45 protein-coding genes, 8 tRNA genes and 1 pseudogene (1 of these 54 running past the window's edge) are annotated in these 57671 nt (G+C 47.5%); 25 read left to right on the top strand and 29 right to left on the bottom strand.

Features of this window, described 5'->3' with window-relative positions; genetic code table 11:
- A protein-coding gene (locus ACK5NH_RS01485) for a VC2046/SO_2500 family protein (protein WP_416917500.1) crosses the window boundary here: on the bottom strand, positions 1–482 show its 5' portion. It extends 7 nt beyond the left edge of the window; only the first 482 of its 489 coding nucleotides appear in the window; it begins with the start codon at positions 480–482; the stop codon falls past the left edge of the window.
- A gap of 125 nt (positions 483–607) precedes the next feature.
- Between ACK5NH_RS01485 and ACK5NH_RS01480 the strand changes: the two genes are divergently transcribed.
- The 3 genes from ACK5NH_RS01480 (at position 608) to ACK5NH_RS01470 (ending at position 1030) form a co-directional block, all read left to right on the top strand.
- Positions 608–692: transfer RNA gene (locus ACK5NH_RS01480), tRNA-Tyr, on the top strand.
- Positions 693–731: 39 nt separating this feature from the next.
- Positions 732–816: transfer RNA gene (locus ACK5NH_RS01475), tRNA-Tyr, on the top strand.
- Positions 817–945: 129 nt separating this feature from the next.
- Positions 946–1030: transfer RNA gene (locus tag ACK5NH_RS01470), tRNA-Tyr, on the top strand.
- Positions 1031–1206: 176 nt separating this feature from the next.
- Here ACK5NH_RS01470 and queE read toward each other — a convergent pair.
- The gene (gene queE / locus ACK5NH_RS01465; protein ID WP_416917499.1) at positions 1207–1875 is read right to left on the bottom strand and encodes a 7-carboxy-7-deazaguanine synthase QueE; all 669 of its coding nucleotides are present in this window, start codon (positions 1873–1875) and stop codon (positions 1207–1209) included.
- A gap of 188 nt (positions 1876–2063) precedes the next feature.
- Between queE and queC the strand changes: the two genes are divergently transcribed.
- Both queC and rrtA read left to right on the top strand, forming a co-directional pair.
- A complete protein-coding gene (gene queC, locus ACK5NH_RS01460; protein ID WP_416917498.1) occupies positions 2064–2783 on the top strand; it encodes a 7-cyano-7-deazaguanine synthase QueC in 720 nt (239 codons plus the stop codon).
- A complete protein-coding gene (rrtA, locus tag ACK5NH_RS01455; protein ID WP_416917497.1) occupies positions 2780–3385 on the top strand; it encodes a rhombosortase in 606 nt (201 codons plus the stop codon). The genes queC and rrtA overlap by 4 nt, the downstream gene beginning before the upstream one ends.
- 152 nt (positions 3386–3537) lie before the next feature.
- Here the strand turns inward: rrtA and uvrB are convergent, their stop codons facing one another.
- Both uvrB and ACK5NH_RS01445 read right to left on the bottom strand, forming a co-directional pair.
- Positions 3538–5559 carry an excinuclease ABC subunit UvrB gene (gene uvrB / locus ACK5NH_RS01450; protein WP_416917496.1) on the bottom strand — a complete coding sequence of 674 codons (2022 nt, stop codon included), beginning with the start codon at positions 5557–5559 and terminating at the stop codon, positions 3538–3540.
- A gap of 696 nt (positions 5560–6255) precedes the next feature.
- Positions 6256–6459, bottom strand: coding sequence for a hypothetical protein (locus ACK5NH_RS01445; protein ID WP_416917495.1), 204 nt, complete (start codon positions 6457–6459; stop codon positions 6256–6258).
- Positions 6460–6988: 529 nt separating this feature from the next.
- Here ACK5NH_RS01445 and ACK5NH_RS01440 point away from each other — a divergent pair.
- The 13 genes from ACK5NH_RS01440 (at position 6989) to nth (ending at position 16532) form a co-directional block, all read left to right on the top strand.
- A tRNA-Asn gene (locus tag ACK5NH_RS01440) sits at positions 6989–7064 on the top strand.
- Positions 7065–7111: 47 nt separating this feature from the next.
- A tRNA-Asn gene (locus ACK5NH_RS01435) sits at positions 7112–7187 on the top strand.
- Positions 7188–7218: 31 nt separating this feature from the next.
- Positions 7219–7294: transfer RNA gene (locus ACK5NH_RS01430), tRNA-Asn, on the top strand.
- A 46-nt stretch (positions 7295–7340) separates the two neighbouring features.
- Positions 7341–7416: transfer RNA gene (locus tag ACK5NH_RS01425), tRNA-Asn, on the top strand.
- Between the two features lie 46 nt (positions 7417–7462).
- Positions 7463–7538 (top strand) — tRNA-Asn (locus tag ACK5NH_RS01420).
- A gap of 204 nt (positions 7539–7742) precedes the next feature.
- The gene (locus ACK5NH_RS01415; protein WP_416917494.1) at positions 7743–9647 is read left to right on the top strand and encodes an EAL domain-containing protein; all 1905 of its coding nucleotides are present in this window, start codon (positions 7743–7745) and stop codon (positions 9645–9647) included.
- Between the two features lie 125 nt (positions 9648–9772).
- Complete coding sequence (gene rsxA / locus ACK5NH_RS01410; RefSeq protein ID WP_011622827.1) at positions 9773–10351, top strand: electron transport complex subunit RsxA; 579 nt, start codon at positions 9773–9775, stop codon at positions 10349–10351.
- Positions 10352–10933 (top strand): electron transport complex subunit RsxB, encoded by a 582-nt coding sequence (gene rsxB / locus ACK5NH_RS01405; protein WP_416917493.1) that lies wholly within the window; start codon positions 10352–10354, stop codon positions 10931–10933.
- A gap of 3 nt (positions 10934–10936) precedes the next feature.
- On the top strand, positions 10937–13309 hold the full coding sequence (gene rsxC, locus ACK5NH_RS01400; protein WP_416917492.1) for an electron transport complex subunit RsxC: 2373 nt from the start codon (positions 10937–10939) through the stop codon (positions 13307–13309).
- Positions 13310–13389: 80 nt separating this feature from the next.
- Entirely contained in the window at positions 13390–14439 is a 1050-nt protein-coding gene (gene rsxD, locus ACK5NH_RS01395) for an electron transport complex subunit RsxD (protein WP_416917491.1), read from the top strand.
- A 55-nt stretch (positions 14440–14494) separates the two neighbouring features.
- On the top strand, positions 14495–15133 hold the full coding sequence (rsxG, locus tag ACK5NH_RS01390; RefSeq protein ID WP_416917490.1) for an electron transport complex subunit RsxG: 639 nt from the start codon (positions 14495–14497) through the stop codon (positions 15131–15133).
- A complete protein-coding gene (locus tag ACK5NH_RS01385; RefSeq protein WP_416917489.1) occupies positions 15126–15824 on the top strand; it encodes an electron transport complex subunit E in 699 nt (232 codons plus the stop codon). Before rsxG ends, ACK5NH_RS01385 begins: the two co-directional genes overlap by 8 nt.
- Before the next feature lie 66 nt (positions 15825–15890).
- Positions 15891–16532: an endonuclease III gene (gene nth / locus ACK5NH_RS01380; protein WP_416917488.1), complete on the top strand. Its 642-nt coding sequence runs from the start codon at positions 15891–15893 to the stop codon at positions 16530–16532.
- A 173-nt stretch (positions 16533–16705) separates the two neighbouring features.
- Here nth and ACK5NH_RS01375 read toward each other — a convergent pair whose 3' ends face one another.
- The 3 genes from ACK5NH_RS01375 to ACK5NH_RS01365 all read right to left on the bottom strand — a co-directional run bounded on the left by ACK5NH_RS01375 (position 16706) and on the right by ACK5NH_RS01365 (position 18701).
- Entirely contained in the window at positions 16706–16969 is a 264-nt protein-coding gene (locus ACK5NH_RS01375) for a hypothetical protein (RefSeq protein WP_416917487.1), read from the bottom strand.
- A 98-nt stretch (positions 16970–17067) separates the two neighbouring features.
- Positions 17068–17532: a hypothetical protein gene (locus tag ACK5NH_RS01370; RefSeq protein ID WP_416917486.1), complete on the bottom strand. Its 465-nt coding sequence runs from the start codon at positions 17530–17532 to the stop codon at positions 17068–17070.
- The gene (locus tag ACK5NH_RS01365) at positions 17532–18701 is read right to left on the bottom strand and encodes a PepSY-associated TM helix domain-containing protein (protein ID WP_416917485.1); all 1170 of its coding nucleotides are present in this window, start codon (positions 18699–18701) and stop codon (positions 17532–17534) included. The genes ACK5NH_RS01370 and ACK5NH_RS01365 overlap by 1 nt, the downstream gene beginning before the upstream one ends.
- Before the next feature lie 199 nt (positions 18702–18900).
- Here ACK5NH_RS01365 and ACK5NH_RS01360 point away from each other — a divergent pair, with 199 nt between their 5' ends.
- Positions 18901–19722, top strand: a complete 822-nt coding sequence (locus tag ACK5NH_RS01360) for an MBL fold metallo-hydrolase (protein ID WP_416917484.1) — start codon at positions 18901–18903, stop codon at positions 19720–19722.
- 247 nt (positions 19723–19969) lie between these two features.
- The gene (locus ACK5NH_RS01355) at positions 19970–20965 is read left to right on the top strand and encodes a hypothetical protein (RefSeq protein WP_416917483.1); all 996 of its coding nucleotides are present in this window, start codon (positions 19970–19972) and stop codon (positions 20963–20965) included.
- A gap of 10 nt (positions 20966–20975) precedes the next feature.
- Here the strand turns inward: ACK5NH_RS01355 and ACK5NH_RS01350 are convergent, their stop codons facing one another.
- From ACK5NH_RS01350 to ACK5NH_RS01330, 5 genes are all read right to left on the bottom strand, one after another.
- Positions 20976–21758 (bottom strand): CLCA_X family protein, encoded by a 783-nt coding sequence (locus tag ACK5NH_RS01350; RefSeq protein WP_416917482.1) that lies wholly within the window; start codon positions 21756–21758, stop codon positions 20976–20978.
- A 176-nt stretch (positions 21759–21934) separates the two neighbouring features.
- Positions 21935–22189, bottom strand: coding sequence for a hypothetical protein (locus ACK5NH_RS01345; protein ID WP_416917481.1), 255 nt, complete (start codon positions 22187–22189; stop codon positions 21935–21937).
- A 36-nt stretch (positions 22190–22225) separates the two neighbouring features.
- A complete protein-coding gene (locus ACK5NH_RS01340; RefSeq protein ID WP_416917480.1) occupies positions 22226–23143 on the bottom strand; it encodes a multidrug effflux MFS transporter in 918 nt (305 codons plus the stop codon).
- 381 nt (positions 23144–23524) lie between these two features.
- Positions 23525–24679, bottom strand: coding sequence for an AraC family transcriptional regulator ligand-binding domain-containing protein (locus ACK5NH_RS01335; RefSeq protein ID WP_416917479.1), 1155 nt, complete (start codon positions 24677–24679; stop codon positions 23525–23527).
- A complete protein-coding gene (locus ACK5NH_RS01330) occupies positions 24679–25644 on the bottom strand; it encodes a GGDEF domain-containing protein (protein ID WP_416917478.1) in 966 nt (321 codons plus the stop codon). The genes ACK5NH_RS01335 and ACK5NH_RS01330 overlap by 1 nt, the downstream gene beginning before the upstream one ends.
- 618 nt (positions 25645–26262) lie before the next feature.
- On the opposite strand from ACK5NH_RS01330, the gene ACK5NH_RS01325 reads away from it, so the two are divergent.
- The 3 genes from ACK5NH_RS01325 to ACK5NH_RS01315 all read left to right on the top strand — a co-directional run bounded on the left by ACK5NH_RS01325 (position 26263) and on the right by ACK5NH_RS01315 (position 32915).
- Positions 26263–29094, top strand: a complete 2832-nt coding sequence (locus ACK5NH_RS01325; RefSeq protein ID WP_416917477.1) for a TonB-dependent receptor — start codon at positions 26263–26265, stop codon at positions 29092–29094.
- Between the two features lie 23 nt (positions 29095–29117).
- Positions 29118–31091, top strand: coding sequence for a phytase (locus tag ACK5NH_RS01320; RefSeq protein WP_416917476.1), 1974 nt, complete (start codon positions 29118–29120; stop codon positions 31089–31091).
- 231 nt (positions 31092–31322) lie between these two features.
- A complete protein-coding gene (locus ACK5NH_RS01315; protein WP_416917475.1) occupies positions 31323–32915 on the top strand; it encodes an ABC-F family ATPase in 1593 nt (530 codons plus the stop codon).
- A gap of 157 nt (positions 32916–33072) precedes the next feature.
- Here the strand turns inward: ACK5NH_RS01315 and ACK5NH_RS01310 are convergent, their stop codons facing one another.
- Together ACK5NH_RS01310 and ACK5NH_RS01305 are read right to left on the bottom strand one after the other, a co-directional pair.
- The gene (locus ACK5NH_RS01310) at positions 33073–33522 is read right to left on the bottom strand and encodes an SRPBCC family protein (RefSeq protein ID WP_416917474.1); all 450 of its coding nucleotides are present in this window, start codon (positions 33520–33522) and stop codon (positions 33073–33075) included.
- Positions 33523–33620: 98 nt separating this feature from the next.
- Complete coding sequence (locus ACK5NH_RS01305) at positions 33621–34700, bottom strand: nuclease-related domain-containing protein (RefSeq protein WP_416917473.1); 1080 nt, start codon at positions 34698–34700, stop codon at positions 33621–33623.
- A gap of 317 nt (positions 34701–35017) precedes the next feature.
- On the opposite strand from ACK5NH_RS01305, the gene ACK5NH_RS01300 reads away from it, so the two are divergent.
- Complete coding sequence (locus tag ACK5NH_RS01300; protein WP_416917472.1) at positions 35018–36649, top strand: diguanylate cyclase; 1632 nt, start codon at positions 35018–35020, stop codon at positions 36647–36649.
- Positions 36650–36771: 122 nt separating this feature from the next.
- Here ACK5NH_RS01300 and ACK5NH_RS01295 read toward each other — a convergent pair whose 3' ends face one another.
- The 10 genes from ACK5NH_RS01295 to ACK5NH_RS01250 are packed head-to-tail and all read right to left on the bottom strand — an operon-like array spanning position 36772 to position 47518.
- A complete protein-coding gene (locus ACK5NH_RS01295; protein WP_416917471.1) occupies positions 36772–37827 on the bottom strand; it encodes a protein-glutamate methylesterase/protein-glutamine glutaminase in 1056 nt (351 codons plus the stop codon).
- 3 nt (positions 37828–37830) lie between these two features.
- Positions 37831–38451 (bottom strand): chemoreceptor glutamine deamidase CheD, encoded by a 621-nt coding sequence (cheD, locus tag ACK5NH_RS01290; RefSeq protein ID WP_416917470.1) that lies wholly within the window; start codon positions 38449–38451, stop codon positions 37831–37833.
- Positions 38452–39282 (bottom strand): CheR family methyltransferase, encoded by an 831-nt coding sequence (locus tag ACK5NH_RS01285; protein WP_416917469.1) that lies wholly within the window; start codon positions 39280–39282, stop codon positions 38452–38454.
- Positions 39283–41253, bottom strand: a complete 1971-nt coding sequence (locus tag ACK5NH_RS01280; protein WP_416917468.1) for a methyl-accepting chemotaxis protein — start codon at positions 41251–41253, stop codon at positions 39283–39285. It abuts the gene before it with no gap.
- Positions 41254–41258: 5 nt separating this feature from the next.
- The gene (locus ACK5NH_RS01275) at positions 41259–41771 is read right to left on the bottom strand and encodes a chemotaxis protein CheW (protein WP_011622855.1); all 513 of its coding nucleotides are present in this window, start codon (positions 41769–41771) and stop codon (positions 41259–41261) included.
- 14 nt (positions 41772–41785) lie between these two features.
- Positions 41786–43984: a chemotaxis protein CheW gene (locus ACK5NH_RS01270; RefSeq protein ID WP_416917467.1), complete on the bottom strand. Its 2199-nt coding sequence runs from the start codon at positions 43982–43984 to the stop codon at positions 41786–41788.
- 18 nt (positions 43985–44002) lie between these two features.
- Positions 44003–44368 (bottom strand): response regulator, encoded by a 366-nt coding sequence (locus tag ACK5NH_RS01265; protein WP_086904266.1) that lies wholly within the window; start codon positions 44366–44368, stop codon positions 44003–44005.
- Complete coding sequence (locus ACK5NH_RS01260) at positions 44369–46072, bottom strand: SpoIIE family protein phosphatase (protein ID WP_416917466.1); 1704 nt, start codon at positions 46070–46072, stop codon at positions 44369–44371.
- Positions 46073–46366 carry an STAS domain-containing protein gene (locus tag ACK5NH_RS01255; RefSeq protein WP_416917465.1) on the bottom strand — a complete coding sequence of 98 codons (294 nt, stop codon included), beginning with the start codon at positions 46364–46366 and terminating at the stop codon, positions 46073–46075.
- Between the two features lie 15 nt (positions 46367–46381).
- Positions 46382–47518: a methyl-accepting chemotaxis protein gene (locus tag ACK5NH_RS01250; RefSeq protein ID WP_416917464.1), complete on the bottom strand. Its 1137-nt coding sequence runs from the start codon at positions 47516–47518 to the stop codon at positions 46382–46384.
- Positions 47519–47771: 253 nt separating this feature from the next.
- Here ACK5NH_RS01250 and ACK5NH_RS01245 point away from each other — a divergent pair, with 253 nt between their 5' ends.
- Complete coding sequence (locus tag ACK5NH_RS01245; protein WP_416917463.1) at positions 47772–50486, top strand: bifunctional acetate--CoA ligase family protein/GNAT family N-acetyltransferase; 2715 nt, start codon at positions 47772–47774, stop codon at positions 50484–50486.
- Positions 50487–50795: 309 nt separating this feature from the next.
- Here ACK5NH_RS01245 and ACK5NH_RS01240 read toward each other — a convergent pair whose 3' ends face one another.
- The 5 genes and pseudogenes from ACK5NH_RS01240 to ACK5NH_RS01220 form a co-directional block, all read right to left on the bottom strand.
- Positions 50796–51824 carry a GGDEF domain-containing protein gene (locus ACK5NH_RS01240; RefSeq protein WP_416917462.1) on the bottom strand — a complete coding sequence of 343 codons (1029 nt, stop codon included), beginning with the start codon at positions 51822–51824 and terminating at the stop codon, positions 50796–50798.
- A gap of 155 nt (positions 51825–51979) precedes the next feature.
- Entirely contained in the window at positions 51980–53605 is a 1626-nt protein-coding gene (locus ACK5NH_RS01235; protein WP_416917461.1) for a phosphoethanolamine transferase, read from the bottom strand.
- Between the two features lie 259 nt (positions 53606–53864).
- Positions 53865–55959, bottom strand: a pseudogene (locus tag ACK5NH_RS01230) (prolyl oligopeptidase family serine peptidase).
- 222 nt (positions 55960–56181) lie between these two features.
- Positions 56182–56643, bottom strand: coding sequence for a MarR family winged helix-turn-helix transcriptional regulator (locus tag ACK5NH_RS01225; RefSeq protein ID WP_416917460.1), 462 nt, complete (start codon positions 56641–56643; stop codon positions 56182–56184).
- Positions 56643–57671, bottom strand: a 1029-nt coding sequence (locus tag ACK5NH_RS01220; RefSeq protein ID WP_416917459.1) for a cation diffusion facilitator family transporter, incomplete at its 5' end; no start/stop codon positions are given. The genes ACK5NH_RS01225 and ACK5NH_RS01220, both read right to left, overlap by 1 nt.

Raw genomic sequence — 57671 nt, 5'->3', positions numbered from 1 at the left:
CTCACTAACAATGGCACAAGATTACGTTGAATCGCGAGTTGATCGGCAAAATGCATCACTTCTACTTTAGGGGACGGCAGTTGCCCACGTTGACGCAGCCGGGTGGTGAGGTCACAGTTGCTTAAGGCTTCGGCCATGGCGATAGGTTCAGCACCGCGGATCACTAATGCCTCTGGGCGCAATGCCTGTTGTAGCTGAAACGCCCTCGCGCCTTGCTCGGCAAAAACAGCACTATTGTCGATAACCTTGTTATCCGTTGATAAATCCGCCACAAGTGCTTGCTTTGGGGGTAACTCGAACTGACGTTGTAATTTTTCTGCATTATCGAGCTCTTTTTGCCATTGAAACTGCGCCATGTCCCTCGCGTCTGCAGACAATAGCGACAGCAACAGGGCGAACTCTCCTCGCCTGTTGTGTTCTATTGCCGCATTTAAGCGGGAGCCAATTTGGGCTTCGTTGATTAAAGGAACATCGATTTGCATAAAAAAACATCATTAAAACAACTCGTTGTTAGTTAATCGACCAGTTGAACCAGAACTTTAGGAAAATTTTCATATTTAGACTTTACATGCCAAACGTTTCTGACTACTATGGCGGCCGCAATTGAGGAGGGGTTCCCGAGTGGCCAAAGGGATCAGACTGTAAATCTGACGGCTCCGCCTTCGAAGGTTCGAATCCTTCTCCCTCCACCATTTGCACTAACAATTAGCGATGCTATAAAAGATACTCGTGGAGGGGTTCCCGAGTGGCCAAAGGGATCAGACTGTAAATCTGACGGCTCCGCCTTCGAAGGTTCGAATCCTTCTCCCTCCACCACTTTTATCTTATGTAGTTCGTCAATCGTTAGTCTGCTGTAAACTTGCTTTACCCTTAAATCAGGCCAAGATTTAAGATAACTTTTAAATCAGACTCGATGAGTCAGATTAGAAGTTAAAGAAAATATGTGGAGGGGTTCCCGAGTGGCCAAAGGGATCAGACTGTAAATCTGACGGCTCCGCCTTCGAAGGTTCGAATCCTTCTCCCTCCACCACTTCTTTCTCATCTCACTCTTTATACCGCTTTATTCCCTAAGTTTTCACTCTAGCACCCCAGCTTTTACAAACTCATTGTTTTCGCTCAACTCCATATCTCTAGCCTATAGATTTTGCTGATAAAAAACGCCCCATTCCGGAGCGTTAAAGAAAAGTGCACAGCGCTAAGTGGCGATTAATCGATATTCAGATACTTATGGGTCTGAATCGATAAACGCCAGTTACGGGCAATACACACCTTCATCGCTAATTCCGTCGCCCTTGTTTTTTGGCTGATCGGCTGCAAACAAATAGTTTTCGCTGACACATCAATGCCTTTGAGCAACTCATCGAGTTCATCAATATGATTTTCGGTCGCTATCGGGTGCTTTATCTCATTGGCACGGGTCAATGCCTGCGCTAACACCTTATAACCCCCTTTCATATTGATCTTTGGCGAGACAGTCACCCAGGTATCAGCATCGCACTTCACTTCAAAGGTGCCGCTGGTCTCGATTTGAGTGGCAAAACCGGCAGCATGGAGCGTGTGGGTTAATTCATGCAGATCGTACATGCAAGGCTCACCACCGGTGATCACCACATGACGCGCCGTATATCCCTTATTATGAAACGCCTCGATAAGACTCTGCGCCGTATGGTTAGCCCAGCGCCCCACGGAACCATCGACGGTGATCACTTGTTCGGGTGGCACCTTGTTTTCCTCAAGCAGATCCCAAGTCTGTTTGGTATCACACCAAGCACATCCCACAGGGCAGCCCTGTAAACGCACAAAAATGGCGGGCACTCCGGTAAAGACACCTTCACCTTGAATGGTTTCAAAGACTTCGTTGACTGGGTAATTCATGCTAGCGTTCCATTTTTCTGGGGCGGCATTTATAGAGGATTTTAGCTGCAGCTGCAAGTTTTTACCGCCTCACACATAGTGATACCAAGAGCCGCATGCCCGCCGCCACGCCCCAGCAAAGAGTTTTCAAGCCCTAGCGCCTGAGTTACACTTACGCCCTATTTTATGTGTCAATTTAAGTGGATCCTATGTCAGCAGCGTCAATTTCAAAGGTCGTGGTCGTCTTCAGCGGTGGACAAGACTCAACGACTTGTCTTATTCAAGCCTTAACTCAGTTTGATGAAGTCCATGGGATCACCTTCGATTATGGTCAGCGCCACCGTGAAGAAATTGAAGTTGCTAAATCCCTCGCCAAGCGTTTAAAGATCACTAGCCATAAAGTGATGGATGTCAGCCTACTCAATGAGTTAGCTATTTCTGCCCTCACCCGCGATGCGATCCCTGTCTCCCACGAATTGATGGAAAATGGCTTGCCCAATACCTTTGTGCCTGGTCGTAATATTCTGTTTTTGACCTTAGCGGGTATTTACGCCTATCAATTGGGTGCAGAGGCGATTATTACCGGTGTCTGCGAAACCGATTTTTCGGGTTATCCCGACTGTCGCCACGATTTTGTCCGCGCGATGGAATCGGCACTAGTGCAAGGCATGGATAAAAAGCTTGAGATCATCACTCCGCTGATGTGGCTGAATAAAGCGCAAACCTGGGCGCTGGCCGATAAATATCAGCAGCTCGATTTAGTTCGCCACCATACCCTAACCTGTTATAACGGCATTGTCGGTGATGGTTGCGGTGACTGCCCAGCCTGCCATCTTCGCAAACGAGGTTTAGAGGATTACCTGCAAAATAAAGCGCAGGTGATGGCCTCGCTCGACAAGGCGACTGAAACGGGTAAACCGCAGGCGTGAGACTGTTGACGTTAAAAAAACTTGGCCCCTATTGGCTGGCACTTATCGTCAGTGTACTCTGCGCAGTTTTATATGTTGTAGGGCTTTCAACACCCAGCATAGATAACCTGCTTGCCTATCGTCGCAGCGCTATCAGTGACGGTGAGTGGTGGCGCCTTATCACAGGTAACCTGCTGCATACCAATCATTGGCATCTGCTGATGAACCTAGCGGGATTATGGGTGATATTATTTTTACACCACTTTCATTACCGACTTAAGGGATTAACCGCGCTCTTCATCTCACTCTGTCTATTGGAAGGGATTGGCCTGTTTCTAGGTTATCCGCAGCTTTTAGGCTATGTGGGCCTCAGCGGTATGTTACACGGCCTATTTACCTTTGGTGCAGTGCAGGATATACGCCACAAAATCCGCTCAGGTTATTTGCTGCTGCTCGGTGTGCTAGTTAAAGTCGGCCATGAACAGTTTTATGGTGCCAGTGATGATGTGACCGCCATGATTGGTGCACGCGTGGCCACCGAGGCGCATTTAGTCGGCCTGATCTGTGGCTTAGTCTGCGCACTTATGGTGTTTGTGTACCAACAAAGCACACTAGCAAAGTAAACGTCGCGCTAATACCTCCAACTTTGATTAATCTATACAATAAAAGCCGCCTCACATTGCTGTGTTGGCGGCTTTTTATTAAGTAGTGAACCTTGGTATATGCTTGATTAGCATCGCAGTCCTACATCTAACAAGCTAAGGTACAGATTTTGTTAGGCTGTGATCAGCAACTCCCGTAAACGTTTCACCTCATCACGCAATGCCGCCGCCTGTTCAAACTCCAAGTTACGTGCATGTTCATGCATTTGCTTCTCTAACTTGTCGATATCATGGCTCAGCTGCGCCGCATCGGCTTGATAGCGCTCCGCTTTAGGCTCAGCCACTTTACCCAGTGACGCTTGGCGATAGCCCTTTTCAGTGTCTCTACCATCGTCCACATCCATCACATCAGTAATACGCTTGACCACGCCTTTTGGCACTATGCCGTGTTCAAGGTTATAGGCGTGCTGCTTCTCACGGCGGCGCTCGGTTTCACCCATCGCCTTGGCCATCGACTGGGTGATCCTATCCGCATAGAGAATAACTTTGCCGTTCACGTTACGCGCGGCGCGGCCAATGGTCTGAATAAGCGAGCGCTCCGAACGTAAAAAGCCTTCCTTATCGGCATCAAGAATACAGACCAAGGAAACTTCAGGCATGTCTAAACCTTCACGCAGCAAGTTGATGCCGACCAGCACATCAAACTTACCGAGGCGCAGATCGCGAATAATCTCCACCCGCTCCACGGTATCGATGTCCGAGTGCAAATAACGCACTTTGACGCCGTGTTCATCGAGGTATTCGGTTAAATCCTCCGACATGCGTTTAGTTAAGGTGGTGACAAGCACCCGCTCATTGACGGCAACGCGCTTGGCCACCTCTGAGAGCAAATCGTCAACTTGAATGCTGACCGGGCGCACTTCCAACTCGGGATCGAGCAAGCCCGTTGGCCGCACGACTTGCTCAACAATCTCACCACCACTCTTCTCCAGTTCGTAAGGATTGGGTGTTGCCGACACATAAATGGTCTGCGGCATCAATTGCTCAAACTCTTCAAACTTCAGCGGCCGGTTATCCAGCGCCGAGGGTAAACGGAAGCCGTACTCCACAAGCGTGGTTTTCCGGGAGCGGTCACCCTTATACATGGCACCAATTTGCGGCACGGTAACGTGGGACTCGTCGATGATCAACAAACCATCGGCGGGTAAATAATCCAGCAAAGTTGGAGGCCCTTCGCCCGGCGCTCGTCCCGACAAGTAGCGGGAGTAGTTTTCAATACCAGAGCAATAACCCAGCTCGACCATCATCTCGATATCGTATTGCACCCGCTCGTGGATCCGCTGCGCTTCGATCAGCTTATGGTTGTCGAGAAGATATTGTTTACGCTCACGCAGTTCTTGCTTAATTAACTCTGTCGCTTCAAGAATTTTTTCCCGCGGAGTTACATAGTGGGTTTTGGGGTACACAGTCGTGCGCGCAATACGTTTAACAATTTGTCCCGTTAACGGATCAAATTCACTTAAGCGCTCAATTTCATCGTCAAAGAGTTCCACCCGAATACCGTAACGATCAGAGTCCGCAGGGAAAATATCGATCACTTCACCGCGAACGCGGAAGGTACCGCGCTGCAATTCGATATCGTTGCGGGAGTATTGCAGTTCACTTAATCGCTTAAGGATATCCCGCTGCCCCATAGTATCACCCTGGCGTAGGTGTAATAACATCTTTAAGTAAGAATCGGGATCGCCAAGACCATAAATCGCCGATACAGAGGCAATCAAGACTACATCCTTGCGCTCCAGTAGCGCTTTGGTGGCCGAGAGTCGCATCTGCTCGATATGCGCGTTAACCGAGGCATCCTTCTCAATAAAGGTGTTAGATGCAGGTACGTAGGCTTCTGGTTGGTAATAGTCGTAATAGGAGACAAAATATTCCACCGCATTGTTGGGGAAAAACTCTTTCATCTCACCATAAAGCTGCGCCGCCAGCGTTTTATTTGGCGCCATAATAATGGTGGGGCGACCAAGCTGGGCGATAACATTGGCAATGGTGAAGGTCTTGCCCGAGCCTGTCACCCCCAATAGGGTTTGGCAAGCTAGGCCAGATTCGAGACCATCGACCAATTTAGCAATGGCTGTAGGCTGATCCCCTGCGGGGGCAAATTGGGATTCAAGCTGAAAAACAGATTCTGACACGCGAACATATCCTTGTGGTTAGTCGCCCCATTCTAATCAAGTCATCCACTAAGCTCCAGCAGTTATCCTTCACATAACCAAGGCTCAGCATTGTCCTAAACCATGAAAATGACAGTTTGATGGAAAGAAAGTGAAATTTTTTGACTACGAGGTTTTTACACACAAATTGGCGATAAAACGCCCTAAAAATCAGGAGAAATGCCAAATTAATACACAAGAGATGACTTTCATCTGCTTACAAAATTGCAACCTATTTCAACAGCGAAAAAGATAAGTCTTGATATTTTTATCTACTTGAAAAATAAGTATTAAAAATTTTGTCGCCAAAATAGTGCAATTTAAGTCCATCGCATGTACCACAAGGCTTTGCCGCCTGTTTCAAGCCGCAACCCACAGGGTTATCCACAGATTTTGTTGATAAGTCGAAATAAGCGAGAAACCATGCGGGATTGAGGAGTATTTAACCTTTAGCTTACCCCTTCATCGTCTTTGGTAATTTTATTACATTTGATAAATGTTACTACTTGTTACAGCCGGCAACATGCATAAAATCTGATTCATCACCGACAGTTATACAAGCTCTACTACTTAGCAGCATAAAATGACAGCGTTTTCCTCTTTAATCGGCATGAGTGAGTTTAAATTGGCTTGATATAAGGAGAATGGCCTGAATATAGAAGGACCACTCTTCAGTGCTTAAATTAAGTCCTCTGCGAGCGCGGCAGCAAAAAGCGCTTCGTCCGTCGAGGCGACCACAAAGAGGATTTCGGCTAAATCTTGGATTTTTTGAAAATCAGGATCATCCAAATGCATAGCCAACTCACGGTATTGACGCAGCACTTCTAAGGTTAAAGGCTGCTCGAGTAACGCTTCCGCTTGTTCTAATCGACTCATTGCCATCGTTATCACCTCTCGATTCGTTTTGTGGCCGCTCAACTAAGATAGGCTTCGACCTGTCGTTATGGGGATAATGTTGTGAGAAACTTGCTTATGTACTTTCAATTAAAGTGTGAACTTTAAAGCTCACCGGATTGGTGCCGGATTTTTGATTGTGACGCTGCGTAATCGTTTTGACCACAAAAGCGTCGATTCGTTGCCACCAAATTCCACTTTCTCTATTTAAGACCGAGCTTTTTAAAATTTCAAATGGGTCTTCTGCCAGATTAATGCTGATAATTTAACCGACTAGGTCTATTTATGTTTTCGGCCTCACCTAAAAATCACAATAGTTTTTAAGATGGGTACACGCTATCTTACGAAAACATAAGTTATTTCTTCATCAAAATGCTGATTTCTACACCACGATGCACATTAGATGAGCACTTAACAGCATAATTACACTTTTTTTAGTAACTCGAGTTGACTCATCCCACAGAGCGTTTTACTATGCGCTCCGTTCTCAACGAGTCATCGAGACGAGAGAAACGATTCCCCTGTAGTTCAGTCGGTAGAACGGCGGACTGTTAATCCGTATGTCACTGGTTCAAGTCCAGTCAGGGGAGCCACATTTCAATCTCGATAAAAGTGAGGATACAGTTAGGTAATTAACGATTCCCCTGTAGTTCAGTCGGTAGAACGGCGGACTGTTAATCCGTATGTCACTGGTTCAAGTCCAGTCAGGGGAGCCACTTAATTATCAAACTTTTGCGTTAACACGATTCCCCTGTAGTTCAGTCGGTAGAACGGCGGACTGTTAATCCGTATGTCACTGGTTCAAGTCCAGTCAGGGGAGCCAATAACGCAAGACAAGTTAAAGTCGATAGCAATATCGCATCATCTACTCCCCTGTAGTTCAGTCGGTAGAACGGCGGACTGTTAATCCGTATGTCACTGGTTCAAGTCCAGTCAGGGGAGCCACTTTCAAGATGATATCTCAAGTCGATAGCAATATCGCACCCTCTACTCCCCTGTAGTTCAGTCGGTAGAACGGCGGACTGTTAATCCGTATGTCACTGGTTCAAGTCCAGTCAGGGGAGCCATTTTCTTTATCCTTAAGCAATATTCCCTGTTATCCTAGTCAGTCACAAGACTCTATTTTCATTTCTGTTTTGCCTCAAATACAGTTACACTGTGATCTGTTTGTTAACCGAAATCTTGAGTATCATCACGCAGATAGGGATATTAACTGAGCACTCCTTTAATATTCTGTCCGCAATACTTCGACACATAGAGAGCGGATTTTTATGGCGATGTCTAAATCATATCCCATCTTTTTATTGCTGATTTTTTTAGGGCTGTTTGGTTGGATTTATCACAACGAAAATAACCAACTTCAAGTGCAACAACAGCAAGAACTCAATAACTTCAAACAATACTTGGATAATTTTTCCCAGTGGCAAGGCAATGGTGCCGAACTCTATCAAAATATTTCAGCGCATTATCCTCTGCAGTTTTTTCAATACATCGATGACACCGATGGACAACTCAATTACACCCAAGGCCAACTCACTCCCCACGGCCCCAACCCAGTGGCAGGATTATTTGCCTTAGATTTATCCCATACGCAAAAACTGGCCGCAGGTCGTTTACAGGTAAAATTAAGTGCCGATCAAGCGATAGAAAGTGCTATCAATAGTACCCAGCAATTGGGCCTAATACTGATAATGGCCTACGTCATTTTGATAGTTATTTTTATCTTGCTTATCAACAAATTAAAATCTTCCATCCGTTATGCTGCCGAGTATATTTCCCACATTCCTGAAATGAGTTTTTCTGCGATTGAGTCTTCCAAGCTCAATGGCGAAATGGCGCCGGTGAGATTGGCTCTAGAAGACTGTCGCGTGCAGCTTAAATCGCAAATGGATGCCCTCACCCAAGAAAACCAGAAACTGCACAAAGTGGCTTATCAGGATCCCATTACCGGATTTGGTAGTCGCCCGCGTTTTACCACTAAGTTAGAAAATATTAGTAACCGCAGCGTTCCGCAGCTCGGCCTGTTAGCCATGGTCAAAGCGACTGAGCTTTCCCATGTTAACCAGTTACAAGGCCGCTCTGCCGGTGATGATTATTTAGTAAGTGTCGCCAATTGTATTCGTAAGGCCTGTTCAAAATATCCGGATTCTGAGTGTTACCGTGTCTCCAGTGCCGATTTTGCAATCTTTTTACCCGATTTAGTGTTAAAAGACGGCCCTAAATTTTTAGAACAGCTAAAAGTGTTCCTCGATGAATACCAACAGATGACTAAAGCCGAATCTGTGGCGCACATGGGCTTAGTGCCTTATCAACAGGGCACAGACCCCGTTAACCTTCTCTCTTTGGCGGACACTGCCGTGAGCATAGCGCAAACCCTCGGCCCTAACAGTTTCCATATTCAAGAGAAACTCAATGGCGATGAGCAGTTTGGAGATGACCGTTGGAAAGTGGCAATCAACGACTTAATCACCCGCCAAGCCTTGAAGTTTTTCCAACAACCCATTCAACCTTGCCGTAATGATGTCGAGGTTTATCGCGAGCTGCTGGCACGCTTTTACAACAGCGAAGGCAAGTTTTTACCCACCACCACAGTCATCGCGATGGCCGAGCGCCATGGCATGAGCACCGAATTAGATAAACTGGTGGTGATCAGCACATTAAAAATGCTTAAAGAAAATCCGACCATTAGCGGCAATTTTGGCATCAACATCAGTGCTTTTTCGGCCCACCAAGAGTTGTTTGTCGGCTGGTTGAGGGATGTTCTCGGCAAACACAAATATATCGCTTCTCGTCTAGTGTTTGAGATCAACGAATCCGGCATGCAAGCCAATCTAGGCGCCAGTTATAAGTTCGTCCGTGAAGTGCACAGTGTCGGCTCGAGAGTCTCGATCGAACGATTCGGCATGAGCTTTACCTCCTTCAAATTCTTCAGCGAAGTGCGCCCAGACTACATTAAGCTCGATGGTAGCTATACGTCATCAATCGATGAAGACAGCAATAATAAGTTCTTCGTGCGAATGATGGTGGATGTGGCGAGACGCATCGGTATTCGCGTTATCGCGACGAGTGTCGAACGTCAGGAGGAAAAATTGACCCTCGAAAAACTCCTCGTCGATGGTCTGCAAGGCTATTATATTGCCCAACCACAGGCAATGACCTTAACTGACCAAATTTAAGCCAGCGCAGTGTTAACGGAGCGTGCAAATTTACAGTAAAGATAGTTAACCCTGCATTCTATATGTTGTTTATGCAAACGGAAAAGTCGATAATACGGCCAAGATCCGTTTAGACAAGTATTCAGATGAGTGAATATCTCCTGTTGTTGATCAGCACAGTGCTGGTTAACAATTTCGTTTTAGTGAAATTCTTAGGTTTATGTCCATTTATGGGGGTCTCCAGCAAATTGGAGTCCGCTATTGGCATGTCCATGGCTACAACCTTCGTGTTGACCTTAGCGTCTATTCTCAGTTACCTCGTCAACCAATATCTGTTATTGCCCTTTGACCTCGGTTATCTGCGTACCATGAGCTTTATTCTGGTGATTGCTGTGGTGGTGCAATTTACTGAGATGGTGGTGCAAAAAACCAGTGCAGCGTTACACCGCGCCCTCGGTATTTATCTGCCACTGATCACCACAAACTGCGCCGTTCTCGGGGTTGCCCTGTTAAACGTGAACGAAAAACACGATTTTATTCAATCTGCTATCTATGGTTTTGGCGCTGCGGTTGGTTTTTCCTTAGTGTTAATTCTGTTTTCCGCGATGCGTGAGCGTTTAGCGGCTGCCGATGTGCCTATGCCTTTTAAAGGCGGCGCCATCGCTATGATTACCGCTGGCCTGATGTCACTGGCCTTTATGGGATTCACAGGATTGGTTAAATAGATGTCCACCATGTTAATTGCCGTTATCTTATTAACCCTATTGGCATTGTTCTTTGGGGTATTACTCGGATTTGCCGCCTTAAAATTTAAGGTTGAAGGTAATCCCATCGTCGATGAACTCGAAGCGATTCTGCCACAAACCCAATGCGGTCAATGTGGTTATCCCGGTTGCCGTCCCTACGCCGAAGCGATTGCCAATGGCGATAAAGTCAACAAGTGCCCGCCAGGCGGCACCGCGACCATGGAAAAGCTCGCCAGTTTAATGGGTGTAGAACCAGAGCCGCTCAATGCCGAGGCCCAGTCTCAAGTCAAAAAAGTCGCTTACATTCGCGAAGATGAATGTATTGGCTGTACTAAATGTATTCAGGCCTGTCCTGTCGATGCCATTATCGGTGCGGGCAAACTCATGCATACCGTGCTCACCGCAGACTGCACTGGCTGCGATCTCTGTGTCGAGCCCTGCCCCGTCGACTGTATCGACATGATCCCTGTGGGCCAAAATCTAAAAAACTGGAACTGGCGCTTAAATGCCATTCCCGTGACTCTTATCCAAGAGAATCCGCACGAAGAGAAGAGAGGATAAGCGGTGCTGACTTTATTAGATCAATTAGATAAAGGAACCCTTTGGCGCTCACACGGTGGTATTCATCCACCAGAAGTCAAATTCCTCTCCAATCGCACGCCAATTAGCCTACTGCCATTAGCGCAGGAATATCTTGTGCCTGTGCCGCAAGTTGGCGAAAACTGTACTCTTGCGGTCAAAGTAGGTGACAAAGTATTCAAAGGCACGCCATTAACTCAAGGCACCTCGATTTGGCATTTGCCCGTGCATGCGCCAACCTCTGGCACTGTGGTCGCCATTGAGCCAAGAGCCAGCAACCACGCCTCGGCCTTGCCGGTCAATACCTGCGTGATTGCTGCCGATGGTGAAGACCGCTGGTGCGAGTTAACGCCAGGCTCAATTGAGCTTAGCAATCATGAAATGATTGCCAAAATCCATGGCGCGGGCATTGCTGGTATGGGGGGCGCCGCCTTCCCAAGCCATATTAAGCTCAATCCTGTCAGTGAAATCGAATTAGTGATTATCAACGGCGTGGAGTGTGAACCTTATATCAGCGCCGACGATCGCTTAATGCGCGAATATAGCCAAGATATTCTGGCGGGCATTGGGATTATCCATCGCCTCCTAGCACCCAAGCGCATCGTGATCGCTATCGAAGACAACAAGCCCGAAGCGATTAAAGTCATGCAACAGGCGGTGAGCCAATCCACGCTCCCAGCGGGCAGCACGCGGGTGACGGCTATCCCAACCAAGTATCCATCTGGCGGTGAGAAGCAGCTTATTCAGATCATCACGGGGCGTGAAGTGCCCTCGGGCGCTATCCCCGCTAAGCTTGGCATTGTCGTGCATAACGTGGGGACCGCCTTTGCGATTCACCAAGCCGTGACCCAAGGTAAACCACTGATTGAACGTGTGGTGACAGTTACCGGGCAAAATGTCGGTAAGCCCGGCAACTATTGGTTACCCATAGGCACGCCCGTTGAGCATGTGCTCAAACACACTGAATTTAACGCCGAAGCCGATCAAAAAGTGATTATTGGCGGTCCTATGATGGGCCATACGTTACCAACCATCCAAGTGCCTATTTTAAAAGGCACAAACTGTATTTTGGTGCCCAGTAGTCAAGAGATGGGAACCACTCCAGAGGAAAAAGCCTGCATCCGCTGCGGCGAATGTGCCAATGCCTGCCCTGCACTCTTGTTGCCACAACAACTGTTTTGGCATGCAAAAGCGGAAGAGTATGACAAGGCGGCCAGCTACAACCTTAAAGACTGTATCGAATGCGGTTGCTGTAGCTATGTGTGCCCCAGTGATATCCCACTGGTGGAATACTACCGCATCGCTAAATCGGCGCTAAAACAAGCCGCCGATGAAAAACATCAAGCCGAGCGCGCCAAACTGCGTTTCGAGGCACGAATTCAACGCCTCGAGGAAGAAAAACTCGCCCGCGAAGCCAAGGCTAAGGAAGCCGCTGCGCGTCGCCAAGCGACCATGACCTCAACGGATAAGGATGCCGTCGCCGAAGCCATGGCGCGGATAGCGGCCAAAAAAGCAGCTGCGGCAGAAACCACTGCCGATAACGCTCCGGTCGAGGTCGTTGCGGCTGATGCAAACAGCACTGAGGTGCCTAAGGGTAAGGCGGCCGTTGCCGCCGCGATTGCTCGAGCCAAGGCCAAGAAAGCCGCCGCTGCGGCTCAAGGGGCCGATGATGCAGAATCGTCTCAACAAGCAGTCTCTTCTGAGCAAACGGTATCTTCTGAGCAGACTGAGACTTTATCGCAAAAAGATAAAGTCGCCGCAGCCATTGCTCGGGCCAAGGCAAAAAAAGCAGCGATGAAGGCCGATTCAGATGTCAATGAGGGAACACCTGAAGTCGACGCAGATATGCCTGTGACTGAATCCTCGGCTAACACTGAGATGGATGATAAAAAAGCCAAAGTTGCCGCAGCCGTTGCCCGTGCGAAAGCTAAAAAAGCTGCAGCACAACAAACTGATTCGAATGAAGTTGCTGAAGTTCAGCCAACTGATGCGCCGCTAAGCACGCAACTCAACTCAGAACTTAGCCCTGAAGATGAGAAAAAAGCCAAAGTGGCTGCTGCCGTTGCTCGCGCGAAAGCCAAAAAGGCCGCAGCACAACAGACTGATTCGAGTGAGGCTGTTGATGCCAAACCAAGCATTGATACCGAGCCAGTATTAGCTCAACCAAGCGATGCGACGTTTAAGCCTGAGCTTAATTTTGAAGCTGGCTCAGAACTCAACCCTGAACCAAGTGCTGTTCTCAGCTCTCAACTCAGTCCCGAAGATGAGAAAAAGGCCAAGGTCGCTGCTGCTGTTGCCCGCGCGAAAGCCAAAAAAGCGGCCAGAGAAGCAAATGCGATCAGCGACGCAAATGAATAGCACTGCGGGTTTTAACCTCAGTGCTTTAAAAATGATTAGCTTAAAAATCAGTGACTCAAGATTAGATAAAAGGGATCACAATGGCGTTTAAAATAGCCTCATCACCCCATGTCACCCGTAACTTGCATACTTCCACAGTTATGCAACGGGTCATTTTATGCTTATTACCCGGCCTTGTGGTGCAATGCGCCTTTTTCGGCTGGGGCACGCTTATTCAAGTGTTACTGGCAATTGTCGTGGCCCTTAGCTGTGAAGCCGCGGTGATGAAACTGCGTAATCGCAGTATTAAAGCGAGTTTAAGCGATAACAGTGCCATGCTGACGGCAATCTTAATCGGCGTCGCCATTCCACCGCTGGCGCCTTGGTGGATGATCGTAATGGGCACCGTCTTTGCGATTGTTATCGTTAAGCACCTCTATGGTGGCTTAGGCCATAACTTGTTTAACCCTGCCATGGCTGCTTATGTGTTGCTGCTGGTTTCCTTCCCTGTGCAGATGACCAGTTGGATTGCACCGAGTACGGTTGCGCTCAATACCCCAACAGTGATCGATAGCCTGCAACTTATCTTCAATGTCGGCGCCCATGGTGGCATGGAGCAATTCCGTTTAGGGATCGATGGGATCAGTATGGCGACGCCACTCGATACCCTCAAAACCGATCTGTCACTAGGGCTCACCACCACCGAGAGTATGGCTAAAAGCATATTCGATGGCGGCACTGGCGTAGGTTGGTTTTGGGTCAATTTAGCGTATCTGGCTGGCGGTTTAGTGCTACTTAAATTAAAAGCCATCCGTTGGCATATCAGTACCGGCGTCTTGGCGGGATTATTTGTGGCATCGAGCATTGGCTTTTTACTGTCGCCCGATACTCAGGCAAGCCCACTGTTCCATTTATTCTCGGGCGCGACCATGCTCGCCGCCTTCTTTATTGCGACCGATCCTGTCACCGCGGCGACCAGTCCGCGCGGCCGTTTGATTTTCGGCGCATTAATTGGTGTCTTGGTCTATGTCATTCGTACCCAAGGTGGCTACCCCGATGCCTTCGCCTTTGCCGTGCTGCTCGCAAACCTGTGCGCGCCATTTATTGACTACTATGTGCGTCCGCGCACCTATGGCCATTCAGCGCCCTAGGCCTGTGGCATAAAAGAATCAAGCGAGCTTGAACAAAGATTCTTGAGGAATAAAAGTGAATAATCCAATGATTAAAAATGGTTTGCTGCTTGCCCTATTTGCCCTGCTCTGCACGGGCTTAGTGGCCGTGGTTAATCAACAAACCTTAGATAAAATTAAGCAGCAAGAGCAGCAGGAACTGATGCGCGTATTGCATCAGTTGATCCCCGATGAGCTCCATGACAATGAGCTGACCGCGCAATGTACCCTGTTGCAGGATAGAGAGGCGCTCGGCACCGACGATGCTATGCCCGCCTATATCGCCACCGCTGCTGGTAAACCCGTTGCTATCGCCCTAGAAGCCATCGCCCCCGATGGTTACAACGGCAATATTAAGTTGATTGTGGGCATCAATACCCAAGGTGAAGTATTAGGCGTACGCACACTTGCCCATCAAGAAACCCCAGGTCTTGGGGATAAAATCGATTTACGTAAATCAGACTGGGTGACGCAATTCGTTGGTAAAGTGCTTAAATCTGAAGATGACAAACAATGGCAAGTACAAAAAGACGGGGGGGATTTCGACCAATTTACCGGCGCGACAATCACACCACGCGCCTATGTGAAAGCGGTTAAACGCGCCGTATGGTACTTTACTCAGCATCAAGCAGAGATTTTCAGCCAACCTCTGAATTGTGGGGCCAACCATGACTAATTATCGCGAAATTGCCTGGCAAGGACTGTGGAAAAATAACCCAGGTTTAGTGCAACTCCTGGGCCTGTGCCCACTTCTAGCTGTCACGGCAACCCTTACCAACGCCCTCGGGCTTGGCGTCGCCACTATGTTGGTACTGATTGGTTCAAACATTTTAGTCTCGTTGGTACGTGACTATGTGCCCAAGGAAATCCGTATCCCCGTGTTTGTGATGATCATTGCGGCGCTGGTGACGGCGGTGCAATTGCTGATCAACGCCTACGCCTATGGTCTGTATTTGTCCTTAGGGATCTTCTTGCCGCTGATTGTGACTAACTGCATTATCATTGGCCGCGCCGAAGCGTTTGCCTCCCGTAATAATGCCTTTAGCGCCGCCTTTGATGGGCTGATGATGGGGCTTGGCTTTACCTTAGTCTTAGCGGTACTTGGCGCCACGCGCGAAATTCTCGGCCAAGGTACCCTGTTTGATGGCGCTGACCAACTGCTCGGCCCATGGGCAAAAGCCTTAACGATTCAGGTATGGCAAGTCGATACCCCCTTCCTGCTGGCGATGTTACCGCCCGGCGCCTTTATTGTGATGGGCCTACTTATCGCCCTGAAAAACGTTATCGATAAAAAGCTTAAAGAGCGTCAACCACAAGCGGCAGTGCAGCCAAGCGTAACACGGGCACGGATCACCAAAGTGAGTTAAGCCCTTATTGAGATAACAGCTTAAGTAGTGGGTTTAGCGTTAAACCCACTACTTCCAAGGATCACTATGAATCAAGAAAAACGCATCCAAATCCTCACCCGCCTGCGTGAAAACAATCCCAAACCCGAAACCGAGCTGAATTTCTCCAGTCCCTTTGAATTACTGGTGGCAGTGACCTTGTCGGCGCAGGCGACCGATGTGAGCGTGAATAAGGCGACCGATAAACTGTTTCCAGTGGCCAATACCGCCCACAGCATTTATGCCTTAGGCGTGGATGGATTAAAGGAATATATCAAGACGATTGGCCTGTATAACAACAAAGCCATCAATGTGATTAAAGCCTGTGAGATCTTGATTGAAAAATACAATGGCGAAGTCCCAGAAGACAGAGAAGCGCTAGAGTCGCTTCCTGGCGTAGGCCGTAAAACCGCCAACGTTGTGCTCAATACCGCCTTTGGCTGGCCGACCATCGCCGTCGACACCCATATCTTTCGCATGGCAAACCGCACTAAATTCGCCCCCGGTAAAAACGTAGTCGAAGTCGAGGAGCGCATGTTAAAGGTTGTTCCCGCCGAATTTAAAGTCGATGTGCATCACTGGTTTATTCTGCATGGCCGCTATACCTGTCTGGCGCGCAAACCGCGCTGTGGCAGTTGTATTATTGAGGATTTTTGCGAATTTAAAGAAAAGGTCTATCCCGAAGAGTAAGGGCGCTACAAGGCGGTCGTTAAGCGCTTTAGCTAACGGGATGAACAAGTAACAAGGGGTTTCAGGCTAGAGAATACTTTCGGCTAGTTAAGATTTTGCTCAAAGCCCTTTGGTTATTAGCGCTGTCATTAGCACCGCTCTTAGCCCTTTTGCTATTAGCCTTGCGGTGCAGATTAATCGGCTTGAGCGGCTTTTTGCTGCAATAGGGCTAGCAATTCTTCATATTTGGGCCCTTGGCCAAACTGAGGTAGCGCTACTGCAAAGACCACCAGCGCAAAGGCAATATAAATCGCGTAAGGGTGACTCCAAAATCCTGCCAGCAACGTAAGCGTGCCTAAGATAAGTAAAATAATCACCCCAACACGTACGCGCTGCGCCATTTGCACTTTTTGTTTCGCTGCAGCGATTAGCGCAAGTTCTGCATTCGTAAATTCCATATCCAATCCTTTGCAGTCAGCCTATCCGATAAAAAAATAACCCTCAGGCACAGTTTGCACCTGAGGGCTGTTTTACTGCAAACAATTTGCTAGCGGTATTACTGAACTAACACCGCTTCGGGTACGGGCCATTGGCTAACCAACCATTCACCCTGCCAATTTTGAATCGACACCCACAAGCTGTCCGTTGCCGCTAACTTAGCGCCAGTAATCGCATGCACATGCTGGCCATGTTTGCTGCCATGCAACACCCCATTTTCACCTTTTTGTAGGGCTTCCAATGGCAGAGCCTCTGGGCCGATATTGGCATAACCTTGGCGAATATGGGCCACATTCCCCTGTTCAAAGATCAACATAAAATCTTTTACGTAATCATCGTGGTGCTTATAAGGTGCCTTTAAATCTAACGGCATAGGCGCGATTTTAAATTCACCTAATTGCTGGCTCGGCCACGCGGGTGGAAAACTCGGGTTAAGCGACTGAAAGAGAAACACTAAGGGTAAAATCAAAATCAAACCACTGAGCTTGTATTTATGTTTTAACCAAAATACCGATGATGCCATTAGCGTGCCTCCCCTAACATATCTGCGGCTAAGTCTTTGCTTTCGGCCTGTTTAAAGGCACGGACATGGCGTAATCCCCACATCATAAAACCGGTGATCGACATCCCCGAAAGCACTAGCCCAAAGAAGAACCAAATCAATTTAGTCCAAATCCCACCTAACGTGCCGTAATGCAGCGGATCGGCAATATGCATTAAGGTTTGCATACCTGTCATGGTTTCTGGCGAGGTAGCACTGGCGATTTCGCCGGTCCATGGGTTAATGCTGAGATTATAGGAATATTGATCGTAGAAAATATGATCGCCACTACCGCTTAGATGATACATATCCCGTTGATGCTCAGGCAGCATCACATAACTTGGCTCAAAATCGGGGAAGCGCTGCTTAGCTAAACTTAAGGCCTCAGTAAAAGAGACATTGGTACTTGGCAATTGCGTATCACCAGCTTGCATCAAAGGCACTTGCTCAGCGGCTATCATTGGCGCATGGGATTCAATATCGATATCGGCATGCCAGAAGATGGCTTGGACTAAATACCACAGCCCTGTCAGACTCATAATCGCGATAAACCAAATCGACCAGACGCCGGATAATTTATGCAGATCCGACAATAGAGTCTTCTTCCCTTGGGTGAGTCGCAATTTAGGTGCAAAAAAGCTGCGCCAAAAACGCTTATAAACGATGAGTCCCGTTACCAATGAGGCGAGCATCAAGAGGGCCATAGAGCAAACAAGGTAATAGCCGACGCTGTAACCGCTCTGCCAAGGAAACAATAGCCAACCATGCAATGAGCGCATAAAGCCAATAAAGGTTAGGCCTTCATTTACCTGCTGAATTTGCCCCGTATATTGATTCACATAGGCGATAGCATAAGGTTTATCGGCATCGGTAAAGGTAATCGCATTGACTAAATAAGGCTCAAAGGTCATCGCCCCCATCACTTGCGCATTCGGATAGGCCTTTTCAACCACCAGCATTAATTCATCGACGGGTTTAGCGGGCAGCTCATCTGGATTGAGCGCACGGGCTGCGGGGTTGGTCAGCCAAGTCAACTCATGACTCAACACGGCCACCGTGCCCGTTAAACAGATAAAACTGAACAAAATCCAGATGGGTAAAGACACCCAACCGTGTAACATAAACCAGAAGCGATTACTTATTTTCGCCATGGGGGATTGTTCCTACCTCTTTTAGAATCCCAATAGTGTAAGGTTAATACGAATTGTTATCAATACGACATATTAATAATACGATAGGTTTATAAGATTTGTCACAAATTAAGCAGATGTGAGAGTTGGCGAGACGCCTGACTAACGCTAATAATGCGTATAGATTTCAACACTCACACTTAATCATAGGCTGGCCAACATGTATAAAGCATTAGCTCCCCTCGTCTTTGTTACATACTGTTTTGCAGCCAACGCCGATACCATCAGTGTTGAAAAAGTCTCTGATCAACTACAGCTGTTGAAAGGTGTGGACTACGGAACCAATATCGGTGTGCTATCAACAAGCGAAGGCTTAGTGCTTATCGACCCTATGCCTGGGGATGAACACTTAGATGCCTTAAGTCGTACCATCCAATCCCTCTATGGCAAACCCGTTAAGTTTATCTTGAATACCCATGAACACACCGATCATACCGGCGGTAATCAATATTTTATCCAACAAGGTGCCAGCTTAGCGCCAACACAAAGCCTAGCCTCAGCGCAGCCATTCTTGGCAGAGATAGTGACCATCCAAGTTTCATCCCATTCTGCCGCCGACAGGATCTATTTTCACCCACAAAGCAACAGCCTATTTGTCGGCGATATTGTCGATAACAGCTGGCACCCCACATTTTATGCCGGTGGCATACGAGGCTTTAATGCAGCAATCAACCACATTTTACACCTCGGCGATGAAGATAGCCTTATCGTGCCGGGGCATGGTAAGCCAAGTAATAAAGCATCACTTCGCAGCTTTCAGCAAAACACCAACGACTGGCTACAATTGATTGAAGCCCAGCTAGATGCGGGTAACAGTGTGGATGACATCATTCAACAACCACAGGTCGCGACCCTTATTGCACGCTTTAATCAGGAGGGTAAATCCCCTTTTCTACCGCCAAAGGCTTTAAGGAGATTTATCGAAAGAACCATTAGCGTGATTGAAAAAGAGCGTCTTAGCACACAGACCCATAGCAACTAAATCATCCATTCAGTTAGCCTTTTAGTTAACTCACTAAAAACGCTAAATATTGAGCTCAAAAAGGCGTTCGATGGCATAAGGTTGGAAGTGTCTGTTTAACTAATCAAACCTTAAGAAAGCAGTCTAACGTACTGTTATTGTGAAATTTTATTCATGAATATACAAAGCATCCACAGGGAATAGCGCTTTAGTCAGCGGGGAAGTTCCAGTACAATTAGCCTCTTTGTTTTACTGAGTCCTTGCGAGTATGTCCTATCCACAGCCCTTAGCCGAGGCGCCTCAATCACATACGCATATGCACCGTCCATTGGCTGAGCCACAACCTAGGATTTCGTTAAGCGCATTAGCCGAGCAGTTCAAGCTTGAGCAGGCCACCATTATCGGTAACGCTTCGGGCGACTGGCAACCCGCAAACAAAGGGCTCACCTTTATCTTTAATGGCACCCAATGCCCAGAAGATTTATCCACCCATGGCCAAGTGGTCAATATTGCTAATGGTGGCTTTGCCGAATCTCAATATGCCTTCGAAGTGCAAGGTCATCCCCAAGGCGTGCAACTGGCAAAGGCTCTCACTCAAGTCGCAACCGATCTCACCCCTTCCCTCGGCTGCTGGCCTTCATCGGGCCTAACCACAGTCGTGTTAATGATGACACTAGCCCAAAAGGTGCAAGTTCAGCGGATGTCGCTGTTGCCGAGCTTACAACGCAGTATGGACTTGCCAAACAACATTCATTTGCCCTGTATGGTACACAACTGGCTTGGGGAGAGAAGAATCGCGCAAACGCTGCTGTGCGAGCGTATCGATTGGCCGGAATTTAACTTAACGCCGTGGGAGAGCATGCCTAAGGCCTGCTTAACTGAAGCTCTTTACTCATGCAATACAGACTTGCAGGACTCAAACTTGCACCATACTCAAAACCTGCACCACTCTGAGTTAAGTCATCGAGTGGAAGATCCCTTCAGCCAACTGGATTTACTCAGGCAATCCACACTTACGCCAAACGTAAGTGAGCAAACAAAACAACAACTACGTGAACAGTTAGCCAAGCTCGCCCGTACATCCAGTGCGATTTGGCAACAATTTGCTGAAAAATCGAAGCTTAAGGTATACGAATCACTGTTTTTTAATCATCGGCCCGAAAGCCAAATGAGCCCTTGGTATCTGATGGATTATGCCGCCTCACAAACCCTCGATGCCATTCGCCACCAGCTCGCCTATTGCCAGCAGCAACTCACGAATTAGCGCCTAAGGTTTATCCGGTTTTCCCTAACGCCATGCCTAATGGCTCAAAGTAGGCAATCAAGGCATTAAAGATACGTTGTCTATGTGGCTCATCGGGGTAAGCCCCTTCCTTTGCCAGCGCTGAATAGCGCGTGCCAGAGACTAAATAGGGATTTTGGATCCCTTGATAGGATTCAATGCAAGCCTCAAACGCACGAGCCATCATTTCCGTCGGTTTAGCAAAATACTGCGCGCCATAGCGTTTATCTAATGCTATGGCGCGGCGCACATAATCGCTTGGCTCCAAATTGTCCTCGGAGAGTAATGTCACCCGAAAAATTTCGGCCAACCGCTGATTGAGCGGATGCTCGATAAGTGGCAGATCCGCAAGCCAGAGATCGCTGGCGCACTTAAAACGGCCCGTGGCTCGCGAAAACGCCTTGGGCGCCACATAATGGTCAAAGGCATGCCAAAACTCATGGGCCAGCGCCCCAGCACCCGCATTTTTGGCTAACGCCAGCTCTCGCGCTCCTGGCGCATAGTGAGCCTGCACGCCCTTTTGTCCACCATGGCCAAAGGCAAGGCTTAAGGTTTGCCTCAACCCTAAAGTCAACGGCGGTAAATTGAGGATAAAGGCAAGATCTGCCAGCGAATCAAACACTAAATTCGCGGCAATTAACGATTCCTCTCGCGTGACCCAACGCCCCACACGTACATGGCTAAAACCAAAGGTTTGCTTGACATCTAAAAAGGTCATTTGCTCCCCGAAGCGATAATCGGGGCCATGGCGGGTATATTGCTGATGGAGTAACACGCTTTCTCTAACAAACCTAAGTAAATGACAATTTAGAATCATTCTAAGTTAAATAAAAAAGCTTTTATAGCCAGACGACCATCGAGTAGACAGCACAAACAAATCTATCAAAACTAACACTATGACAAAAAAGCCGAGCGATTCTCGGCTTTTAATGGACGATAACGGAGCTGAAGCTATTTGTGATCTGCTCTAATCGAGAGAATAAACAGCAGGGATAGTGACGCCGAGATCAAAATATAACTACAGATCACCAGCGAAGTACCCGAGGGCAACAGCCAAATCAACAGACTGACTAAGGCACTTAAGAACAGACTCTCAATGGCATAATACAGAGCGGTTGCCAGCCCAGCAGAATGGGAAAACGCCGCTAAGGCACCATTAGCTGTTACGGAGCAGGTTAAGGCGATATGCACTCCTATGAAATACATAGGCAGCATAAACCCAAGTAAACTCAGCCCATTTAGTCATTCCAGCCCATACAATAAGCCGCCACTTAGCATCATGCAGATCAAGCCTCTAAGCACAGTTCCCAGTGTGCCCCAACGTTTGACGAGACGCTTAACAAAGCGAGTGGTGATGATCATGACTATCGCAACCGAGCCAAACCACAGGCTAAAGGCCACCTTATCGAGTCCTAATTTGTCCATCAGTATGCTCGGTGAAGCCGAAAAATAGACAAAGAAGGTGCCCATGGCCGTGGCGTAGGCCAAGGTATAGCCTAAAAACGCCTTAGTGCGAACGATATTAAAACATCTCGACCACTCAAAGGGATGGGTCTGCGCTGGGCGGGTTTCAGGCCATTTCAGTAAGGCATGCAAACCTACTAGCGCAGCAAATATCGCTAAGGTGTAGAAGATCCCCCGCCAGTGCCAAAGTCCATCGATAAGCGAGCCAATAAAAGGCGCTACCGCAGGCACGGCCGCGAGCACTGAGCCCATAATGGCATAGATAACGACGCCTTCTTCCCTATCGGCAAACACATCTCGCACAGTCGCAAATGCCGCCACCAGCACGGCAGAGGCGCTCAAAGCCTGTATTATCCTAAGGAGCAGAAACACACTGAAGCTGTCGGTCAATGCCATCGCCAAACTGGAACCTGCGTAAACTAAGGCTCCGGCAATCACCACTCGCCTGCGCCCGATTGCGTCGGATAGTGGTCCAAATAACAACTGGCCTAAGCCTAAAATCGCCATATAGAGGGTTAAGGTCAGCTGCATTTGTTCTTGGCTAACACTAAAACTCTGGCGAATATCATTAATGGCAGGCAGATACAGATCCATGCCAAGGGAGGCGAGTAAATCGAAGGGAATGAGTAATAGGAGTGAGTACGCAAAGGTATAATCCCATTTGCGGTCTTGCTTATATTGATTAACTTTTGTCATTTTAAAATCCAATTATTGCTATGAATGTTTACAGCGATAATTGGATAAAAGGCACCGCCCTCTTCATCTTTAACCTCCGTTTTTAACCTGTCGAATGACTTATTAATGCTTATTACAATGCCTCTGACAACATCAGTAGCCATGCATTTTGCAACACAAGGTGGCGGATCATGACACAAATCCCGCCTCGATTGCTATGGCTTATTCCCCAATCAGCCCCCAATCGCCGCCGAGAACTCAAATGACTAATCACGCTTAAATTTGCATAAATAAAATATAATCCCGGGTATTTTGCTAGCAGTTATGCAAAACAATGAATCTTCATTCAAAAACAGGGTAAAAACTTTACTGTTTTAAGTCGTAAATACTTATCTTGCTCGCTTAGGCGAGCCAAAAGCGGAAATAGGCGGGTAATTGTCCGGTCCAGCGTTTGAAAGAACGCCTAAAATTACTGGCATCACTGAAGGATAAGGAATGCGCAATGCTATTTGCATCCTGCTCTGGCTCGGCGAGAAAATACAGCGCTTTAATCAAACGGGATTCATCGACTAATTGTCCGTAACTCAGCCCCATCTCCCCAAGACGCCGTTTTAACGTGGCAGGACTTATCTCTAACAATTGCGCCATTTCCGGCAGGCTCAATGTATTGTGCATCAATTTAAGGCGGATCCCTGCCGCTAATCCATGGCGAAACCCATGCGCGAGCAGGGCTTGACGGGCATTCTTGGCCATCGTCAGTTGCGGCCTTAACACAGTACTCGCAAACGGCTCGTTAAAATGGCGATCAAATGTTCTCGCATTAGCGGGCTCCCAAGGTTGCAACGCTGCGGGCTTATTCGGCTGCTCGGTATATTTGGAGCCAGCAAAATCGATCGCATGGGTCTCGGAGTGGCTTGCAAACATCAGAGGTTGGCACAACAGGGATTTTGCCATCGAAATCCGGCAAAGGGGCGCATTAAAGCTTAACTCAGTGCCGAAATACTTATAGTAATGGGCTAAGTTCGCTGGTGCGGAGTAAGGAAAACTGATACTGCCGCGCCACGCTTGGCCAAGTAACTGTTTGCAGCATGCCGTGAGGGACGACAGGCTTAATTCGATGAAAAACTGTTTGTGCCGCTGCATGCCTAAGTCGAGGCTGAGTAGAAAGTGCCATTCCTGCTCCCCTTGCCAGCGCCAAGTTTGCAACCAAGGTTGTGTGAGCCAATGATATTTGTGCCAAAAATGCCCGAGCGATTTCAGATCCCGTGCGCAAAATATTCCCGCCGTGAGCGCGCCACTTTGGGATGGCAGCCACAGCTGACCCAATAAGAAACTTAAATCGCCACTTGGCCACAGGGGTAAGGCATTGTCCAGCAGCCGAGATAACTGCTTTGGACTAATAAGGTGATCGGGTTTACGAATGTCTGCGGTAAAAATCCCTGTGCCCCGTAACAGCTTATCGCTATCGAGCCCACGCTGCTTAAAAAGCCCAACGATGCTCGCCACCAGCAATTGACTATCGATACATTTATCCTGCCAAGTGGCGAGCGCACGCATCAGTTAAGCTCACCCAAGGTCGACAGATTTTGCATGTTACTCGCTTGAGCCGGTGTAGCTACCGAACTTCGACTCTCTTTTTGCTGTGACATTTTTTGATTCAACAATTGCAGCAGCGTAGCGGCCTCTTCCTTGGCAGGCGTTTTATGCGTTTGCAATGGCAGTACTTTAGGTGATGGTAGCGCCCAGACCACGGAGGCGCTACAACCGAACGCGCTAATACCTTGCTGTATCTGCTCCGCCATGACACTCACTAAGGGCGGAATCGCACCGCGCAAAAGAATGATAAAGCGATCGCCTGCGTAGCGGCAGACTAAATCCTGATTCCTAAGGGTTGAGCTTAACCACAATGCCAACTGCGACAAGAGCCTATCACCCTCTTCCACCCCTTGATTTTGGTTGTATTGATGAAAATTGTCGATATCAAGCATAATTAGCCCAAATGATTGATTTTTAGACAATTGTTTAATTAAGTGATGTTCAAAGGCTTTAGCATCATTGAGCAAGGTTAAGCCATCGGTTAACTGGTGTTCGCGGTGAAATTGCTCTCGAGTTTGCAACTGGCGATTGACGACGGTTTGCTCGTCCCGCCATAACCATAATCCGCAGGTCAGCACCAATAGCCCGACTGGCGTCGGCATCTTTTCAAACCAGTTATACACTGGGATGGTTTTAACGATAAAAATCTCATCTAACAAATCTAAATAGCAGCCCAAGCAGTAACATGAGAGGCCCGCGATCAACAGATTTGTCACTCGGCCAGAAGGGCGAACAGACACTATCACCATCAACCAACACATACCGAGTATAAATAAGGCGCCCTCGGTGATGACATCAAACCAATCCACCGCCGCCACGGTTTTTGCCATGGTGCTTTGCCAAAGAAACAGCGGCACGATAAAGATGATAAGCAGACTTGATCCATAGACGCTGGCGAGTCGTAATGATTTTGCAGGAGTTCCCAAAATACACACCTTGTTCTGTGAAGCCCAAACGGGCAAATACAACGTTAATGCTTTATGGGATGGCAAGTTAGCGGGCTTTTATGACAACGCCGTGACGCCATTTATTGACGCCCAACTAATAAACATAAACAAATAAAACTTAATGTATTGAATTTAATACAATAAAAATCTTAACCATATAATATTCGTGCCGACCACAGCGGCAAATTAGCTCAGGCACTTTTGAGTGGTACGGATAAAAAACCATATTGAGCTGATTGATGCTGAACTCTATGCCTGCGCGGGCTTTACTAAACCTTTGCCGCATCTCATTGTTTTACGACCGACAGCGATATAACGCTTTATAAATAAAGCCATTATTGCCAATCACACTCTTCATTCCTGCATCATTTTTGAGCGATTTTGACTAATCCATGCCTATTTTTTGCGATGATTTTCCAGCGTCATTTTGGCTCACTCACGGCCGAAAAACGCCATTTTCGTCCGTTAATAACCGTCAAACACGGCACCTCAATTATCCCGTCACAAATCTGACATTTTGCTCCCCTAACTTGGCCGCCATCACAAATAGGCCTTCACCCAAGGCTTGTAATAAACTCAACTTAAACGGAACTCAAGATGCAATCTCGTACCCCGCCATTACAACAAGAGTTACAACAAGGCTCCCAGGCGCCGCGAAAGCCACACGCCATTCTTAAAACCCGATTGGCAGCGCGTCTGTCGGCGATAAGCTTAGCCATGATGGTCGCAGGCTTTAGCAACAGCGCCCTTGCTGTTGGCAAACTTGAAGGGCAAATTCGCGATAATGTCAGTCAGCAGCCCCTTGCTGGCGCAACCGTCACGTTAAAAGAGCTCAACCTGAGCCAGCAGGCAGGCCGTGATGGGCGTTTCTTTTTTGTCGGCGTGCAGGATGGCGATTACACCTTAGTGGTCAACTACCTAGGTGCGATGCCGACCGAACATAGGATCAGCATCCGTGATAAACAAACCACACTGCAAGACATCAACTTAAATAGCCAAGATGTGGAGCATATCCGTGTGGTCGGCCAACAAGGCGCATTAAGTAAATCCATGAACCGCCAACGCGGCGCCGATAATGTGCTGAGCGTGGTCAGCGCCGATGTGCTGGGGAATTTCCCCGACAGCAATATCAGTGAATCGCTGCAGCGGGTGCCAGGGCTGTCTATTGAGCGGGATCAGGGCGAAGGTCGCTTTGTGCGCGTGCGCGGTATGGCGCCGGACTATAACTCAGTATCGATGAACGGCACGCGCTTGCCCTCACCCGAAAGCGATCGCCGTGCGGTTGCCCTCGATGTGGTGCCATCGGATCTCTTGCAATCGGTGGAAGTGAGCAAAACCTTAACACCGGATATGGATGCCGATGCACTGGGCGGCGCGATTGAGGTTAAAAGTCTGTCGGCCTTCGATCGCGATGATACTTATCTCAACCTCAACGCCGAGGCGAGCCAAGATACCTTAACCGACAATACCAATCCCAAACTCGCCGCCAGCTACAGCGATATCTTTGCCGACAAACTAGGGGTAGCCATAGGTGCCAGTTGGTATAACCGTGACTTTGGCTCAGACAACGTCGAAACCGGCGGTAAATGGGAATTCGGAGATAACGGCTTTGAGGATGCGGCGCTTGAATCCATCGATGCACGGGATTATGAAATCAATCGGGAACGTTTAGGCATAGGCGCGAACTTCGATTATCGCCCAAGTGATGATACCGATCTGTATCTGCGCACCCTTTACAGTGAGTTTGATGATACCGAAACCCGTAACAGCGCCAAAACTAAGTGGAAATCGCCGCAGCAAGCCAATGCCCTCAGCCAAGGCAAAACCACCCGCTCACTAAAATCACGCATCGAGAACCAGAACATCACCTCCTTTGTTCTCGGAGGTAAAACCCGCTTCGATCGTTGGACCTTCGACTATCAGGCGAGCCACAGCACCGCCAGCGCCGAAAAACCGCGGGATATCGCTGGCGCCGACTTTGTCGCCAAGATTGATAACACGGGCTTTAGCAATACTCAGCGGCCACAGATTATCGCCCCCGAAGATTACTTTCAAAACACTAACTTTGAGCTAGATGAGATTGAAATCGCCGCCTCCAAGGCCGAAGACACCATCAACAGTGGTCAACTGGATCTCACCCGCCAGCTAACCCTCGCGGATTACAGTGTTGAGATAAAAACCGGGGTCAAGCTGAGCCGCCGTGATAAATCCAATCGCGAAGATATCTGGATCTACAGCGACTTAGGCGACCAAGGCGTGAGCGATGACGATTTGTTATTGAGTCAATATGCAGGCAATGAGCTTGACTACGACCTCGGCCGCTTTGGCAGCGGGATCGATGCTACGCCACTGTGGCAGCTTATATACAGCCTCGATGCCGACAGCAATCGCGATGATATCGAGTCCACCATTAACGATTTTGATATCAGCGAAGATATCAACGCCGCCTACCTGATGGGCCATATCGATATCGATAAACTGCGAATCTTAACAGGGCTGCGTTTCGAGCAAAATCAATGGGATTCCAGCGGCTACGGTTATGATGGTACCAAAGGCGAATTTATCGACATAAACCACTCCCGCGATGAGGATCATTGGTTGCCCGCACTGCATCTCACTTACCGCCATAGCGACAATACTGTGCTGCGCGCCGCTTGGACAAATACCTTAGTTCGTCCGACGTTTGGCCAATTAGCGCCGGGATATTTGCTCGAAGAGGATGATGGTGATATCGATTTAACCTTCGGAAATCCACAGCTTAAGTCGCTCGAATCGATGAACTTTGACTTAAGCCTCGAGCACTACTTCGGCAATATCGGCTTAATTTCGGCGGGGTTGTTTTACAAAGATATCGACAACTTTATCTATCAGGCGGATTTAGCTGGCCGTGGCGATTATGTGGATGCCCATAGCGCCGTGACCTTTGTCAATGGCGACAGCACCGACATCTACGGCGTGGAGCTCAGCTATGTGCAAGAGTTTAACTTTTTGCCCGAGCCCTTTGATGCGCTGGTGCTCAACTCTAACCTCACTTACACGGATTCCAGCGCCAAGATCAGTTGGTTGGAGGATGGCCAATTACTGAGCCGCGATATTCCCATGCCAAGCCAATCGGATCTCACAGCTAACCTAACGCTTGGCTATGAAAACAGCTACGCCAGTGTCTGGTTATCGGCGGCTTATAAATCCGAATACTTACAGGAAGTCACTGAGCTAAGTGATGAACGCTTCGACCTCTATGAAGACAATCACTTGCAGTGGGACTTTGTCGCCAAGGCCCATTTAACCAGTAATTTAACCTTGTATTTCAAAGGGGTGAATCTGACCGACGAGCCCTACTATAGCTACACGGGTGACAGCAGCTATAACGCCCAATATGAAGCCTATGGCCGCACTTTCCAGTTAGGCGTGCAGTACACCAACTATTAATCACTTTGAAAAAGAACAAAGATATGACAACACCATTTACCAAAATTAGTGCCATAGCTGTGACCTTCGCAGGCCTTATCAGCGCGCCCTTGAGCATCTTCGCTCACCCCATCACAGTTCCGGCCCACAAGGGCAGCCAAGCCCAAGCCTTGCTGTTTAGTCTGCGTGACTTTAATAAGCATGACAGTACAAAACCTGCCGCCGATTGGCTTTGGGTGAGTGAAAAGCAAGGTTTGATGCTACAAAGCATGCCAAGCGCAGATAAAACCTCGCTGCCCGCCGCTAATACCTTAGTCAAAGGCGAGTTTGAGCTGTTAGCTTTTAGCGATCCCTATGCCTTAACTCTGGATCGCCGCGCCGATCGTATTCGCCCTATCATGATCAAACAGATTGAGGGCAAAGTCGCGACCAATGTATTGCCGCTGCTGCCGATGGCGTCATTTGAAATCAATTGGATCTGTATTCAGTCAAGGCCGCAGGATGGCAATATCTACGCTTGGTTTGGCAGCGAAGACGGTTATAGCGAGCAATGGCTGTTAGGCGATGCCGGACACTTTAAGCCGAAAAAATTGCGCAATCAGGCAATTCCCGTCAACAGTACTAGCTGCGCCATCGATGGCGACAAACTATTAGTCAGTGAGCCCGAAGCCGGTGTCTGGCAATTTGATGCCAGCCCCTTTGCCGACAATAGCGCTAAGTTGATTCTCGCTGCGCTCAATAATGATATCGCTGGCATGCAAGTCATCGATGGCAAGTTATTGTTAAGCGATAAAAAAGGCGCCCTGACCTTAGATCAACAGCCGATTGCAAACTACCATCTTGGTAAAGTGCAAGGGCTGAGCGGTTATCGCAGCGGCGGCAATATTAACAACAGTAACGACAATCACACTGCCCTTCAGCTCTCGCTTTATGATGATAAAACCGATCAATATTGGTTTACCGAGGCATCATTATCCGCAACCAGCAGTGAACCTAACGCAATAGATGCTCAAAAGGAGATAGTCGAAATCCCTACTTGGGTTGAAAGCGCCCCATCCGATAGACCCGGCGATACCATGGACGATCCGGCGATTTGGGCGCATCCAACTGAACCAGAAAAAAGCCTAGTGCTTGGCACCAACAAACGTTGGGGGCTATTGAGTTTTAATATGCGCGGTGAGCAGGTTCAAGCCCTGCCATCGGGGCGCATCAATAACGTCGATCTGCGTCAGCAAGTGTTACTGGGCGGTAAAAAGCGCGATATCGCGGTCGCCACCTTAAGGGATAACGACAGTCTCGCCTTCTATGAAATCGACGCTCAAGGCAAGTTAAGCGAGTATCCTAATCAAGCCACTAATATGGTGGATATTTATGGAATGTGCCTGTACCAAGATGCCGATACCCTGTATGTGTTCGCCAATGAAAAGTCCGGCCGCATCGCCCAATACCGCGTCGATTGGCAGGCAAATGGGCCAAGTATTAAGCTGGTACGCGATATTCATACCCCAAGCCAAGTTGAAGGCTGTGTGGTCGATGAGGCTCAGCACGCGCTGTTTATCGGTGAAGAGGACAAAGGCATTTGGCGTTTTAATGCCAAGGCCAATGGGGGAACGCAAGGCGAACTGATTATTAAAGCCGAGGGTGATTTAGTCCCCGATGTGGAAGGGATTTCACTCTATCAAGGCGCGACTCTTCACGGTAAAAAACAGGATCTGCTGGTGGTCTCCAGCCAAGGCGATAACAGCTACTTGCTGTATCAAGCTGAGCCGCCCTATGCCCAATTAGGCAAGTTTCGCATTGGAGTGAACCTTAACGGCATGGAAAATGGCCGCGAAACCAGTATTGATGCGAGTAGTGAAACCGATGGCCTAGCCGTGACCCACTTAAGCGTAGGCAAAGGTGCTTGGCAACAAGGCATGCTAGTCGTACAGGATGGGCACAACCATTTACCCGATAATAATCAATCTTTTAAATGGCTACCTTGGAGCAGTATTGTCGAGGGATTATCGCGTAACTGAGCTTTGCTTTAAACGAAATACCATTGATTTTATTAGGTTAGCTATAACCGAGCCCGAGTGGCTCGGTTCGTTTTTGCTTTAAAACCCCTGTTTGTAACTCGCATCTTGAGCCTGAAATCGCTATACTCCGCGCCCAAATCATTTGGCCAATAACTAGCTCGAGATTGCAATACTGTTTGCGGTTGTCAGCTTTTTAAGCCGTTATTAACGACTTTTTCCTAGGACATCGCTTTGATTTCTACCGCTAATATCACCATGCAATTCGGCCCAGAGCCATTATTTGAAAATATCTCGGCAAAATTTGGCAACGGCAACCGTTATGGTTTGATTGGCGCTAACGGCTGCGGCAAGTCCACATTTATGAAAATCTTAAGTGGCACCCTCGCCCCCACCTCGGGCAACGTGTCTATCACGCCGGGCTTAAAGGTCGGCACCCTAAGCCAAGATCAATTCGCCTTCGAGCAATACACTGTTATCGATGCGGTGATAATGGGTGACACTCAACTGTGGAAAATCAAGCAGGAACGTGACGCGATTTATGCCAAGCCCGATATGACCGAAGAAGACGGCATGCGTGTAGGCGATCTCGAGAGTGAATTTGCCGAGATGGACGGCTATAGCGCCGAGAGCCGCGCCGGTGAGATTTTGATTGAGGCGGGTATTGAAGAGTCTTTTCACTATGGTCCAATGTCACAGGTCGCGCCCGGTTGGAAGCTGCGGGTATTGTTAGCCCAAGCCCTGTTTGCTAACCCCGATATTCTGCTGCTCGACGAGCCAACCAACAACTTGGATATTCACACCATCAGTTGGCTTGAGACTGAGCTGAATAAGCGTAAATGCACCATGATCATCATTTCCCACGACAGACACTTCTTAAATGCTGTCTGTACTCATATGGCGGATATCGATTACGGTGAGTTGCGGATTTACCCTGGCAACTACGAATACTTCCTCGAGCAATCGGCCTTGCAACGCGAACAACTGCTGTCGAGCAACGCCAAAAAGAGCGCCGAGATTGAAGAGCTACAGGACTTCGTTAACCGCTTTGGGGCTAACGCCTCTAAGGCAAAACTCGCCAGCTCCCGCGCCAAACGCATGGACAAAATTAAACTGGATGAGGTCAAATCCTCCAGCCGTATCGCGCCATCGATTCGCTTTGCACCGGGTAAGAAGATGCACCGTCAAGCCTTAGTGCTAGAAAATCTCGGCCATGGTTTTGATGGTGAATTGTTATTCGAAGGCGGCGATTTAATCCTCGAAGCCGGAGCAAAGCTTGCGATTATCGGCGAGAACGGCGTAGGTAAAACCACTTTATTACGCTGTTTAGTCAATGAGTTAATTCATAATCAAGGCGTGATTAAGTGGTCCGAAAACGCCTCTATCGGTTACTGCCCGCAGGACAGTACCAGCGACTTCGATAATGATTTGACTATTATTGAATGGATGGACCAATGGCGTCAGCCAAAACACAACGATTTGATGGTGCGCGCCATGTTAGGTCGTCTGTTGTTTACCGAAGATGATGCCAATAAGAAAGCCAGAAACTGCTCGGGTGGTGAGAAAAACCGTTTAATTTTCGGCAAGTTAATGATGCAAGACATTAACGTTATCATTATGGACGAACCGACCAACCATATGGATATGGAAGCGATTGAATCCTTAAATAATGCCCTCAAAGATTTTGAAGGCACATTGATTTTTGTCAGTCACGACCGCGAATTTGTGTCCTCGTTAGCGACCCGCATTATTGATATTCGTGATAGAAAATTGGTGAACTTCCAAGGGACCTTTGATGAGTATCTGGCAAACCTTGCCAGTGCCTAATCGCCATCGGCATTTGTAAAAGAGCTTTCGATGAACGTCCTTTTGCTAAAGGACTCCAAAAGACCCAAAGAAAAGACGCTTCACTCGACTCGAGCTTAGCGTCTTTTTTATACCACCCTTTTGTATCACCCTTTCATATACGTAATAACTGACTGCGTTACTCGGTTTTCGCTTCAACCAAAGCCGCTAATTGTTGTAATGATTCCTGCCAGCCTAAGTAACACATCTCCTCAGGGATAACGGCTGGAATACCCTCCTGAATGATCTGCAAATTGGTACCGCAGCAAACCTCGGTTAATTCGATAGTCACCAGCATCACACCGGGCAGATTCTCATCATCAAACTGGTCAGTATGTCTAATCAGTTTGTTGGGGATAAGCTCAGTATAAACCACCTTAAAGGAGTGACTGTATCCAGTCGCAAATTGGGTAAAACTCATGGAATACCCAGCTCCAACGGCCAATTCAAACTCATGAATCGTCCCCACAAAGCCGTAAGGCGGTAACCAACGCTCTAACGCCGCTTTATCGGTAAATGCTTTGTAGACTAACGCCGAGGGCGCACGCAGCACTCTATGTAACTTCACTGTACCTGTGTTATTCGACATATCCTTATCCTTCCAATTGCTTATGGACCAATGATGTTCTTAAAGATAGCGCAAGAATCCCATTCGTTATCACCTGCGCGAGAATATTAATTGTCCCCTCAGCTTGAAATGGTTGGCTCGACGCGGCGATGCTTAAACTGCATTAAGTGCAATGATTTAGCATCAGAGTCTGATTGCTGCTGGGCAATATCCAGCCGTTCTGCGGCGCAAGTAAATGCCAGATTTGTGTTGTGAGAGGTTTCACTCATTTGCCCTTTATATTGAGCGATAAAGCTCAAAAGTCCCGACTCATTCACCACATTTTTAGGCAACGGCGTTTTAAAGCTCGCCTCATCGCTAAAAACGACAACCGAATGGAGTCCCTCGACTAACCCTAAGCAGTGGGCAACCGCTAAACAATGTTTATAGTTTTGATGGAGAGGATTTTTAAAACGGGTTTGTTTAGTAAAAATTTTCTGCATCCACTGGGCTTGCTTCTCTCCCCCAAATATCCAGCCGGAGTAATTTTTAACTTCAAGGACGAACACGCCAAAATGGGTCAGTAAAACTAAATCCACCTCTGTCAAAGCAGGCGTACCTTCAGTTATCTCATCCATAGGTAAAATTAAATTGCGATAAAGCCGGTAGTCCTCATCTTTGAGACCTTGTTTCAGTAGCTTAGCGACCCGCTTTTCACCCTGTTGGCCTAACCATTCTGCTCGGTATCGTCTGAGTGACGGACGAAATAGCAAGGTGACTATCGCAAACACAAGTATAAAAATCGGAATCACCAACAGAATCGACAGCGACTCGAGTACTGAAGAGATGGGCGAAATCGTGCTGGGAGCGAGCGTCGATTTAGGTGTTACCACGGCAGGTATTATATTGGGTTTCTGCTTAGGCGTGTCTTGGCGAACCGTAGTTGGCGTTGCAGGCCGCTTTACCGTGGATTTAACACCGTTGGCGACGGGTTGCTGGCAACGCTCATCGAATCTTGCCTTAAGCTCTTGATAACGCGGCGTGGTTGGATGCCAATCTTGCATCTCACTTTGGATAAGAATACAGATGGCTTCAGAGTCTTGTTTCTCTAATGCCTTTAGCGAAAAAGGATAAAGGCCAACACCAACGACACTGACCATTACAGCCAGCAACATGCAGAACTTGGCGTTGTGCCAGATATTCTTTACGCATCCCTTCACCTTGAAATAACTCCTGTTATTGTTTGCTATCATTGCAACGGTTATACGTTACTTGATCTAATTTATTATTTTCAACCGTCATAAATTGCTATAACGAACTCGATAGATAAATAGTTAACCCATCTGCGAAATAGATTTCTAATCACAATCAAGTAAGACTGGTATTTTTGCCCGCATTTTCTCTGCCTTGGTTTACACTCTTAAAGAACCCACAAAGCACAACTCAATGAATTGGGTGAATTAAACCTTATGGGGTATTGCATACGCGCCAGCTGTGCACCAATTTATTCTGTAAATTCTTATCATGGTGATGGTTTATGAGTCTTGAAGAATCCTTAGAACAATTAAAACGTCAGTACTTGCATGCTTTACCGGATAAAAAGAAACAAATCATTACGTTATGGATCTCACTACGGAAAAACTGGCAAGGCCATATGCTGTCGGCCGTTTACCGCGAGGTGCATAATTTAAAGGGCTCCTGTGAAACCTTTGGCTTAACCGAAACAAAAGAGATTGTCGATAGACTCGAGTTACAGCTAAAAAATCTACTGGATGCTCCTGCGCCGGAACTGCCCGTAATCAAAGGTTTAGATACCCTCTTCCACCAATTGCTGCAAAATAACCTGCGTAGCGAACCCGCTGCGCCCGTGGTTGAAGCGCAAATGCAGCTGAGTCCCTATAAGCCCACCAAAGCACGGCATGAGTATCGTATTGCGATAGTAGAAGATGACAACAATGTTGGAGTAATGATCACTAAACAGTTGCATGAGTTTGGTTTTAATGTGCAGCACTTTTTAAATTTCACCGATTTCCTCGGCATACAAAACACTACGCCATTTGATTTGATCCTATTAGATCTTATTTTGCCAGATTACACCGAGGCCGCTTTATTTACCGCCGCAACCGAATTTGAAAAAAACAACACCCGCGTGTTTGTCCTATCGTCGCGCGGAGACTTCGATATGCGACTACTCGCGATCCGCGCCAATGTCAGCGAGTATTTTGTCAAACCCGCCGAAACCACGCTGCTGGTGCGTAAAATTCACCAGTGGCTAAAAATGTCAGAAAAACAGCCGCTTAAAATTCTGCTGGTGGACGATCAACAATCCATGGTGGATTACTTTTCTAGCCTGCTACGTAGCCATGGTTTGATGGTAAAAGGGATGACTAAACCCGAACAAGTACTGCCGACACTCGAGCAATTTGAGCCTGACTTGTTTATTTTCGATTTGTATATGCCCGACGTGAATGGCTTAGAGCTGGCGAAAATGATCCGCCAATTAGATAAATACAGCTCGAGTCCCATTCTCGTGCTCAGCTCCGACGACACTATGCAAAACAAAGTCAGCATCATTCAGGCGGGATCCGACGATTTAATCTCTAAGCAAACCGCACCGAGTTTGTTTGTGACGCAAGTGATTTCTCGTGCCCAACGAGGTCATGATATTCGAAGCTCCGCCAGTCGTGATAGTTTAACTGGGCTACTCAATCACACTCAGATCCTAGTCGCCGCTCGGCGCTGTTTTAACCTAGCCAAACGTATCAACTCCTCTGTGTGCATTGCCATGCTGGATTTAGATCACTTTAAGCAAGTGAATGATACCTATGGGCATTCTGGCGGCGACAAAGTCCTGCTAGCCTTTGCCCACCTGTTACAGCAATCCCTGCGCCCCGTAGATTATATGGGACGTTACGGCGGCGAGGAGTTTATGTTGGTCTTACCCGATATGCCTGCGCCATTAGCCATTGCTAAGCTTAATGCCATTCGAGAGAGCTTTAGCCATATCGTGTTTGTCGAAGAAGGCGCCGAATTTAAAGTCACCTTGAGCGGTGGTTTGGCCTTCTCGGCCGAATGCGGCGAGTTTCAAGATTGTTTATTGCTGGCGGATAAAAATCTATATGAGGCGAAACGCACAGGACGCAACCGCTTAATCACCAGCTTAAGATAGGCCCTGTCGTGTCGACAAGTTAGTGTTAGCAATACGGTGATTTCAGCTAAATAACTCATGGACATAAGTCTGTGCGTTACCATTAATCAGCTTAATGCGCATATGCAGGGTAAGTGAACAATCTATTCTCGTTTAAGCGAGGCTAGATAATTAAGCATCTTATCCGCCAGTTGCGGCAGCTCAACCACATGATGGATAACCCCGCGTTTAATCGCCTCCCTTGGCATACCAAATACTACACAGCTCTGCTCTCCCTGGGCAAAGGTTTTGCCGCCCAGTTCATCGATTAACGCCATACCATCGGCGCCATCTTTACCCATGCCGGTAAGGATCGCTGCAGTAGTATTCGCCCCAGCACATTCGGCAACCGAGTTAAATAGCACATCCACCGAGGGCCTATGGCCACTCACCTTGTCGCCATGAGTCAATCGGCTCTTAAAACTGCCGCCGATTTTAATGATTTCTAAGTGCTGATCCCCCGGTGCGATATACACATAACAGGGCAGCAAACGCTCACCGTCTTCGGCTTGCTTTACATTCAAACGCGTGAGTTTATTCAGCCGTTCGGCAAAGGTACGGGTGAAACCCGGTGGCATATGTTGAGTGATCACAATCGGTGGCATCACAGCAGGAAACTGCTGTAACAGATACAAAATCGCTTCGGTGCCGCCAGTAGAAGCACCAATGGCCACCAACTGAGTATTGATCACCCGATTACTCAAGACGGGTTTATGGTGAGATTGAACAGCGACGGGAGGCTGAACTCTATTGGTTTTTAACTTTGCATGGGCCGCCGATTTAATTTTCTCCAAAATCAAATCTTGATATTCATTAAAATCCTGGGGCGAATCTAATTTCGGCTTAGGAATAAAATCCACCGCCCCAAGGGCGAGCGCATTAAAGGTCGCATCGGCGCCCTCCTCGGTTAACGAAGAAATCATCACCACCGCCGTGGGTCTGGCCTTCATTAATCGGTCTAAAAAGGTCAGCCCATCCACCTTGGGCATCTCAATATCTAAGGTGATCACATCGGGGCGATGCTGATTGACCATATCCTTTGCCATATAAGCGTCGGCGGCCATGCCAACGAGGCTAAGCTCAGTATCGGCCTCGATCATCTTGCCCAATAAGTTACGGACCAATGCCGAATCATCTACCACTAGTACTTTTATCGTCATCGCTTAGTCACCAAAAAGTTCCACATCTCCGCCGCGGGGCAAATTCCTGATCCTTAGGCGATATTCACTTTCCCTGTCCATAATGGTGCTATTATGCATAGTTTTGATTTTTCTAACTTTTACTAATCCTGTCGCGGGAAAGAAATACACTTTTCGAGGATAATAATCGAGTAAGTCTGCGGCCAAGATCGGAATTTGCTCCATTTGCAAATATTCAAGCACAAACTCCGCATTACGCTCGCCGATATTGTGGGCGGTGATCCCATTGAGCATGTTTCCACCACCAAACACTTTGGCGACCAATGCGCGGCGACGCGCACCGAGTTTCAGCAGCTCGTTGATCAATAGCTCCATCGCATAAACGCCATAACGGGCTGAATCCGTTAAAATTCCCGAACTGTTGCCGTTATCACTCGGTAATAAAAAATGGTTCATTCCCCCAATTCTTAAGTCAGGATCATAGAGGCATACTGAAATGCATGAGCCTAATACTGTGACTATCATGGTTTGGTCGCGGGTGGCGAAAAATTCTCCCGGCAGAATTTTTACCGCGTCACAACCAAAATGATGGTCAAAATAGCGATTCGGCTCGATAACAGGGTATTCAATATTCGGTTTTGGCACTCAAGCTCCCTTTACCGCCTTGTAGGTTGTCTGGCCCACTGGCTTAATGATCTGGGGGAACATATTAAAGTTCTCCGAATGGCCTGCGATGTAGAGTCCATCATCGGCAAGGGAAAGCATCATATGTTTCAGAATGCTTTCTTGCGTGGTTTTATCGAAGTAAATCATAACGTTTCGACAAAAAATCACATCGATAGGCGTCTTGATTGACCAAAACTCGTCGACTAAGTTAAGCCGCGTAAAATGCAGCATTTGCTTAAGTTCAGGCACCACGCGCACATTGCCTTGTTGTGCTCCACGACCACGCTGAAAGAACGCCTTCTTACGCTCGGTGCTCACCGCCTCGATACGCTCTATTGGGTAAATCCCCGCTTGCGCCTTTTTCAATACGCCACTGTCGATATCCGAAGCAATGATCTCGATGGGGGTATTGAACCGACCAAAATGCTCCGCGACTACCATAGCAATTGAGTAAGGTTCTTCACCCGTACTGCTTGCCGCGCACCAGATCCTTTTGGTGTGCGGATGAGCCTGCAAATGTTGCCGTAAGATCTCAAAGTGGTGCGGCTCTCGAAAGAACGCCGTTTGGTTAGTGGTTAGCGCATTAATAAACTCCTGATGCTCACTCTCGTTTGCCTGTAAATACTCAAAATAGGCAGTAAATCCCGCTAACTTAAGCGCCCTTATTCGCCGGACTAAACGGCTGTACACCATGGCGTCTTTACTGTCGGCTAACTTAATCCCGGCAAATTGGTACAGCTGGGTTTTCACCGTATTAAAGTGTGCCGCTGTAAAAACAAACTCTTTCCCTAGAGGTTGACGTTCGCTCAATCAAAAGTCTTCCCATTCATCTTGATCGGCTTTATTGACCTTAGGCATCGTCGCCTTAGGTTTAACGGGCATGCGAGCCACTGTCGATGGCGGTTTTACCGCTAACTTTTTGGTGTTCGCCACAGGTTTTGGCGTAATGCTGGTATCTTCATCGACAGTAAAGTTCGCCACGCTGTCGGCTAATTGCTGCGCCTGTGACTGCATGCTTTCGGCTGCAGCGGCGGCTTCTTCCACTAAGGCCGCGTTTTGCTGCGTCATTTCATCCATTTGCACCACGGCTTTGCTGATCTCATCAATACCGATAGCCTGCTCATTCGAGGCCGACGCGATTTCAGCCATAATGTCGTTCACCCGTTTAATGGCGATAACGATTTCTTTCATGGTGTCGCCGGATTTGCCGACTAAGCTGTTGCCACTCTCGATTTTGGTCACAGAGTCGGAGATCAAAGCTTTAATATCTTTGGCCGCGTTGGCCGAACGTTGGGCTAAGCTTCTCACCTCAGAGGCCACCACCGCAAATCCACGGCCTTGCTCGCCGGCTCTTGCCGCTTCGACTGCGGCATTAAGCGCTAAGATATTGGTTTGGAAGGCAATGCCATCAATAACGCCGATAATATCGGCGATCTTACGTGCCGATTCGTTAATCGATGCCATGGTTTGTACCACTTGCTGGATCAGTTCGCCCCCATCGACGGCAACATCGGCGGCCTTAGAGGCAAGTGCATTGGCCTGACTGGCGTTGTCGGCATTTAACTTCACAGTACCCGTTAACTCTTCCATACTCGCCGAGGTTTGTTCAAGACTCGATGCTTGCTCCTCGGTGCGGCTCGATAAATCGGCATTGCCCTGGGCGATTTCGGAAGAGGCGGTATTGATAGTATCGGCGGCTTTTTGGATGTCTCTTATCATGTAAGAGAGCTTTTCCGCGGTTTGATTTGAATAGTTTTTCAAATCATTAAAGGTGCCTTCATAGTCGTTGTAGATGCGTGTGGTTAAGTCACCTTCGGCGAGCGCCATCAATACCCGCGCCACATCCTGTAGACCGCGATCCGAAGTTTCAATTAAGGCATTGAGGCTATTGGCCAGCATCAAGAAGAAGCCCTGCTTACCTTGCGTCTCAGCCCGTTGGGAGAAATCCCCCGCCGCAGCCGCATTCACGATGCGCGAGATTTCCTGCTCGATTTGCACCTCGACCGTGCGGTCGAGCCATTCGACGACAGAGCCTAACCGCTCACCAGTTTTAGAAATAATCGGGCTGGCGGTTAAGCGGAAATGACAACTCGCTACTTTAATCTGCGATTCATATTTACGGTCGAGCTTGTCTAACAAACTGGCTTGATGGGCAGGATTTTTATGGAAAATATCCATAGAGCTGCCAAGAATTTTATCCACGGAGAAATGCGGCAGCGCTTGTCTGATCTCACTCTCAGATTGGCGCAGCATAGATTCCACCGAGCGGTTCATATAGATGATGGTGCGGTTGGCATCGGCGATCATCACATTGGTGCTGGTATTATTCAGCGCTTCTAAAATGCGCTGCGTCGCCCGCTCAGATTCTATGCTCTCAGTTCTATCAATCCATTCAACCCCCGTGCCTAAGTGTTTATTCTCGCGGGTGATAATGGGCGTCAGAATCAACTTAAAAGTCCGCTTCCCTATGGTGATTTGCGCCGTATGGGATTGAGTAAGGCGCTCGAGCATATTGCGTTGATGGGCCGGATTTTTATGGAAAATATCGATATTACTGCCCACCACCTTCGCCACAGAGAATTGCGGTAGCTCTTTACGAATATCCGCCTCGGCCTCGGATAACATATTCAATACCGCTTTATTGGCGTAGATAATATTGCGGTTGCTGTCGGCGATCATAAAGCTGTTGCCGCTGTTATCTAATAATTGGAAATAGCGTTGCAGCTCTTCTTCCTTTTGCTGGCGCGCCTCTTCATTTCCAAACACATTGAAAATACCCATTATGATTACTCCTGATCAGACAGACTATTTGCATCAATTAGACCCAGCTCATCACTGCTGATCAGAGCCTGTATATTTACCAAAATGATCATCTTGTCTTCTACCGTTGCCAGCCCCTTGAGGTAACGGCTATCGAAGGCCACACCAAATTCAGGCGCAGGTAGAATTTCTTCGGCGGCGAGTTTAATCACATCCGACACCGCATCGACGACAATCCCCACAATACGGTCAAACACATTCAACATAATGACGATAGTGAACTCGTTGTAGGTCGCACTGCCAACGGCAAACTTCATCCTTAAATCGACAATAGGTACGATATCGCCCCTAAGATTCAGTACGCCTTTGATAAAACTCGGCGCATTGGCGATTTTGGTGACGGGTTCATACCCACGGATCTCCTTCACCGACATAATGTCGAGCGCATAATGCTCTTCACCCAGCACAAAGCTTAAAAACTCGACCTCATCATGGACGCTGTACTCCTGCTTACTCACCGTGTTCGTGCGGTTATCCATTGCGACATCCTTAGTTAATTTTTGATATGCAGTGCAAGTGATTCAACATCGAGGATCAAGGCTACGCTGCCATCGCCCATGATGGTCGCCCCCGATACGCCGGGGATCCGCCGATAGTGTTTCTCAAGGCTCTTGATCACCACTTGTTGCTGCCCGACAAGGCCATCGACACACAGGCCAAAGCGTTTATTATTACTTTCGAGCAAGACCACTATGCCGTCTTCAGGCGTCTTCGCTTGGGGTTCGATTTCCATTAATTGATAGAGGTTTAGCAGGGGTAAATATTCTTCCCGCACTCTGAGTAACCGCTCTTTGGCCAAAAATTTAAGCTGCTCAGTTTGCGGTTGTATCGATTCGATAATGTGTACTAAAGGTAAGATATAAATTTGATTGCCTACGCTGACACTCATGCCATCGACAATGGCTAAGGTAAGGGGAAGCTGGATTTCGAAGGTTGCGCCCTGACCCGCAACGGAATCAATATCAATGCGACCACCTAAGGCCTCAATATTCTTGCGCACTACATCCATGCCTACGCCGCGCCCCGACACATCGGTGACCTCAGCCGCCGTTGAGAATCCGGCGGCAAAGACCAATTGCCATACCTGCTTGTCTGTCATGTTCTCGGGCAGCGCCATGCCATTTTCTCGGGCCTTTTGCAGAATGCGTTCGCGGTTTAAACCGCCGCCGTCATCGTGGACTGCAATCACAATGCTGCCGCCACGTTGACTGGCTTTAAGGGACAACACACCGGCTTCACTTTTGCCTGCTGCAAGTCTTTTTTCTGGTTTTTCAATACCATGGTCAAGACTGTTACGAACAAGGTGGGTGAGCGGATCGACCAGCTTTTCGATCATCCCCTTATCAATTTCAGTGTTACCGCCCTCAATCACCAGACTGACATTTTTGCCAAGCTGATCCGACAAATCCCGCACCAGACGATGGAAACGGTTAAACACAAAGGAAACTGGTAACATGCGCACCGACATGACCGCTTCCTGCATTTCACGAGTATTACGCTCTAACTCATTGAGCGCAGTTTTTAGCCGTTCCCCTAATTCGCCGCCCAGTTCATTACCGATAAGGGTGAGCATGGATTGGGTGATCACCAATTCACCCGCAAGATTAACTAGAGTATCTATCTTGGAGGTTTCAACCCTCAAAGTGGCATCTTGGCTGGCAGCACTGGCTTTTTTCGCTGCGGGTTGACTACTACTGCCAGATGCTGCGCCTATGGTTGAAGTAGAAGATTGCGGCGGCATTGCCTCGGCTTTAGCTGCCGATTTGGCGGGCTGTTTACTGACTTCTTGTGCTGGCTTTTTGGCTCGAGTCGATTGTGGCTTTGAAGTGTCTAGATCAGCTCGTGGTGCTAGCGCCTGATTGGTGATGGACTTCTCTTTTACCGATGTTGAAGTTAAGGCATCAATTTCAGTGGCGAATGTTTCGGGCGTTAATGATTCAAAAAAGCCGTAGCTTAATTCATCATCTAGCGCATCGTCGCTAACTGCAGCAACTTGATTGGCAGCCAGATCAGCAGCCGTCAGTTCTTGCGGTGTCGAACTCAGCTCAGTTGCAGTAGATACGGGAATATCCTCGGCGCGGATTTCCTTTGCGGTATAGGCCTCGTCAAAAAAGCCGAAATGTTCCGTTTCATCGACTAACCCAAGCTCCACTTCATCCTCAAAAAAACCGAAGCTATCGTCTACTGATTGAGTGGCTATGCTTGGCGTAACCGCTGCTTGTATGGGTTTATCTTCGCTCTGATTATTGGCATTAGCAGCACTTCCCCCATTTGCCGCATTGGCGGTTTGAGTAGAAAAGGGTTCGCCATTTAAGGCCGCCACCAGCTGGTTTTTGGCAAATTCCACCTGTTGCCAATCTATGGGTTCCTCTTCCCGATAGAGGTTTAAAATATGTGAAAGGGTATCGACGGTACGAAGCAAGAGATCAATGACAGAAGAGGAAAGCTCAAACGTGCCCTTTCGGGTTTTATCGAGCAAATTCTCCATCACGTGGGTCACACTGGTCAGTGCGGTAAAACCAAAGATGCCACTGCCGCCTTTTATCGAATGGGCAGCACGGAAAATGGTATTTAATTCTTCGGGATCGGGGGCGTCTAAATCTAATGCAAGGAGCAATTGCTCCATATTTTCAAGATGTTCGTGGCTTTCTTCAAAAAAAACCTGATGGAACTCTGCCATATTAATGGACATAGCACACCCCGACCTAGGTTAGCCCAACACTTTGGCTGTGATGGCTAATAGCTTCTGCGGGTCAAAGGGCTTGACCATCCATCCCGTTGCGCCTGCGGCTCGACCTTGGGCCTTCATATCTTCACCAGCTTCGGTGGTCAGCATGACTATGGGCGTGCGCATAAAGGCCGACATAGCCCTGAGGGATTTAATGAGCGTCAAACCGTCCATACGGGGCATATTTTGATCCGTCAAAATAAAATCGAATCGTTGTCCACCACATAAATCGAGTGCCTCACGACCATCCTTCGCCAGCACGACTTGGTAATTTGCCGACTTTAACGTCGCCTCAACCATCTGCCTGATCGCAGCCGAGTCATCAACAATTAATATTTTTTTACTCATTTACAATTCCATTATGACTTTAGTTTTATTTCCTGGAGCCACTAACTCATAGCTCTTAGAGAGGGATTTAACCAATAAAAGCCCACGACCCGAAATTTGAAACCAATCTGCTATTGCCTCCTGTTCTTTAGGTACATATCCCTCTCCGCTATCGGATACGGTAATCCGAAGCTCACTGGGTTGTGCATGCCATTCCAACTCTAGTTTGACCCAATCTTCGGCCTTAAGCTTTTCGATGCTGCTTTCACGTATACTGTGATATAACTCGAAACCTTCAGGATCATTTTTAAGACGAGAGTCTAACTTGAGCACACCATGGTCAACTGCGTTAGTAACTAACTCAGAAACAACAGTAAATACTCTCTGACTAAACGTAGTAGAAAACCCAAAAATATTCAAAAACTGATTCAGGGAATTTAAATAATCAGCATTTAATAACATGGCACCTATCATTTTAATGGCCCATGTAAACTCCCCCTTCATGCAAACTTGACTCGATTTATGTTCTCGTTCTCGATACCAATTATGTAATAACTCAAAATCGAGTACACATACGGCAATATCATCGGTAATCTCGTGTTCAAAAATTGTTTTTAGTTTGGTTTTTAGGTGTTCAGTTAAATCACGCCCATAAAAACTCAGCAGGGAAATCACGCTATCCATGCCAAAAAATCCGCCACCTTTACTCTTGCACTGTTGTTCAATCAAACCATCACTTAGTAAGCAGATCCTACCCGTACGAGGAATCGAAAAGGTAGCAATATTGGCCACAAATGCACTGGGAGATAAAATACCTAATGCCATGTTTTTAGAACGATATCTCTGTATATGATGATATTCAGCGCAACCCGCATCACCCTCAAACTCATCTTGGTAAAGTAGTGCGTCAGGCATACCGCCATTCCAAAGATTGATTTGATTTTTAAAGAAATCTATCTCTAATACGACAGCAGCAACAAAACGATCGCCAGGGCTATCTTCATAGACATTGGCATTGAGTTCATAAATCAAACTCACAAGATTAAAACCTTTAGCCACCATAGCTCTGAAGGTATTAGCCACCCGCAAAACCGGCATTGCCGCGCTTAATCCATGACCTGTTGAGTCCGCAATAATTAAAAAGAAATTACCGTTGGGCCCAACAGTATTGAGAATAATATCACCGCTGAAATTAGCACTCGCTTGAGTAAAGGATTTGACGAAATCAAAACTGACATTCCCAATATTGACAAGATGCTCAAATAAATGTCTTGCCATTTGTTCTTCGCGGGCCTTTTGATACAACATTTTTTCCAATATTGAACGTTGTTGCTTAACTTGTTTCTCTAAGGAAAAATGTGCTAATAGTCCTTCAACTTTATGCCAGAATAGTTCTAAATTAATCGGCTTAATAATAAAATCTAAGGCGCCTAATCGAAAGCAGGATAATATTTTTTGATATTCATTATCTGCACTGATCACAATTACAGGTACGGGTGATTCTCGATATCGCAATTTTTCTAATAAAGTGAGTGCGGTACCATCGGGAAGATAATAATCTAATAAAATAAGTTCGATATTTTGCTGGTTAATTTCATCATTTGCCTCTTCTAGATTACAGCAAGTAATCACACCCCAACCTTTACTGTGAATAAACGCCGTAATAATTTGGTTTGTGACTAAGTCATCATCAATGACCAGAATATAACGTTGGCTTTTAGGCACTTACACATCCCGTTCAACAAGATACAGACGTCCCATATTGGCAATCGTAATAATTTCTTCGGCTTGCCCATGTAATCCACGAATGGCTGTAGTGATCTGGCGCTCGAGCGCCTTACGATGTAGCAGCACCATCATCCCAAGCGCCGAACTATCAATGTAAAGCACTCGGCTAAAATCCAGCACTAAGTGCTTAACGTCCGCTTCGAGAAAGGCCTTTTGATAGTCGTTGGTGAATTTTTTATGATGATAAAAATCAAAACGTTCTGGCAAAGAGATATAAAAAATATTAGCCATCACAATCTTCCCTGTTTAGAAAAGCTCAATCTCACCACAACTGATTTGACTTGCGGATACTGGATTATGGGTGTTAGTTCGCCGACCACTGATCTGGGAAACTAGACCATCGCATTGCTCACCAAATTCTTCGGGCGACATTGCCATGACTCGATTTAAGGATTCTCGCAAATGTTTCAGGCTCTGATTGGTGTAAATCAAACTTTGAGAGGTGATGTCGCTAAATTGTAAGCCACGAATTGTGTCGGCTATGGCGCTCTCTAATTCATGGGCGGATGCGTCAATGCGGTCAATGACTACAGCGTCTTTTTCTGCTTTTACAATGATTTGTTTCAGCGCCGTATCGAGATCTTTTTTCGCTTCGATAATATAAGACATATCCTGAGCAGCAACTTTACTCACTTGGTGGGTTAATTGTTCAATTTGCACTTGAATAGTATGTAATTGTTTTTGAATGCTTTCGCTAAAACCCGCACTGCGGTTTGATAATGCCCGAACCTCATCGGCAACCACGGCAAAGCCCCTGCCCGCATCCCCTGCTCGCGCAGCCTCAATCGCCGCATTCAGCGCCAGTAAATTGGTTTGCGAAGAGATTTGGTCAATATCCTTTAGCGCCTTCATCGCCTGGGGCATTGCTTCATAAATCACATTCACTTTCTCGAGGAGATCGATATTCGATGCTGACATTTCAATGGTTGATTGAATGAATCGCTCCAGTGTTGTCGAGGTATTGTTAGCAAATAATTTCATCTGCTCAGAATGGAAAATCTCTTCATCATCGGTGCTATGCACCAGAGCAGAAATAAATTCGCTTTGCTCATGCATTAGCTTACCTAAGCCATCGAAGGCGCCGCCCAATAGATTGACCGCATCCGACTGCACCGACAGCACATCATCGATACTCTGCTCACAGGTTTTTAATGAGACTGACACTTCTTGGTAGAGATTAAGCTGATCTTGCCAATCAGCGCGGGCACCTGAAGTGGCATAGGCATGAGAGGCGGGTTGAGATGCTGAGGGTTGTCTATAAAACTGCCAAGCAAGCATGATTGTCACAGCAACTATGGTACTCAGCATAAAACTGGCTAAGCTGCCGATGAAATATCCTATTACTGCAGCAAACACTGCAACAATGCCATCCTTGTATGTCATAGAGACTTCGCAATTATTGATATGTGATTAAAAAGTAGTTTCATATTCAGGGGTTTTCAAACATCTAATCGACTTTTTTCACTAAAATCAGCACGGCATGCGCAAAAAAGATACAGCATACTGTCATTTGCCCTGTAGTCAGGCGAATGACTGATTAACTCATTGACTTGTCTTGTGGATACATAAACTTAGCTGTGCAGCCTTCACAGGCTGGGTTACACTGGCGATGTCTTCGACTGGGATGGGATCTTTTATGAGTCAACGTACATTACACTCCTTATTTAAACCCACATCCGTAGCCATTATTGGCGCCTCCAATAGTGAGAAACGCGCCGGTAATGTGCTGATGAAAAACTTGCTCTCGAGCGGATTTTCTGGCCCCATCATGCCCGTGACACCAAAATACCGCGCCGTGATGGGGGTGCTTGCCTATCCCAATATTGAGGCCTTGCCGATAAAACCCGATCTGGCGGTCATCTGTACCCGCGCAAGTCGTGTGCCTTCCATCGTCGAAACCCTGGCCCAATTCGGCTGTAAAGTGGCGATTATCATGGCATCCGGCATGGCGCAGGAAGTAAATGATGAAGGTGTCAGCCTACTCGATTTAGCCATGCAGCATGCTAAACGCTATGGTATGCGTGTCCTTGGCCCCAATAGTCTAGGCATCTTGTTACCGCCGTTAGGGCTCAATGCCAGCTTGGCCCATGCCAGCGCCCTGCCCGGAAAAATCGCTTTTGTGTCGCAGTCGGCCGCGATTTGCACCACAGTGCTGGATTGGGCGAACAACAAAGGCATTGGTTTTTCATCCTTTATCTCCCTTGGAGATGCGACCGATATTAACTTCGATGAATTACTCGATTTCCTCGGCCGCGATAGCCGTACCAGCGCCATCATGTTGTATATCGATTCGGTCAATGAGAAGCGCCATTTCCTCTCCGCAGCCCGCGCCGCCTCCCGCAATAAGCCCATATTAGTGATTAAATCCGGCCGCAGCGCCGAAGGTGTGCGCGCCGCCAAGCTGCATACTGGTGGGATTGGCGGCAACGATGCCGTATACGAAGCCGCCTTTAGACGCGCGGGTATGCTGCGGGTGAATGATTTGATTGAACTCTTTGCCGCGGTGGAAAGCCTCGCCCACTCCAATCCTTTGCAGGGCGAACGATTGGGGATCATCAGTAATGGCGGTGGTCCTGCGGTATTAGCCGTCGATGAACTGATCCTACGCGGCGGCAAACTCGCGGAATTATCCCAAGACACTATCGCCAAGCTCGATGCCGTACTGCCCAATACCTGGTCGAAACAAAACCCCGTCGATATTATCGGCGATGCCAACGCCAGCCGTTACGCCAGCGCACTCAATATCTTAATGGATTGTGAGGAATTAGACGCCATTTTGGTGCTGCATTCTCCCTCAGCCCTTGGCGAAAGTGTCGAGATTGCCGATGCCTTAATTAAGGTGATCCACGCCCATCCGAAGAAAAATCGCTTGAATATTCTTACCAACTGGAGCGGTGAAGACTCGGCCTATCAAGCCCGCAAACGCTTTACCAAGGGAGGTATATCCACCTATCGCACCCCCGAAGGAGCGGTCGGCGCCTTTATGCATATGGTCGAATATCGCCGCAACCAAAAACTGCTGCAGGAAGTGCCGCAGTCTATCCCCGACAATATTCCCACCGACAGCCAAACGGCACGAAAGCTGCTGCAAGCGGCGCAGGCCAAGGGAAAAGCGGTACTCGAAACCCACGAAGCCAGCCCGATTTTGCGCGCCTATGGCCTCAACACGATCGACACTTGGTTTGTCAAAGATGCCGATGAGGCCGTCGCCATTGCCAATGAGGCGGGTTATCCCCTCGCGCTCAAAGTGCAATCGCCGAATATTTTGCATAAATCCGATGTGCACGGCGTGATGCTTAACCTCACCTCGGCAGAGGATATTCGCCATGCCGCCAATGCGATAACCCAGAGGGTTCATCAGGCCAATCCCGACGCGATTATTGAAGGCATGATAGTACAGAAGATGGCCTTAACCGCGGGCGCACAGGAAATTCGGGTGGCCGTTATCAGCGATCCCGTATTTGGCCCAGCCATCTGTTTAGGTGAAGGCGGCTCTGAATGGGATCCCACTCAGGATGCAGCGGTAGCCTTGCCACCACTGAATATGGCGCTGGCTCGCTATATGGTGATCCAAGCTTTAAAGACCCATAAATTGAAAGATAGGCATTTGCCGCTCGGGCTGGATATGAACGCCCTATGCGTGATGTTGACGCAAATTTCCCACATCATTATCGACTGCCCAGAGATAGCATCGTTAGATCTTAACCCTGTGCTGGCGGCGGGGGAAAATATTACCCTGCTCGATGTGAATATTCGCCTGCATGATGCCAATGCAGATAATACCTCGCGCCTTGCCATCATGCCCTATCCCAAAGAGTTAGAGGAATTTGCCGAACTTAAAAATGGCCTTAAGGTGATGCTGCGCCCCATATTGCCCGAGGATGAACCCAAGCATTTAGCTTTTGATAATTCCCTCTCCGACGAAGATAGGTACAAACGCTACTTTGGCGTGCGATCTAAGATGACCCACGAGGAAATGGCGGTACTGACCCAAATCGACTATGCCCGCGAAATGGCCTTTATCGCCACCGCCAAGGGACCGGATGGTGATGACATCACTTTAGGAGCAGTGCGGGCTTCAATCGATCCCGACAATACCGAGGCCGAATTTGCCATGGCAGTACGGGGCGATCATCAAGGTATTGGGCTAGGTAAACTGTTGCTCGAGAAACTGATTAAGTACTATCAAGCCAATGACACCCAAGTGCTGACTGGGTTTACTATGTTTGAAAACCGTAATATGGCAAGCCTTGCGAAAAGCCTAGGCTTTAAGGTGACCTTCGATATGGAGGAGCATTTGATCAAAATGCATATGGATCTTAAAGCGCCCAACACCAATGCGAGTCAATAGTTCGAAGCAATCTTCGTCTCGTTGAGCACAATCAAAAAACGCCGCTCTGAAAAGATGCGGCGTTTTTCAATTTATCATGCATATAGAGCTTAGGTGACGCCCCTTAACCCCAACTTACAGCTCATCTTATGACTTTAGTTTTTTATGCACGCCTTTTAGTGGAAACACTAAGGGCACAAATGTAATCGGCAAAAACTGCATGATTCATCTGTGTGCTGGGCAAGAAACAATTCTGTATTAGCAGTTATCCGCTTGGGCGAATGGTAAAACTATGCTGACATAAACTGCCTAAAAACTTTACCGACATAGTTAACCGCGTACACAGTTACGACCATCGGATTTCGCTTCATAAAGTGCTTTATCTGCTCGGCTAAATAAGGTTTCCGCATCATCACCCTTTTGCAACGAGGCTAAGCCAATAGACACAGTAATGGCGCCCAATGAGAGTTTTTTATCTTTACCTATGGCCAAGCGCCGCTCGGAGATCCGCTCCCTTAAGGTCTCAGCCACTTGAAGTGCATCATGGAAATGGGTATTTGGCAGCAGCACCACAAACTCCTCGCCGCCATAACGGGCGACAAAGTCATCACCCCGTACACATTGTTTGAGTGCAAGCGCCACATAGGCTAAAACCTTGTCGCCCACTTGGTGGCCATAGGTGTCGTTAAACAGTTTAAATCGGTCAATATCAATCAGTAATAGGCTGCAACGTGTTTGCTGCTCCTCGGCGCGGTGGATATGATCTTGAATGGCGATCTCATAGGCGCGGCGGTTATGCAGTGAGGTTAATTGATCCGTCATTGCCGCCAAACTTAAGTTTTCCATTTCGGCTTTTAAGTTCTGCACCTCTTGGCCCATGGCCGTTAAGCTTTGCTCCATATTTTGGTTATTGAGTAATAGACTTTGCATTTCATCGATGACCCCATCCACCAATTGATTCAGCGTGCCTACATCGTGCTTGGTCTGTAGCTGTAGACCAAAGTCAGCCAAGGTGCTCGAAAATGCTTCTGTTCCTTGATTTAACTGGGTAATTTTACTGATCAGCGAGTTGATTAATATTTGGGTTTCGATTTGAACGTTTTCAATCACTTCTGGGGATTTTTCTTGGATAAAGTTCTTGTACAGACTGGTGTTCACTTCCTTGGTAAACACCACATTATTCGCCAGAAAACCATCGATGGCGCGATTTAAGTCGAGGTTCGACTGGGCAAAATACTCATACCAAACCGTGTAGTTTTCGGGGGTAACCGGGATATCGAGCGCGGACATTTGTGGTACAGCTAAACGCAAAATTTGCGCCGCAGAATCGAGTTCTTTATTTGCTGCAAAAGATGACATAAATTGCGCACCCAATAGTTGTTATATTTTTGTATTACTTAAGTTAACTCAACTACTCAATTTTGGATACTAGGCAAAATAATTATTATGATGGCGCGCATAAAACAAAGGAGGATGTTGCCATCCACCTTTGTTTATTCGCAAGCGCGCTGAACTTAGCCACGGCAACGGGCAAAAATATCCAACTTAGGCAGATACACTTGGGTCCGCACATTCATTAATCCGAGCAAACTGTCGAACAGATTGTCGTGGGAGAATCCGCCCTTCTCAGCCTCTTTGGCTAGACACGCCATATTTAAGTGGTTGTCTTGGCTAAAATCATCCGATACCCAGGCTAGCATGGGAATACTGGTTTGCTCAATCGGCGCGATGCTGTACGGCGCACCATGGAGATACATGCCTTTTTCACCGAGAGATTCACCGTGATCCGAGACATAAAACATGGCGGTATCAAACTTGGTTTGTTGCTGTTTAAGTTTATTAATCACTTCACTGATAATGTAATCGGAATACAAGATCGAGTTGTCATAGGTGTTCATCAGCTCTTCGGGGCTGCAGTTTTGAATGTCACTGCGTGGGCAATCCGGCGTAAATTTACGGTGCTCAGGCGGATACCGCAGGAAATAAGTTGGCCCATGGCTGCCAATGATATGCAAGGCAATCACAGTATCTTTCTGCTCCGCTTTGGCTAAGGCTTCGTCGAGTTTATTGAGCAGCACTTGGTCAAAACAATATTGACCTGAGCATAATTCGGGATCGCTATTGAGGTCGATAGTGATGTTTTCGACCTGATCGCACACCCCTTTACAGCCAGAGTCATTATCGAACCACTGCACTTTAATCCCGCCATGATTCAAAACATCGATGGCCGTGTCTTGGGCATAGGCGCGACGTGAGTCGTAATCCTCACGGCCCATGCGCGAGAACATACAAGGCAGTGATACTGCCGTTGCCGTACCGCAGGAATGGGTATCTTTAAAGGCAATCAAGCCTTGGCCCTGAGTGTGGGCATTAGTCGGTTTATCGTAACCATAGTATTGATAGTTCATCGAACGGGCAGTTTCGCCCACCACCAGGACTAACAGATTCGGTTTACCGTTGGCATTGGTCGTGACATTTTTTGCATCCAAGCCCAGTTGCTGATATTCCATCGGCGTTTGCAAATAATGCACATTAATGTACTTAGACGCGGCACCTATAAAATAGGTCGGCACTATATAGCGCTTTATCTCGTCGTTATTGCGACCAAAGGAAGCGTAATCTTGGAAATAGAAGAAGGCGATAATTCCAAGGCCAGCTAACATCGCCAGCATAAACAAGACTTTATGCAACAACTCCTTGAAAAATGGCTTGTATTGGATATCGACTTTGTAAATCAAATAGGCGGGCAAAATCCCCGTGAGCAGCATATTGAGTATGGAAGCAAAGTTCACGTACATCAGCGCTTCGGCGCTGTTAGTTTGAAAGGTATTTTCAATCATGCCGTAGTCGAACACGACATTGTATTTGAGCGCAGCAAAGAACACGCTCGATGACAACAGCGTGAGAATGATAAAAAAGGGTTTAACTAGGTATTTCACCGTAAACAGCGAAAACACAAAACTCAGCGCTAAGGTTAAAAATAAAGGCATGGTCGCGATAAAGATCGGATCCACATCGGGTTGTTTTTCAATACCTTTTTTGATGACCTCGAAGAGCGGGATATTAAAAACGCAAACGTAAAATAATGCGATGATAAAGGTGAAGCGATTCACAGTTAGAGTTTTAAATCTCGTCAACACTGGTAATGGTCTCTCAAATAAATAATGGGCCGAAGCTAACTTAGTTTTCTTAAGGTAATCTTATGCCTAAAAACGAATGTCATCTTAGCAACTGACCTAGGCCTACTCAATAAAATGATTAATATTATTAACAAGTTAGTATACGGATTAAAAAAACGGCCGAATCTCAATGAATTCGACCGTTTTTTGCTCCCCAACCTATAGGGACTTGCTCGGTATTAATCGCAAATTGTTAAAATTTTGCTGTCACACATCACGATTATTTTAACTGCTGTAATAAGTAGGCAAACGCCATCGAATTTAGTTCCGCAGCTTGATTATTATCTGCTGCGCCTGCGTGTCCACCTTCGATATTTTCATAGTAAAGCACATCAATGCCCATCTCCTTCATCTTAGCCACCATCTTACGGGCGTGCCCTGGGTGCACCCTATCATCACGGGTTGAAGTGGTGAAAAACACCTTAGGATAATGTGCATCTTTGTGCAGATTATGGTACGGCGAATAGGTTTTAATATAAGCCCACTCTTCTGGAATATCAGGATTGCCGTATTCCCCCATCCAACTTGCGCCGGCGAGTAACTTATTGAAGCGGTGCATGTCGAGTAACGGCACTTGGCAGACTACGGCATTGTAGAGATCTGGACGACGGGTAAAGGCGGCGCCCATCAGCAAACCACCATTACTGCCACCTTGAATGCCTAAATGCTTGCTCGAGGTAATTTTACGGGCGATTAAATCCTCGGCGATGGATTCAAAGTCCTCATAAGCCTTATGACGATTTTGCTTAAGTGCCGCTTGATGCCACGCAGGGCCGTACTCGCCACCGCCACGGATATTAGCTAACACATATACGCCGCCCTGCTCTAACCAGTTTTTACCTATGGTTGCGGAATATGCTGGACGCAGTGATACTTCAAACCCGCCATAACCATAGAGCAGTGTAGGATTGCTGCCATCGAGCTTAAGATCCTTTGCCATTACCACAAAAATACGGCACTTTGGTGCCATCCTTTGAGGTTGCAAAATACTGCTCAGTTTTAAATTTATCCGCCGCAAATTGCTGAGGCATACCTTTGATTTTGTGAGGCTTAAGCGCCTTAGCATTGACGGTATACAGGCTAGATGGCTCAAGGAAGCTAGTGTAATTGACAAAGAAATCATCACTGTCGCGCTCCATATCCATCACAGTTAGCGCGCCATTGGCCTCAAAGGGAACGGACGTACTTTGCCATGCGCCCTTTGCGTCTTGCTCGTAGCGAACCAGTTTGCTCTTCACGTTATCGAGCCAATTAACAAAAATCGCGCTCTTACTGAAACTTAACTGGGCGATTGATGCAGTTGGAGTCGGGCTCACAAATTCAGTAAAGGATGCTTTTTGGGCAATCAAATCCGCCACATTGGCGTACACCACGGCGCCTTGGCTGAATGTCGCCACTGGTGTTGCTAAGTCACTCTTGAGCTCAATAAACAACTTGCCTTGGAAATAGCCTTTAATCTCGGCATCTTGTGGTATCGGCAGCTTAATCAGTTTATCATCTTTATAAACATATTGGGTGGCGGTGTAAAAGGTATGCGCCTCGGTAACTAGGCTTAGCGGAGTTTTATCGTCAAACATCACCCAACCAGACACCGCAACCGAGGTTTTGTCGCCACTGAAAATGGTTTTCGCTTGCTCGAGCGGCGTACCACGTTGCCATAACTTCACCACGCGGGGATAACCCGAGTCCGTCATGCTTTGGCCATCGCCAAAGTCGGTACCGACAAACGCCTGATTGGTATCAATCCAGCTTAGGCTGGATTTCGCTTCTTTTAAGAAGAAAGGTTTATCTTTCGCGGGCACAAAGTCTTTGGTGGTTAAATCAAATTCACGCACTTCGACCGCATCGGCACCGCCACGGGATAAGGACACAAAGCAGCGCTGATTCTGTGGATACTGACAATCAATGCCCTTAAATACCCAGTTAACCGCTTCGGTTTTGCCTAAGGCATCGACATCGAGCACGGTTTCCCACTTTGGGTCCGCCTTGGCGTATTCTTCCATGGTCGTGCGACGGTAAATCCCCCGCACATGGGTATCGTCCTTCCAGAAGTTATACAGCTTATCGCCAATATGGGTAGCGTAAGGAATACGCTCTTTGTCATTAAGGATAGCGAGACTGTTGGCGACTAAGGTATCGAATCCCTTAAAGGCTTTAATTTCGGCGGCAGAAGCAGCATTTTGATCCTTGACCCACTCCATCGGCTTTGCGCCTTCAACCTCTTCGAGCCAAAGGTATTTGTCTTCTTCGGCGTGGAGTTGACCACTCATAGTGAGTACCCCTGCGATGCACCAAGGCAGTAATTTACGATTCATTTTATTCCTTTTTAAGCAGAGTCCATCTTGATTTCTGCTCTACATTACCTTAATTGACCTCCAGTTCAACCTTTAATCAAACAAGAATGTAACAAAAGGTAAGATATTGTAATCACGTATGATTAATCGAGAATGAATCAAAAATATTCGAGATGTTATGCCATAAAAAAAGCGCCCATCGGGGCGCTTTAATCAATGCTAAATGGCGAGTTAACTCTGCCATTAAAACTCTTGATTCATCCGCGTCAGCAGACTCAGCAGTAAGCTTCGTTCCTCTGCAGTCATCTTAGCGGTGAGATCGGTCGTTAATTGCAAATGCAGCGCATCATGCTCGAGGAATAGCGCCTGACCTTTCTCGGTGAGCTCAACCAGAATCGAACGTCTGTCACTCTCATGGGGACGGCGCACCACCCACTGGGATTCGACCATTTTATCGATTTGTACTGTGAGCGTGCCTGTCGTCACGCCGATTTTGTCGGCCAGTTCTTTCATCCGCATCGCGCCGTGCACACCCAATAATTCAATCGTGTGTACCTGCGATAAGCTAAAGCCTTTATCGCGCACGATTGCATGCTCCCATGATGATAATTTTTCATAAAACTCAATAATCACATGGTTCAGGGCCTGATCTGTAGAATGGGCGACCGAGGCTGATAAAGCATCATGCGAATGTGCAACTGTCATTAGGCTTCCTTAGCCACACACTCACGTTGACGGCAAGTATGCAACTCGATGGTAATATGGGATAACTCAGGGAACTTAGTCAGTAACTGATTAAAATAACTGGCTTCTTTCGGTGAGTGAGACACAATGGATACCATAATAGCATGGTGATCGGCACTCACGCGCCAAATATGTAAATCGGCGACTTGGTGGTCCGGTACCGCCTCAATGGTCTCACGCACTTTGCGCTGTAGCGAGGCTTTTACCCCACCGTCCAACAAAATCGGACTGGTCTGTTGGATAAGCCCCCATGACCAGCGACTGATAATAATCGCGCCAACAATCCCCATAATCGGATCGAGCCAAGTTAAGCCCATATATTTGCCGAATAACAGCGCCGCAATCGCCAGCACTGAGGTTAACGCATCGGCTAATACGTGGAAATAGGCCGCTCTCAGGTTATGATCATGGCCTGAATGCGCGTGGGAATGACCCTGTGCGTGGCTGTGTGAATGATCGTCATGGTCATGGTCATGGTCATGGTCATGGTCATGGTCATGGTCATGGTCATGGTCATGGTCATGGTCATGGTCATGGTCATGGTCAGCAGCATGATGATCGTGTCCATGGCAGCAATGATTATCTTGATGATCCTTATGATCATCCTCATCGTCATCGTCGTGCTCATGGCCGTGAGAGTGACTGTGCGAATGGCCGTGTGAATGTCCATGGTCGTGGGAATGATGATCTTTCAACAGGAACACGCTCAGTACGTTCACGCTTAAGCCAATCAGAGCGACAAAAATCGCTTCATTAAAGTGAATATCCTCAGGATTAATCAAGCGCATGCCCGACTCAATTAACATCACTAAGGCCACTAAGCCTAAGGCGATGGCGCTGGTGTAACCGCCAAGCACACTCACCTTACCAGTGCCAAAGGCAAAGGCCGGATCATTGGCATGCTTACGGGCATAGGAATAGGCAAATAAGGTGATCATAAAGGCAGCGGCGTGGGTGCCCATATGCCAACCATCGGCCAGCAAGGCCAT

Origin of the sequence: Shewanella sp. (assembly GCF_047975355.1) — a bacterium.
Classification (GTDB): Bacteria; Pseudomonadota; Gammaproteobacteria; order Enterobacterales; family Shewanellaceae; genus Shewanella.
The sequence above is the reverse complement of the archived record's forward strand: the minus strand, read 5'-3'. Positions and strand labels throughout refer to the sequence as shown.

What these genes read in the sequence shown, in the direction of transcription:
- queE (WP_416917499.1), bottom strand. Translation starts at nt 1,875, where the DNA reads ATGAATTACCCAGTCAACGAAGTCTTTGAAACCATTCAAGGTGAAGGT.
- queC (WP_416917498.1), top strand. Translation starts at nt 2,064, where the DNA reads ATGTCAGCAGCGTCAATTTCAAAGGTCGTGGTCGTCTTCAGCGGTGGA.
- ACK5NH_RS01445 (WP_416917495.1), bottom strand. Translation starts at nt 6,459, where the DNA reads ATGGCAATGAGTCGATTAGAACAAGCGGAAGCGTTACTCGAGCAGCCT.
- ACK5NH_RS01415 (WP_416917494.1), top strand. Translation starts at nt 7,743, where the DNA reads ATGGCGATGTCTAAATCATATCCCATCTTTTTATTGCTGATTTTTTTA.
- rsxA (WP_011622827.1), top strand. Translation starts at nt 9,773, where the DNA reads ATGAGTGAATATCTCCTGTTGTTGATCAGCACAGTGCTGGTTAACAAT.
- rsxB (WP_416917493.1), top strand. Translation starts at nt 10,352, where the DNA reads ATGTCCACCATGTTAATTGCCGTTATCTTATTAACCCTATTGGCATTG.
- rsxD (WP_416917491.1), top strand. Translation starts at nt 13,390, where the DNA reads ATGGCGTTTAAAATAGCCTCATCACCCCATGTCACCCGTAACTTGCAT.
- ACK5NH_RS01385 (WP_416917489.1), top strand. Translation starts at nt 15,126, where the DNA reads ATGACTAATTATCGCGAAATTGCCTGGCAAGGACTGTGGAAAAATAAC.
- nth (WP_416917488.1), top strand. Translation starts at nt 15,891, where the DNA reads ATGAATCAAGAAAAACGCATCCAAATCCTCACCCGCCTGCGTGAAAAC.
- ACK5NH_RS01375 (WP_416917487.1), bottom strand. Translation starts at nt 16,969, where the DNA reads ATGGAATTTACGAATGCAGAACTTGCGCTAATCGCTGCAGCGAAACAA.
- ACK5NH_RS01370 (WP_416917486.1), bottom strand. Translation starts at nt 17,532, where the DNA reads ATGGCATCATCGGTATTTTGGTTAAAACATAAATACAAGCTCAGTGGT.
- ACK5NH_RS01365 (WP_416917485.1), bottom strand. Translation starts at nt 18,701, where the DNA reads ATGGCGAAAATAAGTAATCGCTTCTGGTTTATGTTACACGGTTGGGTG.
- ACK5NH_RS01360 (WP_416917484.1), top strand. Translation starts at nt 18,901, where the DNA reads ATGTATAAAGCATTAGCTCCCCTCGTCTTTGTTACATACTGTTTTGCA.
- ACK5NH_RS01355 (WP_416917483.1), top strand. Translation starts at nt 19,970, where the DNA reads ATGTCCTATCCACAGCCCTTAGCCGAGGCGCCTCAATCACATACGCAT.
- ACK5NH_RS01345 (WP_416917481.1), bottom strand. Translation starts at nt 22,189, where the DNA reads ATGTATTTCATAGGAGTGCATATCGCCTTAACCTGCTCCGTAACAGCT.
- ACK5NH_RS01340 (WP_416917480.1), bottom strand. Translation starts at nt 23,143, where the DNA reads ATGACAAAAGTTAATCAATATAAGCAAGACCGCAAATGGGATTATACC.
- ACK5NH_RS01335 (WP_416917479.1), bottom strand. Translation starts at nt 24,679, where the DNA reads ATGCGTGCGCTCGCCACTTGGCAGGATAAATGTATCGATAGTCAATTG.
- ACK5NH_RS01325 (WP_416917477.1), top strand. Translation starts at nt 26,263, where the DNA reads ATGCAATCTCGTACCCCGCCATTACAACAAGAGTTACAACAAGGCTCC.
- ACK5NH_RS01320 (WP_416917476.1), top strand. Translation starts at nt 29,118, where the DNA reads ATGACAACACCATTTACCAAAATTAGTGCCATAGCTGTGACCTTCGCA.
- ACK5NH_RS01310 (WP_416917474.1), bottom strand. Translation starts at nt 33,522, where the DNA reads ATGTCGAATAACACAGGTACAGTGAAGTTACATAGAGTGCTGCGTGCG.
- ACK5NH_RS01300 (WP_416917472.1), top strand. Translation starts at nt 35,018, where the DNA reads ATGAGTCTTGAAGAATCCTTAGAACAATTAAAACGTCAGTACTTGCAT.
- ACK5NH_RS01295 (WP_416917471.1), bottom strand. Translation starts at nt 37,827, where the DNA reads ATGACGATAAAAGTACTAGTGGTAGATGATTCGGCATTGGTCCGTAAC.
- ACK5NH_RS01280 (WP_416917468.1), bottom strand. Translation starts at nt 41,253, where the DNA reads ATGGGTATTTTCAATGTGTTTGGAAATGAAGAGGCGCGCCAGCAAAAG.
- ACK5NH_RS01275 (WP_011622855.1), bottom strand. Translation starts at nt 41,771, where the DNA reads ATGGATAACCGCACGAACACGGTGAGTAAGCAGGAGTACAGCGTCCAT.
- ACK5NH_RS01270 (WP_416917467.1), bottom strand. Translation starts at nt 43,984, where the DNA reads ATGTCCATTAATATGGCAGAGTTCCATCAGGTTTTTTTTGAAGAAAGC.
- ACK5NH_RS01265 (WP_086904266.1), bottom strand. Translation starts at nt 44,368, where the DNA reads ATGAGTAAAAAAATATTAATTGTTGATGACTCGGCTGCGATCAGGCAG.
- ACK5NH_RS01255 (WP_416917465.1), bottom strand. Translation starts at nt 46,366, where the DNA reads ATGGCTAATATTTTTTATATCTCTTTGCCAGAACGTTTTGATTTTTAT.
- ACK5NH_RS01250 (WP_416917464.1), bottom strand. Translation starts at nt 47,518, where the DNA reads ATGACATACAAGGATGGCATTGTTGCAGTGTTTGCTGCAGTAATAGGA.
- ACK5NH_RS01245 (WP_416917463.1), top strand. Translation starts at nt 47,772, where the DNA reads ATGAGTCAACGTACATTACACTCCTTATTTAAACCCACATCCGTAGCC.
- ACK5NH_RS01240 (WP_416917462.1), bottom strand. Translation starts at nt 51,824, where the DNA reads ATGTCATCTTTTGCAGCAAATAAAGAACTCGATTCTGCGGCGCAAATT.
- ACK5NH_RS01225 (WP_416917460.1), bottom strand. Translation starts at nt 56,643, where the DNA reads ATGACAGTTGCACATTCGCATGATGCTTTATCAGCCTCGGTCGCCCAT.